General features: G+C 63.0%; 47 protein-coding genes and 2 pseudogenes (2 of these 49 only partly in view). 28 read left to right on the forward strand and 21 right to left on the reverse strand.

Features of this window, described 5'->3' with window-relative positions; all coding sequences use genetic code 11:
- The 4 genes from E5X88_RS01160 to E5X88_RS01175 all read left to right on the forward strand — a co-directional run.
- Positions 1 to 1,156 carry the 3' portion of a beta-ketoacyl-ACP synthase gene (locus tag E5X88_RS01160; protein WP_292157347.1) on the forward strand. Its footprint begins 32 nt before the window's first position, so the window shows 1,156 of its 1,188 coding nt (coding positions 33-1,188); its start codon lies off the left edge, out of view; its stop codon occupies positions 1,154 to 1,156.
- Positions 1,157 to 1,221: 65 nt separating this feature from the next.
- A complete protein-coding gene (locus E5X88_RS01165; protein WP_292157348.1) occupies positions 1,222 to 2,493 on the forward strand; it encodes a beta-ketoacyl-ACP synthase in 1,272 nt (423 codons plus the stop codon).
- 36 nt (positions 2,494 to 2,529) lie between these two features.
- On the forward strand, positions 2,530 to 3,558 hold the full coding sequence (locus tag E5X88_RS01170; RefSeq protein ID WP_292157349.1) for a zinc-binding dehydrogenase: 1,029 nt from the start codon (positions 2,530 to 2,532) through the stop codon (positions 3,556 to 3,558).
- Between the two features lie 4 nt (positions 3,559 to 3,562).
- Positions 3,563 to 4,558: a lipid A biosynthesis lauroyl acyltransferase gene (locus E5X88_RS01175; RefSeq protein ID WP_292157351.1), complete on the forward strand. Its 996-nt coding sequence runs from the start codon at positions 3,563 to 3,565 to the stop codon at positions 4,556 to 4,558.
- 231 nt (positions 4,559 to 4,789) lie between these two features.
- On the opposite strand, the gene E5X88_RS01180 is transcribed toward E5X88_RS01175, so the two are convergent.
- From E5X88_RS01180 to E5X88_RS01190, 3 genes are all read right to left on the reverse strand, one after another.
- On the reverse strand, positions 4,790 to 5,569 hold the full coding sequence (locus tag E5X88_RS01180; RefSeq protein WP_292157354.1) for an ATP-binding cassette domain-containing protein: 780 nt from the start codon (positions 5,567 to 5,569) through the stop codon (positions 4,790 to 4,792).
- Complete coding sequence (locus E5X88_RS01185; protein WP_292157356.1) at positions 5,562 to 7,817, reverse strand: ABC transporter permease; 2,256 nt, start codon at positions 7,815 to 7,817, stop codon at positions 5,562 to 5,564. Before E5X88_RS01185 ends, E5X88_RS01180 begins: the two co-directional genes overlap by 8 nt.
- A gap of 84 nt (positions 7,818 to 7,901) precedes the next feature.
- Positions 7,902 to 8,984 carry a substrate-binding domain-containing protein gene (locus E5X88_RS01190; protein ID WP_128182840.1) on the reverse strand — a complete coding sequence of 361 codons (1,083 nt, stop codon included), beginning with the start codon at positions 8,982 to 8,984 and terminating at the stop codon, positions 7,902 to 7,904.
- Between the two features lie 291 nt (positions 8,985 to 9,275).
- On the opposite strand from E5X88_RS01190, the gene E5X88_RS01195 reads away from it, so the two are divergent.
- Both E5X88_RS01195 and E5X88_RS01200 read left to right on the forward strand, forming a co-directional pair.
- A complete protein-coding gene (locus E5X88_RS01195) occupies positions 9,276 to 10,679 on the forward strand; it encodes a selenium-binding protein SBP56-related protein (protein ID WP_292157361.1) in 1,404 nt (467 codons plus the stop codon).
- Between the two features lie 153 nt (positions 10,680 to 10,832).
- Positions 10,833 to 11,345: a hypothetical protein gene (locus E5X88_RS01200; RefSeq protein WP_366664787.1), complete on the forward strand. Its 513-nt coding sequence runs from the start codon at positions 10,833 to 10,835 to the stop codon at positions 11,343 to 11,345.
- Here E5X88_RS01200 and E5X88_RS01205 read toward each other — a convergent pair.
- Positions 11,342 to 11,770 (reverse strand): L,D-transpeptidase, encoded by a 429-nt coding sequence (locus tag E5X88_RS01205; protein ID WP_292157366.1) that lies wholly within the window; start codon positions 11,768 to 11,770, stop codon positions 11,342 to 11,344. The two genes, E5X88_RS01200 and E5X88_RS01205, sit on opposite strands and share 4 nt — an antisense overlap.
- Positions 11,771 to 11,978: 208 nt before the next feature.
- Here E5X88_RS01205 and E5X88_RS01210 point away from each other — a divergent pair, with 208 nt between their 5' ends.
- The 5 genes and pseudogenes from E5X88_RS01210 (at position 11,979) to E5X88_RS01230 (ending at position 18,600) form a co-directional block, all read left to right on the forward strand.
- On the forward strand, positions 11,979 to 13,268 hold the full coding sequence (locus E5X88_RS01210; protein WP_292157368.1) for an acetylornithine deacetylase/succinyl-diaminopimelate desuccinylase family protein: 1,290 nt from the start codon (positions 11,979 to 11,981) through the stop codon (positions 13,266 to 13,268).
- Between the two features lie 165 nt (positions 13,269 to 13,433).
- Positions 13,434 to 14,915 carry an ABC transporter substrate-binding protein gene (locus E5X88_RS01215; protein ID WP_292157370.1) on the forward strand — a complete coding sequence of 494 codons (1,482 nt, stop codon included), beginning with the start codon at positions 13,434 to 13,436 and terminating at the stop codon, positions 14,913 to 14,915.
- A 253-nt stretch (positions 14,916 to 15,168) separates the two neighbouring features.
- The gene (locus E5X88_RS01220) at positions 15,169 to 16,116 is read left to right on the forward strand and encodes an ABC transporter permease (RefSeq protein WP_292157372.1); all 948 of its coding nucleotides are present in this window, start codon (positions 15,169 to 15,171) and stop codon (positions 16,114 to 16,116) included.
- The gene (locus E5X88_RS01225) at positions 16,113 to 16,982 is read left to right on the forward strand and encodes an ABC transporter permease (protein WP_292157375.1); all 870 of its coding nucleotides are present in this window, start codon (positions 16,113 to 16,115) and stop codon (positions 16,980 to 16,982) included. Before E5X88_RS01220 ends, E5X88_RS01225 begins: the two co-directional genes overlap by 4 nt.
- Positions 16,979 to 18,600 (forward strand): annotated as a pseudogene (locus E5X88_RS01230) (dipeptide ABC transporter ATP-binding protein). Before E5X88_RS01225 ends, E5X88_RS01230 begins: the two are co-directional and overlap by 4 nt.
- Positions 18,601 to 18,613: 13 nt before the next feature.
- Here E5X88_RS01230 and E5X88_RS01235 read toward each other — a convergent pair.
- The gene (locus E5X88_RS01235) at positions 18,614 to 19,045 is read right to left on the reverse strand and encodes a TerB family tellurite resistance protein (protein WP_292157377.1); all 432 of its coding nucleotides are present in this window, start codon (positions 19,043 to 19,045) and stop codon (positions 18,614 to 18,616) included.
- Between the two features lie 267 nt (positions 19,046 to 19,312).
- On the opposite strand from E5X88_RS01235, the gene E5X88_RS01240 reads away from it, so the two are divergent.
- From E5X88_RS01240 to E5X88_RS01250, 3 genes are all read left to right on the forward strand, one after another.
- Positions 19,313 to 19,483 (forward strand): hypothetical protein, encoded by a 171-nt coding sequence (locus tag E5X88_RS01240; RefSeq protein WP_126042714.1) that lies wholly within the window; start codon positions 19,313 to 19,315, stop codon positions 19,481 to 19,483.
- A 99-nt stretch (positions 19,484 to 19,582) separates the two neighbouring features.
- Positions 19,583 to 20,416, forward strand: coding sequence for an AraC family transcriptional regulator (locus E5X88_RS01245; protein WP_292157381.1), 834 nt, complete (start codon positions 19,583 to 19,585; stop codon positions 20,414 to 20,416).
- Positions 20,417 to 20,590: 174 nt separating this feature from the next.
- Positions 20,591 to 21,013 (forward strand): VOC family protein, encoded by a 423-nt coding sequence (locus E5X88_RS01250; RefSeq protein ID WP_292157382.1) that lies wholly within the window; start codon positions 20,591 to 20,593, stop codon positions 21,011 to 21,013.
- Here the strand turns inward: E5X88_RS01250 and E5X88_RS01255 are convergent.
- Together E5X88_RS01255 and E5X88_RS01260 are read right to left on the reverse strand one after the other, a co-directional pair.
- Complete coding sequence (locus E5X88_RS01255) at positions 21,010 to 22,482, reverse strand: cobyric acid synthase (protein WP_292157384.1); 1,473 nt, start codon at positions 22,480 to 22,482, stop codon at positions 21,010 to 21,012. The two genes, E5X88_RS01250 and E5X88_RS01255, sit on opposite strands and share 4 nt — an antisense overlap.
- Positions 22,482 to 23,096 (reverse strand): dimethylsulfonioproprionate lyase family protein, encoded by a 615-nt coding sequence (locus E5X88_RS01260; protein WP_292157386.1) that lies wholly within the window; start codon positions 23,094 to 23,096, stop codon positions 22,482 to 22,484. Before E5X88_RS01260 ends, E5X88_RS01255 begins: the two co-directional genes overlap by 1 nt.
- A 150-nt stretch (positions 23,097 to 23,246) precedes the next feature.
- Between E5X88_RS01260 and E5X88_RS01265 the strand changes: the two genes are divergently transcribed.
- The 3 genes and pseudogenes from E5X88_RS01265 to mmsB all read left to right on the forward strand — a co-directional run bounded on the left by E5X88_RS01265 (position 23,247) and on the right by mmsB (position 25,748).
- Positions 23,247 to 24,413, forward strand: coding sequence for an isobutyryl-CoA dehydrogenase (locus E5X88_RS01265; RefSeq protein WP_292157388.1), 1,167 nt, complete (start codon positions 23,247 to 23,249; stop codon positions 24,411 to 24,413).
- Between the two features lie 36 nt (positions 24,414 to 24,449).
- A pseudogene (locus tag E5X88_RS01270) lies at positions 24,450 to 24,819 on the forward strand (four helix bundle protein).
- Positions 24,820 to 24,863: 44 nt separating this feature from the next.
- Positions 24,864 to 25,748 (forward strand): 3-hydroxyisobutyrate dehydrogenase, encoded by an 885-nt coding sequence (mmsB, locus tag E5X88_RS01275; RefSeq protein ID WP_292157389.1) that lies wholly within the window; start codon positions 24,864 to 24,866, stop codon positions 25,746 to 25,748.
- Between the two features lie 336 nt (positions 25,749 to 26,084).
- Here mmsB and E5X88_RS01280 read toward each other — a convergent pair whose 3' ends face one another.
- The 5 genes from E5X88_RS01280 to E5X88_RS01300 all read right to left on the reverse strand — a co-directional run bounded on the left by E5X88_RS01280 (position 26,085) and on the right by E5X88_RS01300 (position 34,330).
- Positions 26,085 to 27,464 carry an aspartate aminotransferase family protein gene (locus tag E5X88_RS01280; RefSeq protein WP_292157391.1) on the reverse strand — a complete coding sequence of 460 codons (1,380 nt, stop codon included), beginning with the start codon at positions 27,462 to 27,464 and terminating at the stop codon, positions 26,085 to 26,087.
- A gap of 208 nt (positions 27,465 to 27,672) precedes the next feature.
- Positions 27,673 to 29,742, reverse strand: a complete 2,070-nt coding sequence (locus E5X88_RS01285; protein ID WP_292157393.1) for a prolyl oligopeptidase family protein — start codon at positions 29,740 to 29,742, stop codon at positions 27,673 to 27,675.
- Between the two features lie 83 nt (positions 29,743 to 29,825).
- Positions 29,826 to 30,986, reverse strand: a complete 1,161-nt coding sequence (locus E5X88_RS01290; RefSeq protein ID WP_292157395.1) for an MFS transporter — start codon at positions 30,984 to 30,986, stop codon at positions 29,826 to 29,828.
- A gap of 99 nt (positions 30,987 to 31,085) precedes the next feature.
- Entirely contained in the window at positions 31,086 to 32,261 is a 1,176-nt protein-coding gene (locus tag E5X88_RS01295) for an MFS transporter (protein ID WP_292157397.1), read from the reverse strand.
- A 161-nt stretch (positions 32,262 to 32,422) separates the two neighbouring features.
- The gene (locus E5X88_RS01300; protein WP_292157399.1) at positions 32,423 to 34,330 is read right to left on the reverse strand and encodes a phospholipase D-like domain-containing protein; all 1,908 of its coding nucleotides are present in this window, start codon (positions 34,328 to 34,330) and stop codon (positions 32,423 to 32,425) included.
- A 325-nt stretch (positions 34,331 to 34,655) separates the two neighbouring features.
- Here E5X88_RS01300 and E5X88_RS01305 point away from each other — a divergent pair, with 325 nt between their 5' ends.
- The 4 genes from E5X88_RS01305 to E5X88_RS01320 all read left to right on the forward strand — a co-directional run bounded on the left by E5X88_RS01305 (position 34,656) and on the right by E5X88_RS01320 (position 41,936).
- A complete protein-coding gene (locus tag E5X88_RS01305) occupies positions 34,656 to 36,233 on the forward strand; it encodes a trimethylamine methyltransferase family protein (protein WP_292157401.1) in 1,578 nt (525 codons plus the stop codon).
- Between the two features lie 89 nt (positions 36,234 to 36,322).
- Positions 36,323 to 38,896 (forward strand): FAD-dependent oxidoreductase, encoded by a 2,574-nt coding sequence (locus E5X88_RS01310; protein WP_292157403.1) that lies wholly within the window; start codon positions 36,323 to 36,325, stop codon positions 38,894 to 38,896.
- A 112-nt stretch (positions 38,897 to 39,008) separates the two neighbouring features.
- Positions 39,009 to 40,511 (forward strand): glycosyltransferase family 39 protein, encoded by a 1,503-nt coding sequence (locus E5X88_RS01315; protein WP_292157405.1) that lies wholly within the window; start codon positions 39,009 to 39,011, stop codon positions 40,509 to 40,511.
- A gap of 105 nt (positions 40,512 to 40,616) precedes the next feature.
- Complete coding sequence (locus E5X88_RS01320; protein WP_292157650.1) at positions 40,617 to 41,936, forward strand: Xaa-Pro peptidase family protein; 1,320 nt, start codon at positions 40,617 to 40,619, stop codon at positions 41,934 to 41,936.
- 6 nt (positions 41,937 to 41,942) lie between these two features.
- On the opposite strand, the gene E5X88_RS01325 is transcribed toward E5X88_RS01320, so the two are convergent.
- Together E5X88_RS01325 and E5X88_RS01330 are read right to left on the reverse strand one after the other, a co-directional pair.
- Positions 41,943 to 42,743 (reverse strand): PhnD/SsuA/transferrin family substrate-binding protein, encoded by an 801-nt coding sequence (locus E5X88_RS01325; RefSeq protein WP_292157407.1) that lies wholly within the window; start codon positions 42,741 to 42,743, stop codon positions 41,943 to 41,945.
- A gap of 88 nt (positions 42,744 to 42,831) precedes the next feature.
- The gene (locus E5X88_RS01330; RefSeq protein WP_292157409.1) at positions 42,832 to 43,842 is read right to left on the reverse strand and encodes a fatty acid desaturase; all 1,011 of its coding nucleotides are present in this window, start codon (positions 43,840 to 43,842) and stop codon (positions 42,832 to 42,834) included.
- A gap of 227 nt (positions 43,843 to 44,069) precedes the next feature.
- Here E5X88_RS01330 and E5X88_RS01335 point away from each other — a divergent pair, with 227 nt between their 5' ends.
- Both E5X88_RS01335 and bmt read left to right on the forward strand, forming a co-directional pair.
- A complete protein-coding gene (locus E5X88_RS01335; RefSeq protein ID WP_292157411.1) occupies positions 44,070 to 44,912 on the forward strand; it encodes a helix-turn-helix transcriptional regulator in 843 nt (280 codons plus the stop codon).
- Between the two features lie 90 nt (positions 44,913 to 45,002).
- Positions 45,003 to 46,019: a betaine--homocysteine S-methyltransferase gene (gene bmt / locus E5X88_RS01340; RefSeq protein ID WP_292157413.1), complete on the forward strand. Its 1,017-nt coding sequence runs from the start codon at positions 45,003 to 45,005 to the stop codon at positions 46,017 to 46,019.
- A gap of 172 nt (positions 46,020 to 46,191) precedes the next feature.
- Here the strand turns inward: bmt and E5X88_RS01345 are convergent, their stop codons facing one another.
- From E5X88_RS01345 to E5X88_RS01365, 5 genes are all read right to left on the reverse strand, one after another.
- Complete coding sequence (locus E5X88_RS01345) at positions 46,192 to 48,297, reverse strand: VWA domain-containing protein (RefSeq protein WP_292157415.1); 2,106 nt, start codon at positions 48,295 to 48,297, stop codon at positions 46,192 to 46,194.
- Between the two features lie 2 nt (positions 48,298 to 48,299).
- Positions 48,300 to 48,860, reverse strand: coding sequence for an RNA polymerase sigma factor (locus E5X88_RS01350; protein WP_292157416.1), 561 nt, complete (start codon positions 48,858 to 48,860; stop codon positions 48,300 to 48,302).
- Positions 48,861 to 48,946: 86 nt separating this feature from the next.
- Positions 48,947 to 49,678 carry a dienelactone hydrolase family protein gene (locus tag E5X88_RS01355; RefSeq protein WP_292157418.1) on the reverse strand — a complete coding sequence of 244 codons (732 nt, stop codon included), beginning with the start codon at positions 49,676 to 49,678 and terminating at the stop codon, positions 48,947 to 48,949.
- Between the two features lie 102 nt (positions 49,679 to 49,780).
- Entirely contained in the window at positions 49,781 to 50,452 is a 672-nt protein-coding gene (locus tag E5X88_RS01360) for a hypothetical protein (protein WP_292157420.1), read from the reverse strand.
- Between the two features lie 107 nt (positions 50,453 to 50,559).
- The gene (locus E5X88_RS01365; RefSeq protein ID WP_292157422.1) at positions 50,560 to 52,134 is read right to left on the reverse strand and encodes a trimethylamine methyltransferase family protein; all 1,575 of its coding nucleotides are present in this window, start codon (positions 52,132 to 52,134) and stop codon (positions 50,560 to 50,562) included.
- Positions 52,135 to 52,426: 292 nt separating this feature from the next.
- On the opposite strand from E5X88_RS01365, the gene E5X88_RS01370 reads away from it, so the two are divergent.
- Positions 52,427 to 53,125, forward strand: a complete 699-nt coding sequence (locus E5X88_RS01370) for a B12-binding domain-containing protein (protein ID WP_292157424.1) — start codon at positions 52,427 to 52,429, stop codon at positions 53,123 to 53,125.
- A gap of 78 nt (positions 53,126 to 53,203) precedes the next feature.
- Here E5X88_RS01370 and E5X88_RS01375 read toward each other — a convergent pair whose 3' ends face one another.
- On the reverse strand, positions 53,204 to 53,344 hold the full coding sequence (locus E5X88_RS01375) for an EncA/B family entericidin (RefSeq protein WP_292157426.1): 141 nt from the start codon (positions 53,342 to 53,344) through the stop codon (positions 53,204 to 53,206).
- Between the two features lie 55 nt (positions 53,345 to 53,399).
- On the opposite strand from E5X88_RS01375, the gene E5X88_RS01380 reads away from it, so the two are divergent.
- Positions 53,400 to 54,029 carry a DUF1638 domain-containing protein gene (locus tag E5X88_RS01380; RefSeq protein ID WP_292157428.1) on the forward strand — a complete coding sequence of 210 codons (630 nt, stop codon included), beginning with the start codon at positions 53,400 to 53,402 and terminating at the stop codon, positions 54,027 to 54,029.
- Positions 54,030 to 54,032: 3 nt separating this feature from the next.
- Here E5X88_RS01380 and E5X88_RS01385 read toward each other — a convergent pair whose 3' ends face one another.
- Positions 54,033 to 54,956, reverse strand: a complete 924-nt coding sequence (locus E5X88_RS01385; protein WP_292157430.1) for an NAD(P)-dependent oxidoreductase — start codon at positions 54,954 to 54,956, stop codon at positions 54,033 to 54,035.
- A 123-nt stretch (positions 54,957 to 55,079) separates the two neighbouring features.
- On the opposite strand from E5X88_RS01385, the gene E5X88_RS01390 reads away from it, so the two are divergent.
- The 3 genes from E5X88_RS01390 to E5X88_RS01400 form a co-directional block, all read left to right on the forward strand.
- The gene (locus E5X88_RS01390; RefSeq protein ID WP_292157432.1) at positions 55,080 to 55,652 is read left to right on the forward strand and encodes a DUF4893 domain-containing protein; all 573 of its coding nucleotides are present in this window, start codon (positions 55,080 to 55,082) and stop codon (positions 55,650 to 55,652) included.
- Between the two features lie 99 nt (positions 55,653 to 55,751).
- Positions 55,752 to 56,534, forward strand: a complete 783-nt coding sequence (locus E5X88_RS01395; protein ID WP_292157434.1) for a formyl transferase — start codon at positions 55,752 to 55,754, stop codon at positions 56,532 to 56,534.
- Positions 56,535 to 56,775: 241 nt separating this feature from the next.
- A protein-coding gene (locus tag E5X88_RS01400; RefSeq protein WP_292157436.1) for a virulence factor crosses the window boundary here: on the forward strand, positions 56,776 to 57,019 show its 5' portion. 59 nt of this gene lie beyond the right edge of the window; 244 of the gene's 303 nt are visible here — the first part of the coding sequence; the start codon lies at positions 56,776 to 56,778; its stop codon lies off the right edge, out of view.

The raw sequence follows: 57,019 nt of genomic DNA on the forward strand, positions 1-57,019 counted from the left end.
CGGCCTTGTCTCTTCGCTGGGAGAAGGTCCGGATGCGCATTGGCGCAAACTCGTCCAGCCGGGCCTCGAACCCGTGCTCGAAGCCACGCGCTTCCGGCCTTACACCGTTCACCCGCTGCCGGAGATCGACTGGAACCTGCAGATCGCCAAGCGCGGCGACCAGCGGCAGATGGAAACCTGGCAGAGGCTGGGCACCTATGCCGCCGGCATGGCGCTGGACGACGCCGGCATCAAGGGCAACGACGAACTCTGCACGACCATGGACATGGTGGTGGCTGCCGGCGGCGGCGAGCGCGACGAGACAGTCGACGCCGACATTCTCGCAGCCTCCGAAAGCCGCAACGACCGCGACGTGCTGCTCAACGAGAAACTGACCACCGAATTGCGGCCGACGCTGTTTCTGGCGCAGCTTTCCAACCTGCTCGCCGGCAACATCTCGATCGTCCACAAGGTAACGGGATCGTCGCGCACCTTCATGGGCGAGGAAGGTGCGGGCGTCGCCGCCGTCGAGACAGCCGCCGCGCGCATCCGTTCCGGTCAGTCGACGCACATACTGGTTGGCGGCGCCTTCCAGACCGAACATTCCGACATGCTGCTTGGCTATGAGCTGGCCGGCTACCTGCATCGCGGTCCCTGGAAGCCGGTCTGGCAGAGACAGGGCGCCGAGGGCGGCGGCGTGGTGACCGGATCCGGCGGCGCGTTTCTCGTCCTGGAACAGCGCGAACACGCGATCAGCCGCGGACGAAAGATCTATGCCGAACTCGGCCCGGTCTTATCCGGACGCGCCAGACGGCGGCAGGGCGAGCTCGATGCCGGAATTGCCGCGCTGCTCAGGCAGGCAGCATTGCCGAGCGGCGAGTTGCTGGCGATTTCAGGCGCTTCGGGTGCCCATGCCGCAACTGCCGCCGAGAAATCGGCGCTCGACGCCAATCCGGCGATTGCCGCACGCGGCTTTTCGACGCTGACCGGCCACATGAAGGAGGCACAGTTTCCCTTCGCCGTGGCGCTGGCGGCACTGGCTGTCGAGCACGAGGCCGCCTGCCCTGTGTTTGACGCCGCCAACGAGAGGCCGTTCAACGGCATTCCGAAAACCGTCCTTGCAACGGCGATCGGCTATCACCAATTCGAGGGCATGGCGTTGGTCAACGCCGCCTAAAACGTCGGGGCGAAGCGGTTTCGGATGAATCCGCTGCTCCAACAAAGAACGGTCAGGATAAAAATATGGCCAATCTGAACGATCACATGGGCAGGCCGATAGTCGCCGTCACCGGCATCGGCGTGGTGACGTCGCTGGGCGTCGGCAAGGCCGACAATTGGGCAGCGCTCACCGCCGGCAAGTCCGGCATTCATCCGATCACCCGCTTTCCGGTCGACCATCTGAGCACCCGCATCTCCGGCATGGTCGATTTCCTGGCGTCGAGCTCGAAGGGCGCCAGTCCCCTCACCTACGAACTGGCCGAGAGCGCCGCACAGGAAGCGATCGCGGAATCGGGCCTTGATTCAGGCGACTTCGGCGGACCGCTTTTCCTCGCCTCGCCGCCGGTCGAACTCGACTGGAGCGAGCGCTTTTCGCTCTACAATTCCGACAGCCAAGACATCGGCGCCGAACGGCTGCTTCGGGTGGCGCGGAGTTTGAAGGAGCTCGATATTTTCGAGACCACCCAGTTCGGTTCGATCGCAGACCGGCTCGCCGACCGCTTGGGCACGCGCGGCCTGCCGATCACCCTGTCGACGGCTTGCGCCTCGGGCGCCACCGCAATCCAGCTCGGCGTCGAGGCGATCCGCCGCGGCGAATGCGACCGGGCGCTGTCGATCGGCGCCGACGGCTCGGCAACCGCGGAGGCGCTGATCCGGTTCTCGTTGCTTTCCGCGCTCACGACGCACAACGACATCCCCGAAAAGGCATCCAAGCCGTTCTCCAGGGATCGCGACGGCTTCGTGCTGGCCGAGGGCTCGGGCGCGCTTGTGCTGGAATCGCTAGAGGCCGCACTGGCCCGGGGCGCGACTATTCTCGGCATCCTGCGCGGCTGCGGCGAGAAGGCTGACGACTTCCATCGCACCCGCTCGAAGCCCGACGCTTCGCCGGCGACCGCCGCGGTTCGCGCCGCTCTGGCCGATGCCGGCTTGAGCGAGGATGAGATCGATTATGTCAACGCCCATGGCACCTCGACGCCGGAAAACGACAAGATGGAACATCTGTCGCTGTCGACCGTGTTCGGCGAGCGGACCGGCTCGATGCCGATCTCGTCGAACAAGTCGATGATCGGCCACACGCTATCGGCGGCCGGCGCGGTCGAGGCCGCGTTTTCGCTGATGACCATGCGCGAAAGTGTCATCCCGCCGACCATCAATTACGACAATCCCGATCCGGCGATCGTGCTCGACGTGGTGCCGAACAAGAAGCGCAACGCCGAGGTCCGCACTGTTTTGTCCAACTCCTTCGGCTTCGGCGGCCAGAACACCTGCCTTGTCATGGCGCGGGAACCGGTCTAAGCGAGCGCTTTCCGCTCAACAGAACCGACTGGCTCCATGCGCGCATTGCAACTTATCGAGGATCGCCGTCTTGAGACGGTGGACCTGCCGCCCCCACCGCCGCCTTCGCTCGGCGAAGTGACGCTGCGCATCAAGGCAGTGGCGCTGAACCACATCGACGTCTGGGGCTGGCGCGGCATGGCCTTCGCCAAGCGCAAGCTGCCGCTGGTCGTCGGCGCCGAAGCCTCCGGCGAGGTCGAGGCGGTCGGCCCCGGCGTTTCCACCCTCGTACCCGGGCAGCTTGTGTCGATCTATGGGGCGCGCACCTGCGGACTTTGCCGTGCCTGCCGCGAAGGCCGCGACAATCTCTGCGAGCATGTTTCGGGCGTTCACGGCTTCCATCTCGACGGCTTTGCGCAAGAGAAGATAAACCTGCCGGCGCGCCTGCTGGTCCCCGCCCCACCCGGCGTGACAGACATCGGCGCGGCCGTCGCGCCCGTCACCTTCGGCACGGTCGAGCACATGCTGTTCGACAATGCCAGGCTGCAGCCCGGCGAAACGATCCTCATCCACGCCGGCGGCTCGGGCATCGGCTCCGCCGCGATCCAGCTCGCCAGGAGAATGGGTTGCACCGTGATCACCACGGTCGGCTCGAACGACAAGATCGACAAGGCGAAGGCGCTTGGCGCCGACCATGTCATCAACTATCGCGAGGACCGGTTCGAAGGCATCGTGCGCAAGCTGACGAAGAAGAAGGGCGTCGACGTCGTCTTCGAGCATGTCGGCGCCGATACTTTTGCCGCCTCGATGCTGTGCCTGAAACGCGGTGGCCGCCTGGTGACCTGCGGCTCGACCTCGGGCGTGTCGACGCAGATCAATTTGATGCAACTGTTCCAGCAGCAGCTGAAGCTGCTCGGCTCCTTCGGCTGCCGCATGCAAAACATGGCCGACGCCATGCAGAAGATGGCGGCGGGGCTGGTTTCTCCGGTTATCGACACCGAAGTCGACTTCGACGGCATCGACGCCGCGCTGAAGCGCATGGAAGGCCGCGACGTGTTCGGCAAGATCATCCTGCGCGTCGGCTAGACCCTTGCTCGGCAACGCCTTCAGGAAGCTCCGCAGGGATTTGGCGTTCCGCCATGGCAGGCGGTTCCGCCAGCTCAACTACTGGCTGCTTGCGCGCGCCGCGATGACGATGATCTGGGTGCTGCGTCTGCTGCCAGTCGACAGGGCGCTCAATTTCGCCGATCGCGTCGCCCGCCGCATTGGTCCGTGGGTGGGGCGCCACAACGTCGCCGTCGCCAATCTGCGCAAGGCCTATCCCCAGAAGAGCGACAGGGAGATCCAGGCCATCGCCTCCGACATGTGGGGCAACATGGCTCGCCTCGCCGCGGAATACATCTTTCTCGACGCCCTGTTCGACTACGATCCCGCCGCGACAAAACCGGGCCGCGTCGAGGTCAGGGGGGTCGAGCACTTCGTGCACATCGCCGGGGAACAGAAGCCGCATATCATCTTCACCGGGCATCTCGGCAATTTCGAGCTGCTTCCGGTTGCGGCAGCCACTTTCGGCATGAACATCACGGCGCTGTTTCGCCCGCCCAACAACCCTTACCTTGCCGACTACATCCTCTCGACGCGCCGCTCGACCATGGGGGCGCTTCTGCCCTCCTCAACCGGCGCTTCATTCGCGCTGGCGGCCGTCCTGGAGAAAGGCGGCAATATCGGCGTGCTGGTCGACCAGAAGTTCTCGGGCGGGCTCGAAACGACCTTCTTCGGCCGCCCATGCGAGAGCAACCGGGTCCTGGGCACTCTGGCGCGGCACTATGACTGCGATGTCTATCCGGCGCGCTGCATGCGACTGCCGGGCAACCGCTTCCGGCTCGAGATCGAGGACAAGCTGACCTTGCCGCGCACCGCCGACGGCAGTGTCAACGTCCATGGCACCACCCAGCTTCTCAACGACGTGGTCGAGCGCTGGGTGCGCGAGGATCCCGGCCAGTGGATGTGGTTCCACAAAAGGTGGGAAATGACTGGCCGGCGCCGAAGGCGTCGCCACGCGAGACCGCGCGGCGAAGCCGCCTGAGCAGAAACTGGGTAAGTTTGTTCTTGCTTTGTGCCGGCAATTATGCTATTTATTTAGGCATGGTGCTGATTTGCGCCAACGACCCGCCCGCGGAGGCGGGTTTTTTGTTTTGCCCATCGACCGCTCGATAGCCGCCTGACGCCTCGCCTCAAGTTTCGGTCTTTTCGGCGCCGTAAGTTTCATGAAAGGGCTGTTTGACAGCCACGCCTGGAGAAAAGTGATCCTGATCGGTCAAGGCCTCGCCTCATCGGCCGTAAGTGCGTGCTCTCGCGTGCCGGAGACGATGATCTCCAGGACCTCATGCTCGTCGGTGTTCCGGATGTAGCGATCGCCGACGTTCTCGCCGCGCTTCAGCACCATCACGCGGTCGCCCACAGCGAAGATGTCAACGAGGCGGTGGGAGATGATGATCTGGGCAACGCCCTGCTTTTTCAGTTCCAGCATGGTCTCGAGCAGCCGCTCGGTCGCCATCACCGAGAGATTGGCGGTCGGCTCGTCGAGGATCACCACGCGCGGCTGGAAGGAGATAGCGCGGGCAATCGCTACAGATTGCTGGCGGCCGCCCGACAGGCTCTCGACCTTTTGATAGACGGAGTTCACGTCGACCTTGAGCCGCTTCAGCACGCTGTCGGCTTCCGCGTACATTTTCCGCCGATTGACGAAAAGGCCCTTGCGCGGCCAACGGCCAAGAAAGATGTTCTGACCGACATCCATATTCCCGCAAAGAGCGAAATCCTGGTAGATCATCTCGATGCCGGCGTCGCGGCTTTCGTGCGGGCTCTTGAAGTGCACCGGCTGCCCGGCGACGAGGACCTCGCCGGCGTCGCGCTGGTAGGCGCCGGTCAGGATCTTCATCAGCGTCGACTTGCCGGCCGAGTTGTCGCCGACGAGGCCGAGGATCTCGCCGGGATAGAGCACGAGGTCGACGTTGCGGAGCGCCTGCACCGCACCGAAGGCTTTTTCGATGCCCCGCATTTCTACGATCGGTGCCGGCTTGGTCGCGTCACGCATGGGTGGTTTCCGCCGTTCTTGTGCGCCGCGCGAGGCGCGCCCGCAGACGGCCGAAGATGTTGGCCTGGCGCACCCAGATGTCGATCAGCACCGCCACGATCAGGATACCGCCGATGAAGACGTTGATCCAGTGCTGCGGCATGGTGAAGCCCTGGACGTTGAGCTGCAGCAGCGCCCGGATCAGGGTGATCACCGCCGCCCCGGCGAGCGCCCCGATCACGGTGCCGTAGCCGCCGAAGATCGAACCGCCGCCGATGATCACCGAGGCGATGGCGTCGAGCTCGCGGAACTGGCCGGCCACCGGGTTGAAGCTGCGGAAGTAGGCGACGTTGATGATCCCGGCCATTGTCGCGCAGAGCGCCGCCAGCATCAGCGCGAGGAACCGCACCCGGTTGGTGTTGATCCCGGCATAAGCGGCAGCGCGAATGTTGCCGCCGGTCGCATAGACCTTCTGCCCGAACGGCATGTAGGCGAGCACGACGCCGGCAATGAGGGCGACGAACAGCATCCAGATGGTCTGGACGCTCACCACCTCGGCGATCGAGCGCAGGAGCCCGTCCGGCAGCGAGATGCGGTAGTGCAGCAGGATGTCGTTCACCTTGCGGCCAAGCAGGTTGTAGCCCTGGGGCCAGCCGGTGAGCTGCTGCCCGGCGACGAACCAGGCGGCGAGGCCGCGGGCGATGTAGAACATGCCGAGCGTGGCGATGAAGGCCGGCAGCTTGAAGCCGACGGTGACGATCGCGTTGACGAGGCCGGCGCACATGCCCGCGAGCAGGCCCATCGCCACGGCGGTCACGGGGTCGGCGCCGAGGACCTTGAGGAAATAGGCTGCGGTGCTGCCGGCGAGGGCGAGCACCGCCCCGACGGAGAGGTCGATATCGCCGGCGGCGATGACGTAGGTGAGCCCGATGGTGATCAGCGCAAGCTCGGTGTAGTTGAGCAAGATCGCGAAGCTGTTGGACAGGTTCCACCAGTAGTCCGGCCGGAGCGCGAGGCCGGTCAGCCACAGGAACACGGTCAGGATGATGGCGAGCGCGTCGCGCCGGGCGAGGAACTTGCCGAACCCGGAGGCCGACAGCGCCATGTCGGTCGCCATCGCGCCCTTGGTCTGCACCCCCTCGATCGCGATGCCACCGATCTCATAGGCCGGTGGCGGCGGCCGGCCGCGGAGCCAGGCCCAGAGGCGCCCTGCCACCTGGCGGCGGATGAGATAGGGCTCGATAAGCACCGCGACGACGAGCAGCAGCCCAAGGAACACCGGCACCGCGCCGACCGGCAGCGAAAAGACGGCGTTGACCGTGATCTCCTCGTCGCCGATCTTGATGACGCGCGTGATCGGCCAGCCCTCGCGCAGCACCTTGTCGAGCAGCACCACCAGCAGGGCGCCAAGGCAGGATCCGGCGACCCGGCCGCGGCCGCCGAGGATCGAGGCGCCGCCGATGATCACGGCGGCAATGACGATCAGCTCACCGCTGACGCCGTAGAGGGGTGTCACGCCCTTGTCCTGGGCAGCCGACATCAAGCCGGCAAGCGCCGCGCAGAGCGAGGAGATCAGGTAGGCTCGGATGCGCACCCAGTTGGTCGGGATGCCGGCATACGACGCCGCCTGCTCGTTACCGCCGGTGGCGAAGGTCTCGTAGCCCCAGCGCGTCTTGGCGAGCACATAGGCACCGATCACGGCGACAACGACGAAGATCACGATCTGGTTGTTGAACCCGAGGAGATTAGTCTCGCCGAGGTGAAAAAAAAGCGGATAGCCGGTCGCCTTGGCGGGATAGTAGATCGACTGGCCGTGGGTCAGCGCCAGCACGAAGCCGCGGCCGATGAAGAGGATGGTAAGCGTGGCGATGAACGCCGGCACCTTCAGGATGGTGACGAGCACGCCGTTGATCAGCCCGATAAACACGCCGAGAAGCACGCAGAGGATCACCGAGGGGACGACGTCGAGATCGAGGAAGCTCGGCGCGAACAGCCTAGCGAAGACGACGGCGACTAGGCCGTAAGTGGAACCGACCGAAAGATCGAGATCCTTGTTGACGATGACGAAGGTCACTCCGACCGCAATGATGGCAACCCGCGAGGTGTCGCGGAGCAGCGAGTGAAACGCTCCTGTTGACCCGAAGAACGCGGGATTTACGAGAGCGCCGCCGAGATAGAGCAGCAAAAGCAAGGCAACGAGCCCCACTTCCCAGCCGCCGACAATCTGGGACGGCGCACGGCCGAGCGATGTGGTCGCGGTAAGCGCCATGGTCTCTTCTGGTCGATTTCCCTGCTGCCGCATTGCGGGAGGGCCTGCGCCCTCCCGCAGTGATTTCAGACGTTCCGAGCGGACTCAGTTCTCGAAGCGCTTGCCGACGTCCTCGACGGTCTCCTTCGTCACGAGTTGGGCGCGTGTGTCGAGGTTGGCCGCCGCGATGCCGCGATCGATCTCCAGATAAAGCTGCATGACCGGCCAGAAACCCTGCAAGAAGGGCTGCTGGCCGAGCGCGCCGGTCAGATCGCCGCTCTTCATCGCATCCTGCTGGGCCGGGCCGAGGTCGAAACCGTAGGCGCAGATCTTGCCGGTCATTCCAGTCTGAGCGACGGCCTTGGCAAGCGCCGGCGTGAACACGTTGTTGCCGGCGAACGCGCCAACGACGTCGCCGCGCGATTCGAACAGCGTCACGATGCCGTTCACCGGATCATTCGGATTCGTATCTATACCGGTGTTCTCCGGGCCCGCGTCGACCTTGAAGGCATCAAGCTTGCCGGCATCCTTCAAGCCCTTGACGATGGCGTTGAAAGCCGAAGTGACGCGATTGTTCACCTCGATGTTGCCCATTGCGGTCGACGACGGCAGCACGATCGAACCCTTCTCGATACCCTTGTCCGCGAGGCATTTGACGAGCGCCTCGCCGGCGATTGCGGCAGCGGAGGCGTCCTGGCCGGTGTGGCCGATGCCGCTGCGGTTGAGGATCGTGCCGTCAAAGGAATTGGTCGTGGCGACCGGTATGCCCTTCGCCTCGGCGGCCTTGACGATGTCGTTATAGGCGCCCACCTGGGGCGTTGTCATGATCAGCCCGTCGATCGTCGGATCCTGCACGATCTGGTTCAGGATTTCGATCTCGCGGGCAGGGTCGTCGGTCGGCGATTCCGAGCCGAGCAGCAGGACCTTGGCGCCGATCAGGTTGCCGGCGACGGTCGCGCCGACGTAGACCGGATCGAAGAAGCCATTGCCGGCAGTGTGTGTCACGATAGCGAAAGTCAGGTGACCATCGGCCGAATGGAAATCCTTGGTACCGGGGGCCTCCTTCGCGGCTTCTTCGAAGCTGTAGCCGCCGACCGCCTTATCGACGCCGCCCGATTGTGCGTAGGCGTTCGATACGCCGAGCGATAACGCCGCGGCACACGCCGCGAGCGAGAAAATACGTTTCATGATTTTCCTCCCTTGCAACCAACGGTCGGAAGCCGTTCGGGCGCATTTATTCAGGGATTCCGAATGCTTCCTCCCACCCCGTATATTCTGCCCAAAGCCCGCCCACGTAAATAGTGCTCCCACTTTCACCGACGAATTGGTTCAGAGCGGAAAGCATCCGGTGCCGCTTCACGCGGTGTCAGACAGACGAGGAGACTTGGAGTACTATGATCCCTACCTGGGCCGCATTTCAAAAAGGAGCGACACAGACAGCATAAAAAAGTTTCACAAACGCGTAGGGAGGATACCGCGATGAATCTGCGACCAGACCCCACATTCTATCCGTCACCGAAGCTGGCTATGGAAGGGCCGCCGGAAACTCTGGCCTACACGTTGATGCTTAGCCCGGACTTCTCGCAACCCGACGGCCTGGCTGTGGTGAATGTCGATCCCAATTCGCCGGATTTCGGCAAGATCGTCCACACTGTGATCATGCCAAACAAGGGCGATGAGTTTCATCACTTCGGCTGGAATGCGTGTTCTTCGGCGCTATCACCGCTGACTGGCCACGCCTTTTTGGAGCGTCGTTATCTGATCATTCCGGGCATGCGTTCGTCGCGCATCTACATAATTGATGTGAAGGGCGGGCCGACGGCCGCCAAGATTCACAAGATCATCGAACCCGCCGAAGTCTTTGCCAAGACCGGCTATTCCCGCCCGCATACGATCCACTGCGGACCCGATGGCATCTATGTCTCGACCCTCGGCGGCGGCGGCAAGGACGGTACCGAAGGTCCTCCGGGCATTTTCATCATGGATTGCCAGACCTTCGATGTCATTGGCCGCTATGAGATAGATCGTGGCGCCCAGGACAAGCATTACGATTTCTGGTGGAACCTGCCGCGCGACTACATGGTCAGTTCCGAATGGGCCCTACCGCCGCAGTTCGAAAACGGCATCGTCCCGGAGGATCTACTGTCCAACAAGTACGGCCACCGCATGCATTTCTGGGATCTGCGTGCGCGTAAGAACATTCAGACGATCGATCTGGGCGCCAATCACCAAATGGCGCTCGAAATCCGCCCGGCGCATGATCCAGTCCAGCAGTACGGCTTCTGCGGCGTTGTGGTCGATACCACCAATCTCGAAGGCTCGATCTGGACTTGGTGGCGCGACGCAGATGGCAAGTTCCAGGCCAAGAAGACGGCGACCATACCGCCTCAACCGGCCAATGCCGACGATCTGCCGGATCTTCTGAAGGGTTTCTCGGCGGTGCCACCGCTGGTCACCGACATCGACCTCAGCCTCGACGACAAATATCTCTATGCGGCTTGTTGGGGTACGGGTGAAATGCATCAATACGATGTCAGCGACCCGATGAAGCCGGTTCTGGCGGGCAAGGTCGAACTCGGTGGGATCGTCAACAAGACCAAGCACCCCTGTGGCAAGGTCTTCGGCTATGGGCCACAGATGGTCGAGATTAGCCGCGACGGCAAGCGTGTCTATTGGACCAATTCGCTCTATTCGACCTGGGACGATCAGTTCTATCCCGGTGAGCGCGGCGGGGCGATGGTGAAGGCCGATGTTGGCGCCAACGGCGGCCTGACGCTCGACACCAACTTCTTCGTCGAGTTCCCCAAAGGCTATCGAACGCACCAGATCCGGCTTGAAGGCGGCGACTGTTCGACCGACAGTTTCTGCTACCCATCGGCCTAGGTGTCGCCCGACCTCCTTTCGACCACAGCCGGCCTCTGGCTTGCTGTGGTCGCCAGCGGGATTTACCATGGCGTAAACCCGGGTATGGGCTGGCCGCTTGCCGTTTCGGCCGCCCTGATGGAACGGCGAGCCTATGCGCTACCGGTCGCACTCATGGCGCTGGCGTTCGGGCATCTTGTTGCCATGACTGTGGTCCTCTTGCCCTTCGCGCTGATGACCGCGCTGGTTGATTGGCAAACCGAGATCCGCGTTGGCGCAGGTCTAATTGTCGTCGCGCTCGGAGTCTGGCTGCTCTTCAACCGGCGGCATCCTAGATTTCTGGCGCGCGTGCCGCCGTCGCGACTGGCGCTCTGGTCCTTTCTGGTCGCCGTCGCGCATGGCGCCGGCCTGATGCTGGTGCCGATCTACCTCGGCCTGTGCGGCGTCGTTGAAACGGATGCCGGGCACCGTGCCGCGACCGCCCTCATTGCACGAACTGCAGCGCTCTCGATCGGCGTGGCAGCAGTCCACACCGGCGCGATGATCACTGCGGGCGGCGCTTTGGCCTTCGTCGTCTATCGGTGGCTAGGATTAAGGTTTCTTTCGAAAAGCTGGTTTGATCTAGATGTGATCTGGGCGCTAAGCCTGGTTCTGGTCGGGGCGATCGGCGTGTTTTCCGCGCTCTAGTTGGTCACGACGATCCGCGTGTTGCGGAAGCCGGCTCGCCGCACCATCGAATAGAAGGCGGCGGCATTGGAGGGGTGCAGCCGCACGCAGCCATGCGAGGCCGGACGCCCGAGAGACTTCACCGCGCCCGTGCCGTGGATGGCGTAGCCGCCGCGGAAGAACACCGAATGAGGCATCGGCGACATGTCGTATTTGCGCGAATACCACATCCGCGCCGTCCGTTGCGGCCGGAAGCTGCCGCGCGGCGTGATATAGCCTTTGCGCGCCGTGGATACGGGCCACCGGTAAACCGCACCACCATATCTTACAGTCATCGTCTGCGATGACACGTCGATTCTTGCAACCAGCCGAGCTGCCCAGCCCTCGACTGAAGAACCAAACAGCATCGCTACCAGTACCGCTGCCGTGAGAACGGTTTTTTTCATGCGATCACCCCCCTGATTTGCCCTTGCCTGCTTGCCCTTCACGCTATTCTTCATCTTTTAATCTCAAGTGAACGAGGTAACCACATACTCCTTGACGAATTCGCCAATCCAAAGCAGCAAATTTGAACGATTTCCCGCGATAGTTGCCGCAGCGATACATCCGCCATCAGGCTTGCCAAACCGCACCGTTGGCTGCTCAATTCGCCGAATGAACGAAAACAACGAACGTCTCCTGAAAGCGGTCGATGACCGGGTCGACGATCTGGTCGCGCTGACCGCGGACCTGATCCGCTTTCCGACCATCAACCCGCCCGGCGAAGCCTATCGGCCGTGCGCAGAATATGTCGGAGCCCGGCTGAAACAGCGCGGTTTCGAAGTCGAATTCATCCGCGCCGAAGGCACGCCCGGCGACACCGACCGCTACCCGCGCGTCAATGTCGTCGCCCGCTTCGATGGCCGCTCGCCCGGCGCCTGCGTCCATTTCAACTCGCATATCGACGTTGTCGAAGCCGGCGACGGCTGGAGCCTCGACCCCTTCGCCGGCATTGTGAGGGATGGCAAGGTCTATGGCCGCGGCGCCTGCGACATGAAGGGGGGCCTGGCCTGCTCGATCATCGCCGCCGAGGCCTTCATGGAGGTCTTCCCCGACTTTCCGGGCGCCATCGAAATATCGGGCACGGTCGACGAGGAGTCCGGCGGTTTTGGCGGCGTCGCCCATCTGGCCAAGCTCGGCTATTTCTCCAAGCCGAAAGTCGACCACGTCATCATCCCCGAGCCGTTGAACAAGGACCGCATCTGCCTTGGCCATCGCGGTGTCTGGTGGGCGGAGATCGAAACCAAGGGCGAGATCGCGCACGGCTCGATGCCGTTCCTCGGCGATAACGCGGTGCGCCATATGGGCGCCGTGCTGCAGGCCTTCGAGGACGAATTGTTCCCGGCGCTCGACCGCAAGATAACGCGCATGCCGGTCGTGCCCGAGGGGGCAAAGCGCTCGACCATGAACATCAACTCGATCCATGGCGGCCAGACGGAGGATTTCCGGCCCGGCCTGCCCTCGCCCAACGTGCCCGATTCCTGCCGGCTGACCATCGACCGCCGCTTCCTGCTCGAGGAGGACCTCGGCACGGTCAAAAGCGAAGTGACCGATATCCTCGACCGGCTGAAGCGCGAGCGCAGAAAATTCGACTACGAGATCCGCGACCTGATGGAGGTGCTGCCCCTGATGACCGAGCGCGACGCGCCGGTGGTCAAGGCGGTGGCGCAAGGGATCATGGAGATATTCGACCGCGAGCCCGACTACGTGATTTCACCCGGCACCTACGACCAGAAGCACATTGCCCGCATCGGCCACATCTACGACTGCATCGCTTATGGCCCGGGCATTCTCGACCTCGCCCACAGGCCCGACGAATGGGTCGGGATATCCGACATGGTGGACGCGGCCAAGGTGATGGCGATCGGACTCAACGTGCTGCTCAGGAGTGCCAACGCACGGTAATCCGGCAGCGACGGAGCAAGCTTCGGTCGCTTGAGTCGGCGGCTCACGGAAAAACATTCCTGCCGACGCTGCCGGAAAGCACGAAACGCAATTTACTCCTCGGCGAAATCACGCTTCTATCCACCTGGTTTTGAGCACGTTTTTGAGCATATCGGGAGTTGCACGATGAAATTGTGGAAAACCATTCTCACCGCTGCGGCTTTGGCGCTGGCTGCCGGAACATCGGCGTTTGCCGCGCGAACCGACCTGGTCATCGGCGTCACGCTCGAACCCCCGCATCTCGATCCGACCGCCGGTGCCGCGGCAGCGATCGACGAAGTGCTTTACGCCAACGTGTTCGAGGGGCTGACGCGCATCGGTCCGAACGGCGAGGTGCTGCCGGATCTGGCCGAAAGCTGGACCATTTCCGACGACGGCAAGGTCTACACCTTCAAGCTGCATACCGGCGTGAAGTTTCACGACGGCACCAACTTCAACGCCGACGACGTGAAATTCTCGCTCGACCGCGCCCGTGCCGACAACTCGGTCAATGCGCAAAAGGGCCTGTTCGCCGCCATCGATACGGTCGAGGTCGTCGATCCGGCGACGGTCAAGATCACGCTGAAGAACCCGCAAGGGTCCTTCCTCTACAATATGGGCTGGGGTGATGCGGTCATCGTCGCGCCTGAGACAGCCGACACCAACAAGGAAAAGCCTGTTGGCACCGGCCCGTTCAAGTTCCAGAACTGGGCCAAGGGCTCATCGATCACGCTGATCAAGTCGGACACTTACTGGGGTGCCCCGGTGTCCCTTGACAAGGCGGAGTTCCGCATCGTTCCCGATGCCGCTGCCGCTGTGCCGGCGCTGCTTTCCGGCGACGTCCAGGCCTTTCCCTTCTTCCCAGATCTCGACAGCGTCGCGCAGGTCCAGGGCGATCCCCGCTTCAAGGTGGTGATCGGCTCGACCGAGGGCGAGACCATCCTCTCCATCAACAACAAGAAGCCGCCCTTCGACAAACTGCAGGTCAGGCAGGCGATCTCCTTCGCGCTCGACCGCAAGGCGATTATCGACGGCGCCTCGGCCGGTCTCGGCGTGCCGATCGGTTCGCATATGTCGCCCGCCAGCAAGGCCTATATCGACCTCACCGGCCTCTATCCGCACAATGTGGAGAAGGCCAGGGAACTTCTGAAGGAAGCCGGCTTCGAGAACGGCTTCAAGGCGACGCTGAAACTGCCGCCGCCCCCCTATGCGCGGCTTGGCGGCGAGATCATCGCCTCGCAGCTTCGCGACGTCGGCATCGATCTGGAAATCGTGCCCGTGGAATGGGCGCAGTGGCTGGACCAGGTGTTCACCAAGAAGGACTACGACCTGACCATCGTGTCCCACACCGAGCCCAACGACATCGATATCTATTCGCGCAAGGATTATTACTTCAACTACGACAATCCGACCTTCGACAAGATCATCGCCGACCTGAACCTCACCTCCGATGAGGCCAAGCGCATGACGCTGCTCGGCGAGGCGCAGAAGATACTGGCCGACGATGCCGTGGTCGGTTTCCTCTACGAACTGCCGAAAGCCGGCGTCTGGGACGCCAAGCTCGAGGGGCTGTGGGAAAACGCGCCGATCCAGGCCAACGACCTGACCAAGGTGAAGTGGACGGAGTGAGGGACTGCTGGCCAAAGAGGCGAAGTTTGCGTTCCTTCCCACCCCCCTCTGCCCTGCCGGGCATCTCCCCCGCAAGGGGGGAGATTGGCAGTTTCCACGCCGGCGCTGTCCTTGCATCGCTGGTGGTTAGCGAAAGCGGCGATGAAGGCTCAATCTCCCCCCTTGCGGGGGAGATGTCCGGCAGGACAGAGGGGGGTGGGCGGAAACGATATCGTCGCCGAGTATCCGCGACAGGCAATGCGGTCCTTCCATCATGACCGCCTATCTCCTCAAACGCCTTGCCATCGCTCTCGTCACCCTGGTTCTGGCCTCCATGGTGGTCTTCGCCGTGCTGGAGATCATTCCCGGCGACCCGGCGCGTCTGATGCTGGGCCTCAACGCCAGCGCCGAGCAGGTCGAGTTGCTGCGCAACCAGATGGGCCTCGACGCCCCCCTTGCCACGCGCTATCTGCACTGGGCCGGCGGCTTGCTGAGCCTCGATTTCGGCCGTTCCTACACCTATTCGGTGCCGGTCATCGACCTGGTCCGCGAGCGTGTCGTCGTCTCGCTGCCGCTGGCGCTGATCGCGCTGGCGCTGTCCACCGTCATTGCCATTCCGGTCGGGCTGTTTTCCGCCAGCCGGCGCGGGCGGGCCGGCGACACGATCGCGATGGGCGCCGCACAGCTTGGCGTCGCCGTGCCGAACTTCTGGTTCGCGCTGATGCTGATCTACCTGTTTGCCGTCTGGCTGCGGCTGGTGCCGGCCGGCGGTTTCCCGGGTTGGAGCGCGGGTGTGTGGCCGGCACTGAAGTCGCTGGTCCTGCCGGCGATCGCCCTCGCCCTGCCGCAAGCGGCGATCCTCGCCCGCGTCACCCGCTCGGCGCTGATCGAGGTGCTGCACGAGGACTACATCCGCACCGCCCGCGCCAAGGGCCTGCCCTATCGCGCGGTGCTGTGGCGGCACGCGCTGCGCAACGCCATGATCCCGGTTCTCACCATTCTCGGCCTGCAATTCGCCTTCCTGCTCGCCGGCACCATCATCGTCGAGAACGTCTTCTACCTGCCCGGCCTCGGCCGGCTGGTGTTCCAGGCGATCACCCAGCGCGACCTGATCGTGGTCGAAAGCGTCGTCATGCTGCTGGTCGCCGCCGTCATCGCCGTCAATCTGCTTGTCGATCTTTCCTATGCGGTCGTCGACCCGCGCCTGAGAAGCCGCCAATGACGCTGCACATCGACATGTCAGAGGAAAACCTCGCCGGCATCCTGGCCAAGGCGTTCCGAAACCGCTCGTTCCTCGCCGGTTTCGCCATCACCGCGCTGGTGGCAGCGGTTGCCATCGTCTCATTTTTCTGGACGCCTTTTGACGTCACCAGGCTGATCATCGCCAACAAGACCCAGGGGCCCTCGCTGGCGCACTGGTTCGGCACCGATCATTTCGGCCGCGACATTCTTTCGATGATCATGGTCGGCGCGCGCAACTCGATCGCCGTGGCGCTGGTGGCGGTCGGCATCGGCATGGGCATCGGCGTGCCGCTCGGTACCTTTGCCGCGGCACGCGGCGGCTTCGTCGACGAAGCGCTGATGCGGCTCAACGATCTCGTCTTCGCCTTCCCTGCCCTGCTCTCGGCGATCATGATCACCGCCATCTTCGGGCCGGGCGCGGTCAACGCCATCATCGCCATCGGCATCTTCAACATCCCGGTCTTCGCCCGCGTCGCCCGGGCCGGCGCGCTGGCGATCTGGCCGCGCGAGTTCATCCTCGCCGCGCGCGCCGCCGGCAAGGGCAGAACGCTGATCACGCTGGAACATGTGCTGCCCAACATCGTCACCTTGCTGCTGGTGCAAGGCACCATCCAGTTCGCGCTGGGCATCCTGGCGGAAGCCGGGCTTTCCTATGTCGGGCTCGGCACACAGCCACCGATGCCAAGCTGGGGCCGGATGCTGTTCGATGCGCAGACGCGCATGGTGGCGGCGCCGTGGATGGCGCTGTTTCCTGGCATGGCGATCGCCGTCACCGTGCTTGGCCTGAACCTGCTCGGCGACGGCATTGCCGACATTCTCGATCCCAAATCGCGGCGGCAGCGATGAGCCTGCTCGAAATCGAAACCTGTCGCTGTCGATCGGCGACACACCAATCCTCCGGGATGTCGAACTCTCCGTCGCGCCCGGCGAGGTGATGGGGCTGGTCGGGGAATCCGGCTCCGGCAAGTCGATCACGGCGCTCACCGTGATGCAGCTTCTGCCCTGGGCCGCGCGCGCCACCGGGCGCGTCACCTTCGACGGCATCGACATCCTTGCGGCGAGCGAAGACCAGATGTGTGCGCTGCGCGGCGACGACATCGGCATGGTGTTCCAGGAGCCGATGACGGCGCTGAATCCGGTCAAGACCATCGGCGAGCAGGTCGCGGAAGGCATCCGCTGGCATACGAAGGCAAGCCGCTCCAACGCTGAGGACCGTGCGCGAAAAATGCTCGACCGGGTTGGGCTGCCGTCGGCGCAGTTCCCGCTGTCGCGCTATCCGCACGAGCTTTCCGGCGGCCAGCGCCAGCGTGTCGTCATCGCCATTGCCTGTGCGCTGAAACCCAAACTGCTGATCGCCGACGAGCCGACGACCGCGCTGGACGTGGTGTTGCAGGCGCAGATCCTCGACCTGTTGCGCGGCCTCGTCGCGGAAAACCGCATGGGCCTGCTCTTGATCTCGCACGACCTCGCGGTGGTGACGGAGATGGCGGACCGCATCACCATCCTGCGCCATGGCGAAGTGATGGAAGCCGGCGACACGGCGCGCACTTTGTCCGAACAGCTTCATCCCTATACCCGACAGCTGGCGCAGGCTTCGATGCATGTGCCGGCGCGAGCCAGCACGAAAGAGATCGGCCAAGGCAAGCCCCTGCTTCAGGTAGACAGCGTGACGCGGGACTATCCGGGACGGCGCACGTCGCTGTTGAAGCGCGCAGCCCCGATCCGCGCCGTCGACGACGTCTCGTTCTCGATCGATCCCGGCCAGTCGGTGGCGTTGGTCGGGCGTTCCGGCTGCGGCAAGTCCACGCTTGCCCGCATGGTCCTGGCACTGGACGGACCGTCATCGGGAACGATCCGGTTTCGCGGCGAGGTCATCACCGGCAAGAGCGAGGCGGAGCTCAGGCCGGCGCGACGCGACATGCAGGTGGTGTTCCAGGACCCTTACGGTTCCTTCGACCCGCGCCAGAAGGTCGAAAAACTGGTGGCCGAGCCACTGCACGTCCTGGAGAAGGAGCCAACGAGTGCGGAGCGGCGCGAGATGGTGGCAAAGGCCCTGCACGAAGTCGGCCTCAGCCCGCGCGACATGGACAAATATCCGCACGAGTTTTCTGGCGGCCAGCGCCAGCGCCTGTCGATCGCCCGCGCCATCATCACCCGCCCGAGGCTGGTCGTCGCCGACGAGCCGGTCTCGGCGCTCGATGTCTCGATCCGTGCCCAGATTCTCGACCTGTTCGCCGAGCTCAACCAGAAGCTCGGCATCGCCTATCTGTTCATCACCCACGATCTGACCGTCGCCCGTGCCATCACCGACCAGGTGATGGTCATGCACGACGGCAGGATCGTCGAGCGCGGCGGGACGAGCGAGGTTCTCGACCATCCGCAGTCTGAAGCCGCCAAGGCCCTGGTCGCCGCGGCGCCCGATTTGCACAGGGCGATCGCGCGCCGGTTACAGGAACAGGGTTGAACCGTTCAGAGGCCTACTCTTGAGGCTTCACCACATCGGCAGGTCTGATGTCGAGCAGGTCGAGCGTGCGGCGCAAGAGCTGCATTTCGTTCCCGGCAAGTTGCGAATCGGCCTTGGCGATCTCGGCCATGTGGCGGGCAAGCAGTTTGCGCCGCTCGACGTCGAGGTCGCGGAACTGCGCGATGGCTTGCGAGCTGTTGGTCTCGTAGCCGAAGTCGTTGAGATATTCGATGACGCTGTCGATGCTGGCTTCCGGAATGCCGAAGGCTTCCCGGCAGATGCGCCTGAAGGCAACCATTTCGCTCTCAGTCACCGAACCGTCGGCCAGGATCATGCGGAACAGCATGAGCAGCTCCGCCGACAGCACGGGATCGTCCGCAACCTTGCGCACGCCGGGGTCGCCATCGAAGATCGAACGTATCTGGTCCAGCAAAGCGAATGCCATCAGCGTCCCTTTCCGATTCGTTGCAAATAGGTAGCGCGGAATCGGTCTTGCGCAAACGGGTGATCGAACGCGCCGCCCCTCCTCGCCGGACGTCTACCGGCCATCCGCAATGGCGCAAAACTGATCAAGCCGCTGCTGGTGATCGTCTGTCTGGCGCTGGCCATCAGGCTGCTGGCCGATCCCGTAAACCCGCTGCGCACGCTCATTGGTGTGTGATGGTGCGCCTGATAGTATGCGGTTGTACGAATCATGTAGGAGGAGCCACACATGAATCTCAGTGCGCCTACACAGCTTATTTTCATTATATCCGTTGTTATCGCCGTCATCGGCCTTCTCGCCGCTCTCGGCGTTCTTGCGTTTATTCCACTTGCCGCGGTGTGGATCGTCCTCATCGCTTACATCGTGCTTGCCGTCGGCTGCTTGATGCGCGGCGCTTAAGCACTCAAATCTCAGGCAACTCGGAGCGCCCGGCCACAAGCCGGGCGCTTTTGATTCCGAGGGATGATCTGTTAGGCTCCTTGGGCACAAGGATGGCCCATGCCGGTCGAGATGCAGCATCATGACCAACCGGACCGTTCGGTCGCCGATCGGTTCGAGATGGTGCGGCGCGCGCCAGGCTCTCAGCTTCAAGGCGCAGTCACCGACCTGTGCGGCTATCGCGAAACGGCATCCGGCCGTTTCCGCAACGTCGAGTTTGCATCGCTGACCGTGCCGCTGGTCATCAGCTTTGCCGAACCCTTCGCCATCGGGCTCGGCAAGGATCCCGGCGACAACGACCGCTTCGCCAGTTTCGCCGCCGGCCTCTATGCCGGTCCGGTGGTGATCGAGTCCTTCGGCGGCGCCTGCTGCGTCCAGGTCAATTTCACCCCGCTCGGCGCCTGCCGCTTCTTCGGCCTTCCGATGAGCGAACTGACCGACCGCATGGTCGGCCTGGACGATGTGCTCGGACTTGAAGGCACTGCGCTGCGCGAAAGACTTGGCAATGCGCGCGACTGGAGCGCACGCTTTGCCATCGCCGAGACGTTCGTCGCCGCACGGCTGGCCGAGGCCCGGGAAACGCAGGCCGAAATCGCCTGGGCCTATGACCGGATCATCGTGTCGGGTGGCCGCATTCGCGTCTCTTCGCTTGCCGACAGGCTGGGCTGGAGCCGCAAGCATCTCTTGGGAAAATTCTCCGACGCGATCGGCGTCGGTCCCAAGACACTGTCGCGCATCGTCCGCTTCAACCGGGCGCTCGGCCTTTCAAGGCAGGACAATTGCAGTTGGGCCGATATCGCCGCCGACTGCGGCTATGCCGACCAGGCGCATCTGGTGCGCGAATTCCGCGACCTTGCCGGCGAAACGCCGACGATGCTTGCCGCCCGGGCATAGGCGCTGGGGCACCCCGTGCGTGCCCAATGGGGCGCGCGGCATGCTTTAGTGTTGCAGCGTCCTTTGCGCGTCCATTCGGATGCGCGGCGCTGCAAAGGTAACATTTCTTCAAGACGCCGGGCCGGCCTTCGCCCCAGACTGGGTTATCGACCGACCCAAACGAAGGAGATCGTCATGCCGAAAACCACTGATGCGCCGCGGCTTTATCCGGCACTACGCTACGGGAATGCCGCCAAGATGATCGACTGGTTGGGCGAGGCCTTCGGCTTCAGCGTCCGCGCCCGCTATGGCGAAGGCGACGTCGTGCACCATGCCGAGCTCGCGTTCGGCTCTTCGATAATCATGCTCGGCACCGCACGCGAGGACGCTTTCGGCAAGATGGTCGGCGCACCGGGTTCCGGCGGCGGCAACTCGATCTATGTCGCCGTCGACGACGCCGATGCCGCCTACACCAGAGCCAAGAAGGCCGGCGCCGAAATATTGGAAGAGCTCACTGACCGCGACTATGGCAGCCGCGAGTTCATCTGCCGCGATCCGGAAGGCAATGTTTGGTCCCTCGGCACCTACTGGCCGAAAGCCAACGAACCCGCCAGCTAGCGCGCGAGGCCAAAGATCGCGTCGCAGTCGAGGTGGGTTTCCAGCTCGGCTGCGATCTCGTCCAGCGCCCGTTCGACCTCGGCGCGGTAGTCGATGCCGCCGCCTTTGACGCCGAGGTTTTCGAGGAACTTCGCCCGAAAAGCGTCGGCGGAAAACAGCCCGTGCAGATAGGTGCCTAATACCTTGCCGTCGGCGGAGGTCGCGCCGTCATCGACGCCGCTGATGACGGCGGACGGCCGCAGCGTGTCCGGACCGGTGGTGCGGCCGAGATGGATCTCGTAGCCCTCGAGCGGCAGGTCGAATTGCACCGAGTGCGCGCTGACGTTGCGCACCGTCTTTTCCGGTTCCATCACCGTTTCGACGTCGAGCAGGCCAAGCCCTTTGGTCTCGGTCACGCTGCCTTCGATGCCGTCGGGGTCGCGCACGACATGGCCGAGCATCTGGAAGCCGCCGCAAATGCCGACCACGTGGCCGCCGCGCTTGCGGTGGGCGGCAAGGTCGCGATCCCAGCCATTCTCGCGAAACCTCAAGAGATCGCCGATCGTCGATTTGGACCCGGGAATGACCACCAGCCCGGCATCTTCGGGGAGGTTCTGGCCGGGCGGCACGAACACCACCTCGACTTCGCGTTCGGCCTTGAGCGGGTCGAGATCGTCGAAATTGGCGATGCGCGAAAGCATCGGCACGGCGACCTTCAACGCCCGCTTTTCGCCGGACGCCAGACGTTCGAGCACCACCGAATCTTCCGAGGGCAACCGCGCCGCCGCCTTCAGCCACGGCACGACGCCGAAACAGCGCCAGCCGGTGAATGTCTCGATCGCCTTGATGCCGTCTTCGAACAAGGAGACATCGCCACGGAACTTGTTGATGAGATAGCCGGCGATCATGCGCCGGTCCTCTTCCGGCAGGATCAGATGGGTGCCGGCGACCGAGGCGATGACGCCGCCGCGATCGATGTCGCCGACGAGGATCACCGGCACGTTGGCTCGCGTGGCAAAGCCCATATTGGCAATGTCGCGGCTCCTGAGATTGATCTCGGCCGGCGAACCGGCGCCCTCGACGATGACGAGGTCGGCGCCTTCCCCGACTTTTGCCCAGGAGTCCAGCACGGCATCCATCAGCCGGCCCTTCAGCGCCTGGTAGTCGCGCGCCCGTGCCTCGCCGAACACCTTACCCTGCACCACCACTTGCGCGCCCACATCGGTCTGCGGCTTGAGCAGCACCGGGTTCATGTGGACGGAGGGCGCAACGCCACAGGCGATCGCCTGCAGCCATTGGGCGCGACCGATCTCGCCGCCGCCGCTGTCGCCTGGAATATCGGCGACGGCAGCGTTGTTCGACATGTTCTGCGGCTTGAACGGCCGCACTTTCAGCCCACGATTCCTGGCCGCGCGGCACAGGCCCGCAACCAGCACCGTCTTGCCGACATCGGAGCCCGTGCCCTGCAGCATGATCGCCTTGGCCGCCATCAAGTCCTGCCCTGTGAAACGGTGCCGGTGATCGTGGATTTCGCCGCCAGCGGCCCGCCACGCCAGATGTAGAGCGCCAGCAGCGGCTCCTTGCCGGTGCGCATGGCGTGGCTGACATCAGAAGCATGGTGGATCACCTCGCCCGCCTCGCGTGTGCGAAAGCCGCCCTCGCCCATGCGCCATTCGGTGCCGCCGGTCAGCGGAAGATAGATCTCCTCGGCGACATGATGATGATCGGGATAGAGGATATCAGGCCCCAGGATCAGCAGGCCGCCCGCGACCTCGTCATTGACGAAATGGCCGCGTGTGCCGAAGACCTCCAGCCAGCCGTAATTGTCCATGAACGTCTTGCCGAAATCCGCTTCGCTGTAGGTCTGCCCCCAGCGCAGATCGCCCCGGCGTTCCGCAAGCAACCGCGCCAGCGGCCTGGCGCCTGCCGGAACAAGTTCGACGATACGGTCGAGCTGGCGCAGGCAGGCGAGCGGATGCGGCTCGAGCGGACGCGCCGGCATGGCCCAGCCGATCCGGGCAACGGCATCGCGCACCAGTCTGTTGTCCACTGCTTCGAGAGTGCTATGGAAACATTCGAGCAGTTCATCGAAATTTGTCGTCACGCCTTGCTCCAGACACGCATTCGCGCACAGCCGCTCCCAGATGGTTGGATGGAGATGGTCGGCTTGCGCGGCGGCATCATTGGTCTAGATTGGACGGCGCGCAAAGCCAAAAACGACAGGCCAGCAGGCCGAGACATCAGGGAGCACGCTATGGACGCCGCTGTCGATGCGAGCACCAGCCAGTTCGAACTCAACGAGGACCAGCGCGCCATCCAGGAGATGGCCGAGGCCTTCGCCGCCGACCGCGTCGCGCCGAACGCGCTCGACTGGGATCGCAACAAGCATTTTCCGGCGGACGTCATCCGCGAGACGGGGCCGCTCGGCCTTGGCGGCATCTATGTCAGGGACGATGTCGGCGGCTCGGCGCTCGGCCGGCTCGACGCCGTGCTGATCTTCGAGGCGCTTTCGCGCGCTGATCCGGCCTTCTCCTCCTTCATCTCGATCCACAACATGGTGGCGTCGATGATCGACCGCTTCGGCAGCGACGAGCAGCGCCAGCGCTTCCTGCCGAAGCTGACCTCGATGGAATGGCTGGCGAGCTACTGCCTGACCGAGCCGGGTTCGGGATCGGATGCAGCGGCGCTGAAGACGCGCGCGGTCAAGAGCGGCAGTGACTATGTGCTGAACGGCGCCAAGCAGTTCATCTCGGGCGCCGGCGACAGCGACATCTACATTGTCATGGCGCGCACCGGCGCCGACGGGCCGAAGGGCATTTCCACCTTCGTCGTGCCGAAGGACGCGCCAGGCCTGTCCTTCGGCGCCAACGAGCACAAGATGGGCTGGCACATGCAGTCGACCCGCCAGGTCGTCTTCGAGGACTGCAAGGTGCCGGCGCAAAATCTCTTATCGGTCGAAGGCGCCGGCTTCGGCATCGCCATGGCCGGGCTCGACGGCGGCCGGCTCAACATCGCCGCCTGTTCGCTGGGCGGCGCGCAGTCGGCACTCGACAAGGCGCTGTCCTACACCGCCGAGCGCAAGGCCTTCGGTTCCAGGATCAACCAGTTCCAGGCGCTGCAGTTCAAGCTCGCCGACATGGAGACCGAGTTGCAGGCGGCACGCATCTTTCTCTACGCCGCCGCCTCGAAGCTCGACCGCAAGGCCCCGGATGCCTCGAAGTGGTCGGCCATGGCCAAGCGCTTCGTCACCGATATCGGCTTCAATGTCGCCAACGACGCGCTGCAACTGCATGGCGGCTACGGCTATCTGCACGATTACGGCATCGAGAAGCTGGTGCGGGATCTGCGCGTCCACCAGATTCTCGAAGGCACCAACGAGATCATGCGCGTCATCATCGCACGCGCCCTGATCGGCCGATAAACATGTAGGCAGTAGGCAGTAGGCAGTAGGTGAAAGATGATCGGCAAGATCAATTCGTACAAGGATCTTATCGTGTGGCAGCAGGCGATGGATTTGGCCGTCACCACCTACTCATTGACCAAGGCATGGCCAAAAGAGGAATTGTATGGGTTGACCAGCCAAATCCGCCGCTCAGCGACCTCTATCCCTGCAAAACATCGCGGAAGGCTATGGCCGCGACAACAGAGGCTCTTATCAGCAATTTCTCAGGATAGCCCAAGGCTCGCTGAAGGAGTTCGAGACACACCTCCAGATCGCTGAACGCATTGGCCTTGCCACGCATGATCAAGCCTATCACATGCTGTTGGCAACCGAGGGCATCGGAAAAATGCTTCGCCAACTTATTATCAAGCTTGCGCCCAAATAGACTGCCTACTGCCTATTGCCTCACCCAAATCACGGAGCGCCATTATGACCACCATCGCCTTCATCGGCCTCGGCAATATGGGCAATCCGATGGCCGCCAACCTCGTCAAGGCGGGACATGCCGTGCACGGCTTCGACCTGATGCCGGAAAACCTCGTCGTCGCCAAGGAACATGGCGTCGTCGTCATGGCCAATGCCGTTGCCGCGGTGAAGGATGCCGATGTGGTCATCACCATGCTGCCGGCCGGCAAGCATGTCCTGTCGGTCCACGAGGACATCGCGCCCAAGGCAAAAAAAGGCGCGCTGTTGATCGATTCCTCGACCATCGACGTCGAATCGGCCCGAAAGGCCCACGCCATCGCCGCCAGGCATGGGCTGCTGTCGATCGACGCGCCGGTTTCCGGCGGCACCGGCGGCGCCACTGCCGGCACGCTGACCTTCATGGCCGGTGGCTCGAAGGAAGCCTTCGCCAAGGCCGAACCAATCCTCAAGCCGATGGCCGGCCGCATCGTCCATTGCGGCGATGACGGCGCCGGACAGGCGGCAAAGATCTGCAACAACATGATTCTCGGCATTTCGATGATCGGCGTCGCCGAAGCCTTCGTCCTGGCGGAAAAGCTCGGCCTGTCGCATCAGGCGCTGTTCGACGTCGCCTCGACCTCCTCCGGCCAATGCTGGTCGCTGACCACCTACTGCCCTGTGCCCGGCCCGGTGCCGACATCGCCGGCCAACAATGGCTACAGGCCGGGTTTTGCCGCAGCCCTGATGCTGAAGGACCTGAAACTGTCGCAGGAAGCCGCGCAAGGCGCAGGCGCGGTGACACCGCTCGGCGCCGAGGCCGCCCAGCTTTATGCGCTTTTCAACGCCCAGGGGAATGCCGGCGCCGATTTTTCCGGCATCATAAATTTCCTGCGCGGTACCCCGGCGTAAGCCTCGAACTCGACAGGGCTTTTCGATTTCCCGGCAAAGAGAAACATCGCAAATTTAGATTTGCTTAAACTCTCGATAACCCCCCGGTAACGATGTGCCTGTAAAACGGAATGCGAGGCGGCTATCGCATCCCGCCCGGCGCTCCGGATCAGGTCTCGCGTACCGGAGCCCGTAAGTTTCGCAAGTATTCTGGTAGCGAAGCGCCATGCGTATCTGGCAAAGCCGCGTTCCCGAGGGAGCGCGGCTTTTGCGTTCCTCGCCTGGCGGGATATTCGGCAGAATGCGGCATTCAAACACCGGGCGTCCGGCTGCAGGACGCCCGATGATCGTTCTATCCTACAGCTTGCGCAGATCCGCATGCGCCAGATCGAGCGCCTTGGCTATACGGTCGCAGGCCATGTCGATCGTCTCGCGCGTCCAGATCAGCGGCGGCGACAGGATCATCGTGTCGCCGGTGGCGCGCAGCATCATGCCCTGGGCGACTGCGTGGTCGCGAACAAGCACGGCCGCGCTCCCGGCCGGCAGGAAGCGCTCCTTGGTCGCCTTATCCCTGACGATCTCGATTGCCCCCATCAGCCCGATCGAGCGCACCTCGCCGACCAGATCGTGACCACCGATGCGCTCCTGCAGCGCCTTGGCGAAATAGGGTCCGGTGTCGTTCTTGACCCGCTCGACCAGGCCTTCCCGCTCGATGATCTCGAGGTTCTTCAGCGCCACCGCGCAGGCCACCGGGTGACCGGCATAGGTGTAGCCGTGATAGAACTCGCCACCCTTCTCGACCAGAGTCGCGGCGATGCGGTCGCCGACCAGCAGCGCCGATAGCGGCTGATAGCCTGACGTCAGCGCCTTGGCGGTGGTGATGGTGTCGGGCTCGATGCCGAAGGTTTGCGCTGCGAACCACGCGCCGGTGCGGCCAAAGCCGGTGATGACCTCGTCCAGCATCAGGAGGACATCGTATTTGCGGCAGATGCGCTGCACTTCCGGCCAATAACTCATCGGCGGGATCTTCACCCCGCCCGCCCCCATCACCGGCTCGCCAATGAAGGCGGCGACCTTGTCGGCGCCGGCTTCGAGGATGGCGTCCTCGACGGCTTTTGCCGCGCGCAGGCCGAAATCATGGTCGCTTTCACCGGGCAGAGCCAGTTCATAGGCATAAGGCATCATCACATGGACGATGTTGGGCACCGCGCCGTTGAGCTGGTTATGCATCTGTTCCATGCCGCCCAGCGACGCCCCGGCGATGGTCGAGCCGTGATAAGCCGTCTTGCGCGAGATGATGCGGTTCTTCTCGGGCTTGCCTTCCAGCGCCCAATAGTGACGGACAAGGCGCAGCGCCGTATCGTTGGCCTCCGAACCGGACGAGCCGTAGAATACCTGGTTGACGTGCTTCGGCGCCAGTTCCGCCAGCTTTTTGGCCAGCAGCACCGGCGTCGGTGTCGAGCATTTGAAGAAGGAATTGTAGTAAGGCAGTTCCTTCATCTGGGCGTAAGCCGCGTCGGCCAGCTCATCGCGGCCATAGCCGACATTGACGCACCATAGCCCGGCCATGCCGTCGAGGATTTCCGTCCCTTCGGAATCGTAGACGAACGGCCCGTTGGCGTGGGTGATGATGCGCGAACCTGCCTCGCGCATCTCCCTGTGGTCGGTGAACGGATGAAGGTGATGCGCAGCATCGATCTGCTGAAGCTGCTTCAGCGAATAATTCTGATAAGTCATGTCTGATCTTTCCTCTTGAACCAATCCGGCAATTGCAGCCGGGGCGGATTCCTCAGAGGAAGGCGGGCGGCGAATAGCCGATGCGGGCGCAAAGCCGCAAAAGCTCGGCGCGAAGCGTGCGCGGCGACGGCGTCACCGCGACCCCAAATGCGCAACATCTCCTCATCCGAGCCATGAGCTGTACCTTAGGCCGTCCGACGCGATCAGTTCAAGCCGTTCCGTTCAGCGTCCGTTGCAGGAAGACATACTTCATCGCCGCCTGTGCCGCTTGCGGCCGGCGATCGCCGCGCCCGCCATGGCCGCCCTCGGTCTCCTCGAAGAACAGTGTCTTGGCATGACCGGCGGCCTGCAGGCGCCCGGCCATCTTGCGCGCATGGCCGGGATGGACGCGGTCGTCGGCGGTCGAGGTGGTCAGCAGGACCGGCGGATAGGCGGCATCGGCCTCGACATGCTGATAGGGTGAGTAGGCTGCCAGCCAGGTCGCTTCTTCCGGCTTCGCCGGATCGCCATACTCGGCCATCCAGGACGCGCCGGGCGGCAGCTCGGTGTAACGCAGCATGTCGAGCAGCGGCACGTCGATGATGACCGCACCGAACAACTCCGGATGCTGGGTCAGCGAAACGCCGGTCAGCAGGCCGCCATTCGAGCCGCCCTGGATGCCGAGCGTCGCTGGCGTAGCGATGCCGCGTTTCACCAGGTCTTGCGCCACCGCGGCGAAATCGTCGAAGGCATTCTGGCGATTGGCCTTGAGCGCGGCCTGATGCCAGTTCGGGCCGAACTCGCCGCCGCCGCGGATATTGGCCTGAACATAGGCATTGCCCTTTTCCAGCCACAGCCTGCCGCGCACGCCGGCATAGCCGGGCAGCAACGGCACTTCGAAGCCGCCATAGCCGTAAAGCAGCGTCGGCACCGGCCCGTTCTGATCGCGCCGCCTGACGACGAAGTAAGGGATCTTGGTGCCGTCTTTCGAGCGCGCCTCGAACTGTTCCGAGACAAGGGACGACGCATCGAAACGCGCCGGCTGCGATTTCACCGTTGTCAGCATCGCGGCATTGTCGTCCGACCAGATGATCGAGCTCGGCGTCAGGAAATCGGTGAAGGAGAAGGACACGCTGGAGCCGAAACGCTCGGCGTGACTGATGCCGACACTGCCGTTTTCGGGCAGCGCCACCGGCTGCAGCGACCAGCCGCTGTCACCGCGTTGGCAGGCGACGACCTTGCCGCGCACATTGTCCATCAGACTGATGAACAGCCGGTCTTGAGTGCGGGCAATGCCGGCGATCGAGACACGGTCCGCCGGCTCCAGCACGGTTTCGACGGGCCCCAACGCATTGGTTTTGATCCAGCGCTCGAAGTCCAGAGAATAGAGACCGTCAGGCTTGCACAGCGTGCCGTCCGGCGCCGTCCAAGGGCTGCGCACGGCGAAGACGAACTGGTCCTTGAACAGCTCCGTGTCGGTGACGTCGTCCGGCAGCGGGATGCGCCTGTTCTCGCCGGACGGCAGACGCAGAAAATTGTGCGAGGTGAAGAAGTCGAGCGTCCTGGTCAGGAACAGATGCCGCCTGTCGCCGTCGAATTCGACGGAACCGCCGGCAGCGAGATCGCGCTTCTGCGCCTCGAAGATCTGCGTCGCATCCTCCAGCCTGGTGCCGCGCTGCCACAACTTGACCACGCGCGGATAACCTGACTGGGTTTTTTCGTCGTCTTCGAAGGCAGCCGAGACGATGACCGTGTCCTTGTCCAGCCAGCTGAAGCCCGACTTCGAGGCAGGAGCGCGAAAGCCGCCCTCGACAAAGGATTTGGTTTCGATGTCGAATTCGCGCATCTCGCTGGCGTCGCCGCCATCCGGCGACAGGCTGAGCAGGCAGCGTGTAAAGTCGGGGTAGAGCCGGCTGGCGCCGCTGAACACCCATTTGACGCCCTCTTTGGCCGACAGACTGTCGAAGTCGATGATCGTCTCCCAATCCGGCTTCTCGGTTTTGTAGGAATCAACCGTCGTGCGCCGCCAGAGGCCGAGCACGTTGGTCTTGTCCTGCCAGAAATTGTAAACGTGGCCGTTGAGTGCAGACCCGACCGGAATGTTGTCTTCGGCCGTCATCAGGTCGAGTGCGGTTTGGAAGGAGGCCTGATAGGACGGATCGCCTTGCAATTCACCTGTTGTAATCGCGTTCTGACGGTGAACCCAGTCGAGTGCTTCCTTGCCTGTCCTGTCCTCCAGCCAAAGAAAGGGATCGTCAGCCGCCGAATTCGGCTGCGTCTTCGTGTTCGACTTGGTCATGCGGTCTCCAGTTGAATCAGGCGTCGGCCTCGCCAACATCGACATGGCGGCTCCGATATTCAAGACGCCAGCTGCTTTTCGATTCACACCATCCGCCGCCGCATGACGGTTGTGACCGCCAGCACCAGGCAAATGGCGCCAAGTGTGATCGGCAGGCCGTCCGCACCGAGAATATCCATGGCGCCGCCCGCCAGCGGCGGCACGGCGATGCCGCCAACGCCCCACATCAGCGAGAAGGCGGCGTTGCCGGCGACCAGTGCCGAGCCGGTGAACCGATCGCCGAGCTCGATGATCGACATCGTGTAGATGCCGTAGGAAACCGCGCCCCAGATAAAGACGCATGGCCAGATCAGCGGCGTCTCGATGAGAACCGGCAGCAGCACGCATCCGAGCACCGTTAGGGACACACAAATGAACCGCACCAGACGCGCCGTCAGCCGTTCCGCCAACAGGCCGAGCGGCACCTGCATGGCGATGTTGCCGGCGATCATCACGGACAGCAGCGCCGACATGCGGGCCTCCGCGAGGCCGTAATGCGTTCCGTAGACCGGAAGCAGTGCCAGCACGGCCTGTTCGAAACCGGCGGCCACGACGACCGCGGACAACAGCAGCCATGCCATCGGCATGAAGCCCATGACCGAAACCCGGTGCCCGGTCTCATGGAACTTCGGCAGCCGTCCCATCACCAAAGCCAGGGAGGCGCCACAAAAGACAAATGCGCCGATGCCGACGAGAAACGGAGGCCATCCTTCGGTGCCGACGGCAAGAAGACAAAGCGGACCGGCCGCGAAGCCGGCCGAAATGACAGTGGAATAGATCCCCATCACCCGACCGCGCCGCGCCGGCGGCGCCAGTGCGATCACCCAGGTCTCGCTCAGCACGTAGAGCGGATTGGTCACGACGCCGATCAGGAAACGCAGCGGAAACCACAGATAGACATTTTGCGTCCAGCCGATCAGCGCCAGCACGATCGCGGAAAGGGCTGCGCAGGTGAGCGCCGTGCGCCCTGCCCCGAACCGGCGCGCCAGCGCCGGGATGAGCGGCGAAGAGACGATAAAGCCGACCGGCGTCATTGCCGCCGAAAGGCCGATCATGGCCGGCGAGACGCCCTGGCGCTGCAGGATGAAGCTCAGCAGCGGATAGCTTAGCCCCTGCGCGATGGCGAACACCGAGACGGTGGCGATCACGCCGGTGATCGCCGCCCACTGCATTCTCTCGCCTCTGTTCGTTTCCGCCAGGTCCATGATCCGCACCATATGGGAACCTGCAGGATTAGCGTTTCGGCGGCGTGCCAGGAAGCACCGGTGACGAAAACCGCTTGCGCCAGCCGGACGATGACTTGTTCAAGAGCTCCGCCGCTTGAAGGACCGGTACAAGGCGAACACCACCAGCAACACGTCGAGGCCGGCGATTACGGCCGGCAGGCCGAGCGGGCCGATCGCCTGCATGAGCATGCCGGCGCCTGGCGGGCCGACGATGCCGCCCGCACCCCACATCAGCGCGAAAGCGGCGTTGCCGGCGACAAGCATCGTTCCCTTGAACCGGCTGCCGAGCTCGACCAGCGCCATCGTGTAGACGCCGTAGCCGACCGCGCCCATCACGACGAGCACCGGCCAGACCAGCAGCGTCGTGATCAGCACGGGCAGCAAAAACGCGCAAACGGCCGTCGCCAGCGCACAAAAGACGATCATGGCCCGGCCGCCGAAACGTTCCGCTAGCAGGCCAAGCGGAATCTGCAGCAGGATGTTGCCGAGCGAAAGCGCCGTCACCAGTGCCGCCAGCACCGTTTCCGGCAAACCGTAGCCGGAGCCGAAGACCGGGATCAGCGCATAGGTGCTTTGCTGGACCGCGGCCGAAACCAGCACCGCAAGCAGCAGCGCCGGCGCCAGCCTGGCGAAGCCGACAATACCGCCGGAAGGCTCGCCATCATCCTCGAAGCCGGCCAGCCTGGAGGACACGGCACGCAGGATTGCCGCGCAGAGGGCGAAACCGGCGATTCCGGCTATGAAGGGTGCCCACCCCGACGTGCCGACCGCTATCAGTATCAGCGGTCCCGCCGCATAGCCGGCGCCCATGAGCGTATTGAACACCCCCATAACCCTGCCGCGACGCGACGGCGGTGCGAGCGAGAGCGCCCATAGTTCGCCGAGGATATAGAGCGGGTTGATGACCACGCCGACGATGAAGCGGAGGACGAACCAGGCCACCCAGTCCTGCAGATAGCCGATTGCCAGGAAGCAGAGCGCGCCGGTCAGCGAGCAACCCACGGCGAGCGTCCGCGCGCCGACGAGCCGAACGGCGGCCGGCACGAACGAGGCCGAAAGGATCAAGCCGAACGGCATCATCGCGGCGGACAGGCCGATCGCCGCCGGAGACATGCCTTGCCGCTGCATCAGCAGCGTGAACAGCGGGTAGCTCAATCCTTGCGCCGCGCCGAACATGGCCAGCGCCGCGGTGACGCCGGCAAGCGCTGCCCATTGCGTTCCCGCTTCGTCGTCGCTCGAGCCGGTCGCGACCATGCTGCCATCCGTGTGTGAATTGCAGACCATTCGGTCGGCACGCCACCCAGCTACCGGTTCGATTTCGGGAAAGGAAGGGCCGGAGGAGGAAATCCATTTGCGCCAACCATCTGTTGCGGCGCGGCGCGATTCATGGCGCGTGTTTGGCGCCGTTCAAACCGCTACGGAAAATATCGCGCAATCGCCCCCTTCCTGTCGTCCGCGTAAGGCTTCAGCCACTTGTCGTCAGTGGAGAGCCCGTCCCTGTCGGACGGCCCCTTTCCAATCGTCCTGCGCCAAGCTCGGAACTTGTAATGGTCGAACACGTCGAGCATATGCACCGCATAAGCCGCGGCGAACGTCTTGTCGCCTTCCACGATCACCATGTTCTCGTCGTTTTCATAGGACGCCTTGTAGCCGAGGTTGTGGCTGCCGGTGACAACGGTCGCGTTGTCCGCCATCGGATCGATGATAACGATCTTGTCATGCACGATCGCATGGCCGACGGTCAGCACTTCCGCCTGAAAATCCCGGGCAATTGTGGCTCCCGTCAGGTTCGCCGCCCTGACGATGGAGATGTTCGGCGCCTCCCAGACCTTCTCCGGAAAGACGAATGGCGACTTGCCGTCCTTGTTCGATTTGCCGGTGACCGGATCCTTGGTCGGGGCAATGTAGTTGGGCATGGCGGTGTGATCGCTGATTGCGCCTTGCACTATGAGCTTTGGGTTCGCCGTCGCGGCCGCCACCGCCTGGTCGATGATCGAGTTGTCGCCAAGCCGCGAAGGATTGAACACGAGAAAGAGCACCGCCTCCTTCGCCGCCCTGATACGCCTGAAAACGTCATCGAGGTCGACAGGGCGCACAGAGATATCCTTCTTGTTGCGGTCGGGATCGTTCGGCGAAAACCACACTGTAAGGCCGTCCAACGGCACTGTGTCGCCGTTCAGCGGGTTTGGCCTGCGGTTTTCCCGGCGAAAGGGCACGCCTTGCGCCTGCGCGACACGACCGGCAGCACTTTCATCTGCCGGCGGCGGGAACACGTCGGCCTTCATACGTTCCCAATAGGCATCGAACACTTTGGCCATGGCAGGGTCGTCGCGGATGAAGGCATTGTTGGACTGTCCGCAAATGCCTGTCGACGTCCAGTTGGTGCTGCCGGTCATCACCGCCTGCGCATCGCCTTGCGCATCACGATAGACGGCAAATTTATTGTGGCCGATATGGCTGTTGTTGAACAGACGGTTCGTCAGCGTGACGCCCGCATCGCGCAACCGCTTTCTGAAAGGTGCGTTGCCGGCATCCCAAGCCTTCGTTTTGTCGTCCCTGCCCGAATTCGAGAGAATGACTTCGACGACATCCTTGGCTTCGATGATCGCGTCGCACAACTCGTCATCGCCAAGTTCATAGAGGGCAAGCCTGACAGTGCCGCCTTGGGTCTTGGCCCGTTTCAGCAGGCTGGTGAGCACGTCCGGCACATCGCCTTGCAGATAGGTCCGTATCTCGCCGCCGGGGCGCTGAAGCTCGGCCCTGATCTTGTCGCGCTGCCCGACCTTGATGCCCGCTTCTGCCAGCGCATGCGACATCCATTGTGTCGACAACACGCCATTGGTGAAGGCGACACGCGCCTTGCCGAACATCTGCCCCAAAAAGATCGGCGGGCTGACGGCACCGTTGCCGAGATAGCCAAGCGGCCGAGCCGCTCCAGTATAGGCGGGTTTGCCGTCGACCACTTGAGCCGGGCGTACCGGCACCGGATCGAGGCCCGGCTTCATGTCGCCGACCGGACGTACGCGGTAGGCGATCATCTCGCCATCCCGCCTGACCTCAAGGCTGTCGCGCCGGCGCCGCACGGTAAGATCGCGCCAGAATGTTTTTTGCACCGGCCACACACCGCTGTCCTGTGGAATCCATCTTGGATTGCGCTGTCCCTTGAACGGCACCCAGGTCGCCAGGCAACGCTCCTCGCCGGTACTGGGATAGATGCGGACAATCTCGAAGCCGAGACATCCTGGGATCATCCCGTCGAGATCCCATGACAGGAAAGTAACTTCGTTGTTTGTCGCCGCACGCACTTTGATGACGTCAGGCATCGCTATCCCCTCAAAAGACGCTAGCAGCCAAGTATGTCACAAGTAAAAGACAGAACTGTAACGCATTCCACATTACGGCATCTTGCTCGATCCTAGGCCATGATCCCGAAAAGTGAAAACCGGTTTTTGGAAAAGATCATTGTCGAGCAAGAAGATGGAGCCCCATCCCGAATCTATCGATGGACCAGGCTCTGGGCGCCCCTCACGGCATCGACCGCCCTTCAGCCATGTCGCTTCCCTCTTCCTAGTGGTCGCCGCCTCCGCAATGGCGGGGCGGCCGGCGGTCCATTATGTCGCTGCATTGTCGCACCGTACGAGGCCTATCATGACCGCCGCCCTTCATCCCGCCGAACCGGCATTGGCAACCGACCGCGCCCGCCGCGGCGGGCGCGCGGGAAAGCTCGCCGGCGGATCGGCGGCGTTCGAGCAGCCGCCTTTCCGTCAACTGAAAATTCCGCTGACGCCGACGAAGCTGGTCTCCGACGACGAGCTCGAATCGATCCACCTCGCCTCGTTGCGCGTGCTGCGGGAAATCGGCGTCGACGTGCTGCACGACGAGGCAAGGCGCATCATGAAGGCACATGGCGCGGATGTCCGCGAAGGCAGCGAGCGGGTGCGCTTCGACAGCGACATGATCCTCGAACTCATTTCGCACTGCCCGCCGGAATTCACCATCCATGCCCGCAATCCGGCGCACAATGTGCGCTTCGGCGGCGACAATCTGATCCTCTCGATGATGGCGTCGGCGCCCAACTGTTCCGACATCGACCGCGGCCGCCGACCCGGCAACCAGCTGGACTACCGCAACTTCCTCAAGCTCGCGCAGATGCACAACATCCTGAGTTGTACGGGCGGTTATCCGGTCGAGCCGATCGACATCCATCCGTCCGTCCGGCACCTCGAATGCATCCGCGATTTGAGCGTGCTCACTGACAAGGTGTTCCACATCTATTCGCTCGGCAAGGAGCGCAACGTTGACGGCATCGAGATCACCAGGATTGCGCGCGGCATCAGCGACGAACAGCTTCTCAAAGAGCCGTCGGTGTTCACCATCATCAACACCAATTCGCCGCTCAAGCTCGATGTGCCGATGATGGAAGGCATCATCCAGATGTCGAGCAAGGGCCAGGTCGTCATCGTGACGCCGTTCACGCTGTCTGGCGCCATGGCGCCGGTGACCATCGCCGGCGCGCTGGTGCAGCAGAATGCCGAAGCGCTGTCCGGCATCGCCTTCGCACAGATGGTGAGGAAAGGCGCTCCCGTCGGCTATGGCGGCTTCACCTCGAATGTAGACATGAAGTCCGGCGCGCCGGCCTTCGGCACGCCGGAATACATGAAGGCGCAGTTGGTCGGCGGCCAGCTCGCCCGCCGCTATCAAATCCCCTACCGCACCTCCAACACCTGCGCCGCCAACACTGTCGACGCACAGGCCGCCTATGAAAGCGTGTTCTCGCTGTGGGGCGCCATACAGGGCGGCGGCAATATGATGATGCATGCGGCCGGCTGGCTGGAAGGTGGCCTGCGCTGCTCCTACGAGAAGACCATTCTGGACATCGATCTGCTGCAGATGGTGGCCGAGTTCCTGACCCCGCTCGACCTTTCCGAAGAGGCTCTCGGCTTCGATGCCATCCAGTCCGTCGGTCCGGGCGGCCATTTCTTCGGCACCCAGCATACCCAGGACCGCTACAAGACCGCTTTCTACGCACCTGTTATCTCCGACTGGCGCAATTTCGAGACCTGGGTGGAAGCCGGGTCGCCGACGGCGCTCGAAAAGGCCAACCGGGTGTGGAAGGAACGGCTGGCGTCCTATGAAGAGCCTTACATGGACCCGGCGATCCGCGAGGAGCTCGACGCCTTCGTCGAAAAGCGCCGGTCCGAAGGCGGCGCGCCGACCGATTTTTGATCGACACGCAGCGACGGTTCGACTTCGGCGCGCGGTTCCCGCTGACCAAAGCACCTGATTCAATTTACGCAAAAAACGGAACTATCTTCATGAAATCTCACGCAAAAGCAGTTGTCATCGGCGGCGGTGTCGTCGGCTGCTCGGTGCTCTACCATCTCGCCAAGGCCGGCTGGACCGACATCATGCTGATCGAGCGCTCGGAGCTCACCTCTGGTTCGTCCTGGCATGCGGCGGGCGGCTTCCATACGCTCAACGGCGATCCCAACGTCGCCAAGCTGCAGGCCTACACGGTGCAGCTCTACAAGGAGATCGAGGAGCTTTCCGGCCAGTCCTGCTCGCTGCACCTGACCGGCGGCGTGATGATGGCCGATACGCCCGAGCGCATGGACTTCCTGCGCCTTGCCCACGCCAAGGGGCGCTATCTCGGCATGGACACCGAACTGATCACGCCGTCCGAGGCCAAGGCGATGTTCCCGCTGATGGACGAGACGAATTTCGTCGGCGCCATGTGGGATCCGGTCGAAGGCCACCTCGATCCTTCCGGCACCACTCACGCCTATGCCAAGGCGGCTAGGAAGCTCGGCGCCGAGATCGTACTGCGCAACCGCGTCGTCGAGCTGACGCAGGAGGTCGACGGCACCTGGAACGTCGTCACCGAGCAAGGCACGGTCAAGGCCGAGCATGTCGTCAACTGCGGCGGCCTGTGGGCGCGCGAGATCGGCCGCATGGTCGGTGTCGAGCTGCCGGTGCTGGCTATGGAACACATGTATCTTTTGACCGAGCCGATGCCGGAGGTCGAGGAATTCAACAGGTCGACCGGCCGCGAGATGATCGGCGTGCTGGACTTCAAGGGCGAGATCTACACCCGCCAGGAACGCAACGGCATTCTACTCGGCACCTACGAAAAGGCCTGCAAGCCGTGGTCGCCGGTCAATACGCCATGGGATTTCGGCCACGAATTGCTGCAGCCCGACATCGACCGCATCGCGCCGTCGCTGGAAATCGGCTTCAAGCATTTCCCCGGCATCGAGAAGGCCGGCATCAAGCAGATCATCAACGGTCCCTTCACCTTCGCGCTGGACGGCAACCCGCTGGTCGGCCCGGTGCAGGGCCTGACCAATTTCTGGTGCGCCTGCGCCGTCATGGCCGGCTTTTCGCAAGGTGGCGGCGTCGGGTTGGCGCTGTCGAACTGGATGGTCAATGGCGATCCCGGCTTCGACGTCTGGGGCATGGACGTGGCGCGCTTCGGCGAATGGGCAACCCTGCGCTACACCAACGCCAAGGTGCGCGAAAACTATTCGCGCCGCTTTTCCATCCGTTTCCCCAACGAGGAACTGCCGGCAGCCCGACCGGCGCAGACGACGCCGCTCTACGACACCATGCTGGCCAACAATGCCGTCATGGGCGACTCATGGGGTCTCGAAACCCCGCTCTGGTTCGCGCCGAAAGACTCAGAGCCGAAGGATATCGTTTCGTTCCACCGCTCAAACGACTTCGGGCCGATCGGCGAGGAAGTGCGCACAACGCGCGAGAAGGTCGGCGTCACCGAGATCGCCAATTTCGCCAAATACGAAGTGTCCGGGCCGGGATCGGAAGATTTCCTCAACCGGCTGATGACCAACCGCATGCCGAAGACCGGTCGCATCGTGCTGACCCCGATGCTGAACGAGTTCGGCAAATTGATCGGCGACTTCACCATCGCCAAGGCGGGTGAAGAGCGTTTCATGATCTGGAGCTCGTCCGCCGCTCAGAAATACCACATGCGCTGGTTCGAAAAACACCTGCCGAAGGACGGTAGCGTGCGCATTCACCGCTTCGACCAGACGCTTGTCGGCCTGTCGATCGCCGGACCGAAATCGCGGGACCTGCTGCAGAAACTGGTCGATGTCGACATCTCGACCAAGGCCTTCCGCTTCATGGATTTCCGCGAGATGGCGGTCGGCGGCGCACCCTGCATGGTCAATCGCATCACCTATACTGGTGATCTCGGCTACGAGATCTGGATAGCGCCTGCCTACCAGCGCCTGGTCTACAAGGCGATCAAGGAGGCCGGCGAAGAGTTCGGCCTCGTCGATTTCGGCATGCGCGCCTTGCTCTCGATGCGTCTGGAAAAGAATTTTCCGACCTGGTACCGCGAACTGCGCCCGATCTACGGGCCGTTCGAAGGGGCGATGGACCGCTTCGTCAAGCTGGAGAAGAACGATTTCATCGGACGCGAGGCGGCCGCCAGGGAACAGGCGGAAGGGCCGAAGCTGCGCCGCGTCTCCTTCATCGTCGACGCCGCGGATGCCGATGTGATGGGCGACGAGCCGATCTGGGCCAAGGTCGGCGGCAAGGACTACGGCACGGTGGAGAAGCCGCACGGCTATGGTGCGCCGCGCTTCGACACATCAGGCGAGGAAGTACGTGGCTCCAAGGCGGCGGAAGGCGCTTCGGCAGTGCGCGGCATCGTCGACGGCGACTGGCGCGTGGTCGGCTGGGTCACCTCCGGCGGCTATGCGCATTACGTGCAAAAGTCGATGGCGCAGGGCTATGTGCCGGCTGCCTTGGCCGAGAACGAGAGCGCCGGACTGTTCGAGATCGAAATCCTCGGGAGTCGGCGGCCGGCCCGCATCAATGTCGAGCCGCTTTTCGACCCGAGCGGCGAGAAGATGCGGACCTGATGCATGTCGCCCGAAAGGTGCCGCCGCTACCCGCATTGTGCGAGGCACGGTCTTCATGCTAGCGGAGCCGGCGGTAACCGGCACGGACGATGAGAACTCCTTGAAATATTCGATGAAATGGGCCGAATGGCTTGCCGAGGGCAGGATTGGCTCCTTCCCGGCGGCGATCGTCATGATCGCGCTTTACTGCTGCATACAGGTTGTCGTGCTGCCGCTTGCGAGCCTCTGGGCGGGAACCGGGGTCGGCGTCGATGACTCCGAACAGCTGCTGTACATGCGGTTTTTATGGGCGGGCTATGGCGGCGCGCAGCCGCCGCTTTACTCCTGGCTCGGCTGGCTGACGTCATCGGTTTTCGGAACCAATATCCTCGCGCTTAAAGTGCTGAAATATTCGCTGATTTTCGTGGCCTTGGCGTCGGTCTTCGTCGCGACGCGCAAACTTGGCTATTCCCAGCGCACAGCGGTTGCCGCTACTCTAGGTCTGTTGCTGTTTCCTCAGCTGACCTGGGAAATGCAGCACACCTTGTCGCATACCGTTGCCGCATTCTGCTTTTCGGCGCTGCTGCTGCTTGCGCTTATCGAGCTTCTGCAGCGCAAATCGCTGCTGGCCTACGCCCTGTTCGGTCTGGCGATCGGTGCGGCCGTCCTGGCGAAATACAACAATGTCATCCTGCTTACCGCCATGGTGTTGGCGACCTTGTCGATGCGCGAAACCCGTCAGGTCATCCTGCGCCCGCAAATCATGATCAGTATGGCCGTGGCGCTGCTGGTGTGCCTGCCGACACTGTATTGGACCGCCTCGCATCCGAGCGAATTGCTGGCGCGCAGCTACAAGTTCGGCATCAATGAAGGAGGCGGTGCTTTCCTCGTCGCGTTGAAAGGCATCGTCGACTTCGCCGGAGCCGTACGGAATTTTGCCATTCTGCCGGTCGCGGTTTTTGCAGTAGCGATGCTGGCGGGACGGATTCTTCCAACGACGCTTCGCCAACAGCTTTCAGATTCGGAAAAATTCCTGTGGCGCGTTCTCGGCTTTGGGCTCTGCATCACGACTATCCTGGTGATCGCCAGCGGCGCCACCATGTTCAGAGCGCGCTGGTTGTTACCCGTCCTGTTTCTTCTGCCTGTCGCGTTCGCTGCCCGCATGGATGCCCTTGGCGACAGAGGCAGGACCGCGCAATACCTTACCATCACCGTTGCAGCCGCACTGGCCGTGCTGGTATTGCCGGCGTCGTGGGCTTACCAGGTCTATGGCGGAAAGGGCATGGGACGCGTCGCCCGTCTGGACTACCAGGCGCTGTATCATGATCTGACCGCCGATGGCGCGATTAAGACGGTTACGTCGGACTGGCACTGGGTGGGCAACCTCAGGCTCGTCGATCCCGACCTTGTCGTGCTCGGAAAGGAAGTGCCCGGTTTCGCTGCATTGCTGCAGGAACCGGCTATTCTGATCTGGCTCGACAAGCCGGAACCGCAACCGGAAATCCTGGACCGCATCCATCAGGCGGGTTTCGTCCTGGATGGTGAACGCCGCAGCCTCAGGGTTCCCGAATTTTTCGGCTCGAGCGACGGACGGCTTGTGACCGTCGTCAAGTTGAAAAGGCAGGAGGCGAAATGACCATCCGACGATCGACTGGCCATCTGCGATGATCGGATCTGGCACAAGGATCGGAACGTGAGCGAGCAAGGCGTCGAGCGACGGTTCGGTCGCCACCGCAAGATCATGCCTTTCGACCCGGACGAAGCGGGCTCCATCGATGCGTTGCGCCTGAAGTCGCGGCAGAAGGCCGCTGAACTCAATCAGCATGTGCTTGGCTACGGCGCACTGGCGGAAGCCGAGTGGCAAGCCGCCGGCATCGCCGCGCCCGACCTGCCCGCCATGCGCCAATACCGGCTCGACCGCATCCGCGCCGAGCTGAAGCGCCGCGGCTATGCCGGAGCCCTGCTCTACGACCCTATCAACATCCGCTATGCGACCGACTCGACCAACATGCAGCTCTGGGTCGCGCACAATCCGACACGGCATTGCTTCGTTGCCACCGAAGGCCCGGTCGTGCTGTTCGACTATTTTTCCTGCGAGCACCTTTCCGATCATTCCGGCGTCGTCGACGAGGTGCGACCGGCGGTGTCGTGGATGTATCTCTACAGCGGCGAGCTGACCGAACTGACGGTCCGCCGCTGGGCGGCCGGCATCGCCGATCTGGTGAAGGAACATGGCGGCGGCACCAGCCGTATTGCCGTCGACCACATCAATCCCGAGGGCGTCGAGGAACTCGCCCGCCTAGGCATTTCGATCGGCAATGGCGAAGCGGTGATGGAGAACGCGCGGCTGATCAAATCGCCGGACGAGATCCTGGCCATGCGCCGCTCGATCGTCGCTTGCGAGGCGGCGATGCACGAGATGGAAGCCGCGCTCGTCCCGGGCATTTCCGAGAACGAATTGTGGGCCGAACTCCACCGCGGCAACATTGCGCGCGGCGGCGAATGGATCGAAACCCGGCTCCTGTCGTCAGGGCCGCGCACCAATCCGTGGTTTCAGGAATGCTCGTCGCGAACGATCGAAGCCGGCGATCTTGTCGCCTTCGACACCGACCTGATCGGCCCCTACGGCTTCTGCGCCGACCTGTCGCGCACCTGGCTCTGCGGCGACGCCAAGCCGTCCAACGCGCAACGCGACCTGTTTCGCATCGCCGCCGACCAGATCGCCGGCAACACCGGCCTGATGCAGCCCGGCATATCGTTCCGCGACCTCGTCGAACGCTCGGCGGTGCCTCCTGAAGACTGTTTTCCGACGCGCTATGGCGTGCTTTATCACGGCGTCGGCCTGGCCGACGAATACCCGACGCTGCCGCATGCAAGCGACTGGACCGAGGACACGCCCGATGGCGTGCTTGTGTCAGGCATGGTGCTTTGCGTCGAGAGCTATATCGGCCGGCTTGGCGGCCATGAGGGTGTCAAGATCGAAGAGCAGGTCCTGATCACCGAAACCGGCAACGAGCAGCTTTCGACCTATCCGCTCGACGAGCGGCTGCTCGGCGGCTGAGCCTTCTCAGCCGGCCGCCGCGACGGCCTCACGCATCGCAGCGACGATCTTTTCCGGCGTCGTTCTGGAGGTGATGAACGGCAGGCCCTTGCGCCGCCTTGTCCAGCCGACGACTGCCAGCTTCTGTGCCGCAGGCTCGAAGCGCTGCGCTTGCGCCCAGCTCCGGCAGTCGATGGCCGCGACATCGGCCTTGCCCTCGGCAATGGCGACGATCGAGGCGCGGTGGCCGCCGCTTTCGCCGCACATCGAGAGCATGTCCAGGCTTTCGCCCAGCGCCTCCAGGTCACGTGTCAGCCCAATGATGCCCGACATCGAATCGACGTTGTTGAAGGTGAAGCGCTTGCCACGCAGGATATCCAGCGGGATGAGAGAGCTGCCGTCATCAGGCGATCGAACCGCTGGCGCATCACCTACCCGCATCACGAGCGCGCTCGAATAGAGCTCGCCCTGCCCGCCCTCGAAGGCATCGTAATTCGGCTGGCCGATCACATGGACATGCGTCGACAGGCCGAGTTCCATCGGCCCCCAGCAGGTTTGCGCGAACAGCAGCGCCGGATGCAGCCAGAGCCCCTGAAAATCCAGTTCGTCCGGCGGCAATGTTGTCGGGTCGGGCGCGATCACCTTTCCAGCGGCATCGCGAACACCACCCGGCACCGGCGGCAGGTCGCCATTGAGGCGCACGATGGTCTCCGGTGCGTCGATATCTCTTTGCCGAAAGGCGTCGCGCAGCCGCGCCCATTGGGCATCGACTTCGTCATGCATTTCGGGCCAGTCATACATCGGCAAGGCCGCAACGAATTCGCTCATGCCGGTATTTGACCGTTATGCCTGGAGATTGACAAGATCATGAACGCGGGGCGCGCCTGGGCCGCGCCGCTTTGCTCCGTTGCAGAATTCATTCTTTCGGCGGCTCGGCGGGCACCGGCGCGCTGCCAAGCCCATTGAGGCTGCGCGCCCTGACGCGCGGCTTGAACGCGCGGCCCGGTTCCGGCGTGCGCCGCAGCACCGGGTGGACGACAGGCTCCTTTGCCTTGAAGGCAAATACCCTAAGCAGCGCAAAATAATTCGGAAAGGCGTAGCCATTGTTCATCCGCAGCCATTCGTCACGGCGCTCGGCAAACAGCTTCGGCAGCCGATACCAGGCCACGGTCGGGCTCTTGTGATGGACGAGGTGCAGGTTGTTGTTGAGAAACAGCAAGGACAGCGGCGAACGCTCGACGATCACCGTGCGGCCTTCCGGATGCTCCGACCACTGGTGCTCGGCGAAGGTACGGATCGAGATCAGTGACTGGCCGAGCCACACCGGCACCAGGACGTAGAGCCACAGCGGGATGCCGAAGCCGAACTGCACGACAGGCAACACCACGGCGAGGCCGATCGCGTGCAGCAACCATGCCTCGCGGATCACCCTGTCGCTGGCGAGCATCTGCTTGGCATCGTCGATGAAGAAGCCGATGCACGACAGCCACGGGCCAAGCACGAGGCGGCCGATCATGGTGTTGTTTATTTTCAGCAGGAACTTCATCGCCGGCGGCAATTCGTCATGGTGCCACAGCGCCTTGTAGTAGCTTTCGGGATCGTCAAGCGGATCGGTCAACCGTTCGTCGGCATGATGGCGCAGATGAATGGTCTTGAAACGGCGGAACGGCCAGACGACGCCGATCGGCAGGAAGACGAACGCTTCGTTGACCTGCGCATTGCGGGTCGGATGGCCATGCAGGATTTCATGGGCCAGCGAGGATTGCAGCGCGACCATCAAGGCCAGAACGACCAGCGCCAGCAGCGGGTAGGACGGCCAGAGGAGCAAGCCGGCGGCGAGCCAGGTGCCGTAACAGAAAAATGCGAGAAACACGGTCGGCCATTCGATGGCCGGTGTATTGCGTCGTCTGTTGCCCTTGCTCGTCATGCTTTGGATGCTGCCTGCCAGTCGCCGGAACCACTTTGATTCCTGACAGCATTGTGTCAGGAGCACTGAGTTGCTGCAACGAGACAAAGCGCACTAGATGTTGCGATTGCGCATTTTCAGCCGCATATGTTATATATTGTAAACAACATCGAGGATTCATTTACGCTTGGGATACCGCTTTGGCGGCTTCGGCGAATTTTTTTCCTCCCAGCGGCCGGAATGACGATATGGACAAACGCGATCTGTCGGCAGTCTTTCGGGAACGCCTGAAAATGCTCCTGACACGATCCGACTTGAACCAGTCAGCCTTCGCGGCTGCGGTAGGCATCGACCGTTCCGCGCTTTCGCAGCTTCTGTCCGGCGCCTCCACGCGCCTTCCCCGCGCCGAAACGCTGCTCAACATCGCTGCCGAATTCAAGGTGTCGCTCGACTGGCTGCTCGGCCTCAGCCAGGACGAAGGCGTCACCGGTGAAATCCGCGAAAGCCTGGAGATCGAGGAGGCGCCCGACGGTTTCGACCGCACCCTGCTGGCCAGATGGCATGCCGAGGCCGCGGGCACGAAAATCCGTTACGTGCCGGCCGGCATTCCTGACCTTCTGCGCACCGAGGCGCTTGTCGACTATGAAGCCGGCATCGCCAACAAGAGCCGCGAAGCGCAGGCCGGGGAGACGCAGTACCGCATCGACTACAACCGGCGGCCGGAAACCGACATGGAGGTCTGCATGCCACGCCACACGCTGGAGATCTTTGCGCGCGGGCTAGGCGTATGGGATCGTTTTCCGGAGGCCGACCGCCACCAGCAGCTTCTCCACATGGCGACGCTGCTCGACGACCTCTATCCCACCTTCCGCCTGTTTCTCTATGACGGGCGGATGCGCTATTCGATCCCCTACACCATCTTCGGGCCCTATCGCGCCGCCATCTATGTCGGCGACATGTATCTGGTGCTGAACGCGACCCAACCGGTCCGCACGCTGACCAGCCATTTCGACAATCTGATCCGCGCCGCCGACGTCAACGCGCATGAGGCCGCCAGTTTCACGCAAAGGCTTGCGGAAATGCGATTTTGACGGCTTGTTATACATGCTGACGTTGACGCCATATAAAGAGTTCTTTATATCCTTATCTCAGAATAGAATTCCCGGAAGGCGTATTTCACCATGACCAATCCGATCGACGCGCTGCTTGCCGAAAAGGGCGTCCTGCTCGCCGATGGCGCCACCGGCACTAACCTGTTCGCCATGGGGCTGGAGGCCGGCGAGGCGCCCGAGCTCCTGAACGAGACAGCACCCGATACCATCACCAGCCTGCACCAGAACTTCGTCGATGCCGGCGCCGACATCATCCTGACCAACTCCTTCGGCGGCACCCGCCACCGGCTGAAGCTGCACCATGCCCAGGATCGCGTGCATACGCTGAACAAGCGCGCCGCCGAGATTGCCCGTGCTGTCGCCGATAGAGCCGGCCGCAAGGTCATCGTGGCGGGCTCGGTCGGCCCGACCGGCGAGTTGCTGGTGCCGCTCGGCGCCATGACCTATGACGAGGCGGTTGAGGCCTTTGCCGAACAGATCGAGGGCCTGAAGGCCGGCGGCGCCGAAGTCGCCTGGATCGAGACCATGTCGGCGCCGGACGAAATCCGTGCCGCCGCCGAAGCCGCGATCCGCGTCGGCCTGCCCTATACCTATACCGGTTCCTTCGACACCGCCGGCCGCACCATGATGGGGCTGTTGCCGAAGGACATTCACGGCGTTGCCGATGGACTGTCGCAGGCTCCGCTCGGTGTCGGCGCCAATTGCGGTGTCGGCGCCTCCGACATCCTCGCCTCACTGCTCGACATGAGCGAGGCGAAGCCAGAGGCGACGGTGATCGTCAAGGGCAATTGCGGCATTCCGGAATTCCGCGGCGCCGAGATCCATTATTCCGGCACGCCCGAACTGATGGCCGATTATGTCAGGCTGGCCGTCGACGCCGGCGCAAAGATCGTCGGTGGCTGCTGCGGCACCTCGTTCGCCCACCTGGCCGCCATGCGCAAGGCGCTCGACGCGCATACCAGATCGGATCGCCCGACTATCGAGAAAATCGTCGAGCGCATCGGCCCGATGCGCAACAAGCAGGCGACAGTCAATACAGCCGAGACCAGCGAGGCCCGCCGCGAGCGCCGGCGCAGCCGCGCCTGACGCTTTTCGGCCACTGGGCATTTTCGCAGCCGGCGCGGCGTCACGATCGATGCCGGAACGAAAATTTTGAAAAAAGGCCGGCAAGGTTTCCCTTGCCGGCCTGCCTCACCCGCCCGTGGGTCGGTTTCCCCTATCGGAACGATCCGATCTGAAAGAAACCGGCCGTTCGCCACTACCGATTGCCACCAAGCGCCGAGGCAAGGCGCACAAGCGAGAGGAACTCGGACCGATACCCGAACGGGTCGGCTCCCCGGGCGGCAGTGGCAATCTCCATGATCTTGTCGTAGCCAAACTTCGCGGTCGCATCCTCGTCGCGCAGTTTCTGGCCGAAGGCCGCGACGGCGACGGAGAAACGCTGGTCGGTGCTGGCCTGATCGAAACTCGACACCTCGTTGGCGGATGTCACCGGCGTGGTGATCAGCTTCGAGGCATCCTCATTCGGCAGCTTGTAGCGGATTTTCACGAAGGCATATTCGTCGGCGTTGGCGACGCCGCCATTGTTCACCGACGCCTGGCCGTAGCGCAGCGGGTCGATCTGCTCGCCGCCGCTACCCTTCGGCGTGATCTCGTAGATCGCGGTGACCGAATGGCCGGAGCCGATCTCGCCGGCATCGACGCGGTCGTTGTTGAAATCCTCGCGGTTCAAGGCACGGGTCTCGTAGCCGACCAGCCGGTATTCCGAAACCTTGTTCGGGTTGAACTCGACCTGGATCTTCACGTCCTTGGCGATGGTGAACAGCGTCGAGGACGCATCCTCGACCAGCACCTTCTCCGCCTCGGCCAAAGTGTCGATATAGGCGGCGGTGCCGTTGCCGTTCTGGGCAATGGTCTGCATCATCTGGTCGTTCAGATTGCCGCGGCCGAAGCCGAACACCGACAGGAACACCCCGCTCTTGCGCTCCTTTTCGATCAACCGCTTCAGATCGTCATCGTCGGTCTGGCCGACATTGAAGTCGCCGTCCGTGGCGAGCATCACCCTGTTGATCCCGTCGTTGACGAAGGATTTCTGCGCCAGCCTGTAGGCTTCCTTGATCCCCGCCTCGCCGGCCGTGCTGCCGCCAGGCGTCAACGTGTCGATGGCATTGAGGATCTTGTCCTTCTCCGAAACCCTGGTGGGCTCGAGGACAGTGCCGGCGTCACCTGCATAAGTGACGATCGAGACCGTATCGTCCGGCTTCAGTCTGCTGACCAGTAGCCGGAAGGCGGATTGCAAGAGAGGCAGCTTGTCCTGCTCGTTCATCGAGCCCGACACGTCGATCAGGAACACCAGATTGGCCTTGGGCTGCTCGGCCGGCTTGACGTCAAAGCCCTTGATGGCGACATGCATCAGCCTGGTATGCTCGTTCCACGGCGTCGGCATGACGCTGACGGTCGAATTGAACGGCGTCGAGGCAGAGTCCGGTCCCTTCCAGTCATAGGGGAAGTAGTTGATCATCTCCTCGACGCGGACCGTGTCGGCCTGCGGCACAATACCTTCCTTCAGCGAACGCCGCACGAAGGAATAGGAGGCCGTGTCGACGTCGATCGAGAAGGTCGAGACCGGGTCTTCGAGTGCAGCACGCACCGGATTGGTCTTGAAACCCTCCACGCGGTCGCGGTTTTGCTCCTGCGGCAGCATCTGGTCGGCCGGCATAGCCGGCCGCTGCATCATCAATTTGGACTCGGCTGTTGTGCCGCGCCGGGCGCTTGCACCTCCGTCCTGTGCGAACTCACCGCTCGGCGCGGGCTGAGGCGCATTGCGGGTCAGCGCATCCTGGTTTGCCAGGCCGCCAACGGCGGCCGATTCGGACCTCGGCGGCGATGCCGGCGCGACAAGCGCCTCGGCCGCGACGCGGCTTTCGCTGTCGGCGTCGGCTTTCTTCTGCTTGTCGGCCTCGGCTACGGAAAGCGGCCTTCCCGTTGCCGGCCGTTCAGCCGCTGGTTTGTCGGCCAGCGTTTCGGTTATCTTCTCGTCTCCACCGGAATGAAATGACTGCTCCTGCAGCATATAGATGGCGGCGTATCCGGCGATCGGCAGGGCGATGAGCCCGGCAATGGCCGGCGTGGCGAAGAGTTTCTTTTGCATGATTTCGCTCCAGAGCTTTTGTGCTCGCTCTGTGAGACGAAGCCCGTTCGTCGATCCTTGGGCGGCAGGTGAAGTTTTTTCGCCCATATCGTAGGCACGCGTGGCGGCCTCGTAGGCACGCAGGGCAGCCTCGAAGGCACGCGCCTTCGCGTCGGTACCCGGCGCTGGTGCTGCGATGTCGCGCAGCCTGTTGAGTTCGTTGTCGTCGACCATGATCACACTTCCCCGGCTGAACGCATGAGCGTCTTCAACCGTTTCTTCGCTTCATGGATGTGCCAGGAAACCGTCGTCTCCGAGATCGCCATCGCCTCGGCAGCGGCAGCGTGGTTCAGCCCTTCGCCATAGACGAGCAGCACCGCGTCGCGCTGCTTGTCCGGCAGCATCCGCACCGCCGCCCAAAGCGCCTCGACCGGATCCTCAGGCTCGGCCAGGGCCTCTCCCGAGATCAGTGCGTAAGCGCCGTAGGCTTCGGTCTTGAACGTCTCGCGGACGGTCTTGCGCATCGTGTCGCGCGCCGCGTTCAGCGTCATGGTGTAGAGCCAGGTCGTGAAGGCGCCGCTGCCATGATAGTCGCGGATCGCCCGGCCGAGCCGGACGCAGACTTCCTGGGCGATGTCCTCGGCGTCGGCCTTTTTCCCGCACCAGCGATAGGCGGCGCGATAGACGAAATCATAGTGCCTTTCGAGCAACTTGCCGAAAGCCCTTCTGTCTCCGCCCTTCGCTCGCCCGATCAACTCGGCGTCGGAGGCTTCGCTTTCGTCCAGCATCATCGCCATTTGCCTGTTGGACGAAGGCTAATGGCGATTCCTTGGGTGATGGAAAGAAATTTTTGTGAGGCGGTCAGTGAGGGACCACCGGCGCCCTACCCCAGCGTCTCTGCGAACAGCGTTGTCAGCCGCTTCCAATGACGCTCGGCGCCGGTCGCATTGAAGACGCTGTGGTCTGGCACGCACCAGCCATGCGCCATGTCGGCATAATTCTCGATGACATGGTCGACCTCAGCCGCGCGCAGCGCTTCGGCCAGCCGTGCCGCCTGTTCAGGCGGGAAACTTCTGTCCACGCCCGCAGTACCGACATAGACCCGCGCCTTGATCGACGCAGCCTTCCTGTGCGGGCTGTCGGCGACATCGCTCGCCAGATTGCCGCCATGGAAGCTGGCGGCGGCAACGATGCGATCGGGATAGGTCGCGGCGGCATTCAGTGCCCGCGCTCCACCCATGCAATAGCCGATTGTGCCCACCGGTCCGGTCAGGCCTTCGGCATCGAGCGCATCGAGGAAAGCGCCGCTGTCGCGGATGGTCATGTCCTGTGTCGTGCTGCTGAGGAGACCTGTAATGACAGCTTTGTGCTTCTCGTCGCTGAACGCGGTCTTGGCCTCGAAAGGGCCGTAGGGCGCGTTGCGGTAGAAAAGGTCCGGGACCAACACCGTATAATTGTCGGCTGCAAGCCTTTCCGCCATTTGGTCGAGCGCCAGCCGCGGTCCAAAAGCGTCCATGTAGAGGATGATAGCGGCCTTGGCCGGGGCTGCCGAGCGGAACAGACCGGCTTTTGCCACGCCGTCACCGGTTTTGATTTGAATAGCTTGCTTCGCCATCACCGCTCCATTGACTGTCGTGCGATACATATCCGCGCAAGCCGTCGGGGCAAGTCGCAATGAAGTAGCCTCATTCAAGATTTCGTGCGGCATTTGGCGACGCTACAGGCGCGCAAACGCCGCCATGTGGAAGGCCTGAACCTCGGCCGGATAGCGATAGGCCGTGCCATAGGGACAGGCGTTGCGGTCGAGACAGCCGCCGGTGCGGCAAGGCGCGCCGTTTTGCCCGCGCACATGCGCCAGACAGGCTCCATGCGCGAAACCGTCCGCAGAATACGCGTCGACCGGACAGGATTTCAGGCAAGATTTGTCAACACATGCATCGCAAAGGTGAATCACGTCGCGAGCTTCCCCGAGCGCAATCTCGTCCTCGAACAGCAGCGCGCCGCGATAGGCGTGCCAGAGCCCGTATTGCGGATGCATGAGAATGCCGAGCGGCGACGGTTTTAGTCCCTCCGCCCGCATCGCCCATTGCTGGAACGGCAGATACGGTCTGTCGGAAGGCGAGACCGCGCGTGCCCCGAATTTCTCCGCCACCGCGCCGATCACTTCGCGCGACCATGTGTCGAGCGGATTGTCGATGGGCTGCGATTGGCTTTCCTTCCAGCGCAGGAAATGCGGCCAAGGCGCAGCACCTGCCTGCCCCACCAGCACGATGGATTTGGCGGGAGCGCCGGAGAGACCGAACGGCGTCTCCTCACCACCTGCGAAATTGAAGCCGCCGCGCAGGATGAGACCGTAGGGGGAAAGCGCTGCCGCCATATCTTCGATCATGCTGCGCGCAACAATCACCCTTTCCTGTCCGGTTCGGAGAAGGCGCTCCGCCAGACTTCCTTATGGATGATGTTGGCGACTTTAGCCCCGCCTGACTCGGGCTCCTTTCAAGTGAAGGCGTCGGCCATCGATGCCTTCTTCCTGGCGATGAAGTCCTTCAGCCCATCGTCGATACCCTGATCGAGATGCGGCGCCTCGTAGCTTTCCAGCCAGCGGCGGGCGAGTTCGTTGGCGCGCTGCGGCGCGGTCTTTTCGCCCTCGGCCAGCCATTGCTCGTAGGAATTGTTGTCGGCGATGTTGGAACGGTAGAAGGCGGTCTGGAAATTGGCCTGGGTGTGGTCACAGCCGAGATAGTGGCTGCCCGGGCCGACCTGGCGGATGGCATCCATCGCCTGGCCGTTTTCCGACAGGTCGACGCCTTCGGAGAATTTCTGCATCATGCCGAGCTGGTCGATGTCCATCATGAACTTTTCGTAGCAGGAGGCGAGCCCGCCTTCGAGCCAGCCAGCCGAGTGCAGCACGAAATTGGTGCCGGCAAGGATCGTCGAGTTCAGCGTGTTGGCGCTCTCATACGCCGCCTGCGCGTCCGGTATCTTCGAAGCACAGAGCGAGCCGCCGGTGCGGAACGGCAGGCCAAGCCGGCGGGCGAGCTGCGCCGCGCCATAAGAGACCAGCGACGGTTCAGGCGTGCCGAAGGTCGGCGCGCCCGACTGCATCGAGATCGACGAGGCGAAGGTGCCGAACAGCACCGGTGCGCCGGGACGGATCAGTTGCGTGAACGACGCGCCGGCCAGCACTTCGGCCAGAACCTGCGTCAGCGTGCCGGCGACCGTCACCGGGCTCATCGCGCCTGCAAGGATGAACGGCGTGACGATGCAGGCCTGGTTGTGGCGCGAATAGACTTTCAGCGCCCCCAGCATGGTCTCGTCGAACACCATCGGCGAATTGGCGTTGATCAGGCTGGTCAGCACCGTGTTGTTCTCGACGAAATCGTCGCCGAACACGATCTTGGCCATCGCCACCGTGTCTTCGGCGCGCTCCGGCGCGGTGACCGAGCCCATGAACGGCTTATCCGAGTATTTGATGTGGCTGTAGACCATGTCGAGATGGCGCTTGTTGACTGGCACGTCAACCGGCTCGCACACCGTGCCACCAGAATGGTGGATCGACGGCGCCATATAGGCGAGCTTCACGAAATTCTGGAAATCCTCGATCGTCGCATAGCGCCTGACGCCGTCGAGGTCGCGCACGAAGGGCGGTCCGTAGACCGGCGCAAAGACCGTGGCGTTGCCGCCGATCTGCACCGAGCGCTCGGCGTTGCGGGCGTGCTGTGTATAGAGGGACGGCGCTGTCTTCAGCAACGAGCGGCAGAGGCCCTTCGGGAAATGCACGCGCTCGCCCTTGACGTCGGCGCCTGCCTCTTTCCAAAGCTGTAGCGCCTCGGCGTCGTCGCGGAAGATGATGCCGATCTCCTCGAGCACCGTGTCGGTGTTCTTCTCGATCAGCGCCAGCCCTTCCTCGTCCAGCACCTCGTAGACATTGATCTTGCGCTTGATGTAGGTGAGCTGGGTGCCGGGACCGCCACCCGAGCGCGCTGCCCGCCGGGCAGCGGCGCCACCGCTGGCGGCACGTCCACGCCGCGCGTTTGACGCTTCCTGGTCGACCGGCGCGTTTTCACTCATGATCGTTCTTCCCTGACTTTTGTTCTGGCCTGAATTCTGTTCTGGCCAGAAATCCGTTTGCGCCCGCATATCGCGGCTTCTGGCCGGATCGTAGTCATGCACCCTATTCGAAACGGCCCGCCAGCGCCAACGCCTGTCGCAAAATCGACAAGAATTCCAATAGATTTGCGGTCGCTTTCCTTTTGCGGGAAGTCGCAAATCAGCTATGGATGCATGCCCGTAGCGGGTTAGATATCGACGTGATATTTGAGGCCCCGCAACTGTATCCGTGCGGCAAGGAGCTGGATTAAAAATGGCCGACGACGAGATCATCCTTTCCGAGCTGTCCGACGACGAACTCGTGCAGCAGATGCACGACGACCTTTATGACGGGCTGAAGGAAGAGATCGAGGAAGGCACCAACATCCTCCTCGAGCGCGGCTGGGCACCCTACAAGGTCCTGACGGAGGCGCTGGTCGAAGGCATGCGCATCGTCGGCGAGGATTTCCGCGACGGCATCCTGTTCGTGCCGGAAGTGCTGCTATCCGCCAACGCGATGAAGGCGGGCATGTTCATCCTGCGTCCGCTGCTCGTCGCCACTGGCGCGCCGAAGCAGGGCAAGATGGTGATCGGCACCGTCAAGGGCGACATCCACGACATCGGCAAGAACCTCGTCGGCATGATGATGGAAGGTGCCGGCTTCGACGTCATCGACCTCGGCATCAACAATGCGGTCGAGAAGTATCTCGATGCCATCGAGCAGCACAAGCCTGACATCGTCGGCATGTCGGCGCTGCTGACGACGACCATGCCCTACATGAAGGTCGTCATCGACACGATGAAGGAAAAGGGCATCCGCGACGACTATGTCGTGCTGGTCGGCGGCGCGCCGCTCAACGAAGAATTCGGCAAGGCCGTCGGCGCCGACGCCTATTGTCGCGACGCGGCGGTGGCGGTCGAGACCGCGAAGGACTTCATGAAGCGCAAGCACAACGTCCGCGCTTCGGCCTGAACCAAGCAAGGCGTTTATCAAAAAGCCGCGCCTTGCAGCGCGGCTTTTTTATTCCCAGATGCTGAGGAGATTGTGGGATCAGGGATTCTCGACCGTGTCCTCAACTGCGTTTGCGGTCGATTTGACGTCCTTGCCGACGCCACGGATCGTGTTGGCGCAGGCCGAAAGAGTCAGGGCGCAAGCAAGAATGGCGATGGGGCCAAGGCGCAACAGTTTCATGGACGGTGTCTCCCTCGTTCGATAGACTCGAAAATCAATAGCAACGAACCGTTTTATGAGCGCCGTGCGAAAACTACAACCCGATCAAGGCGACAGGCTGCTCGTCATCGCCTGCGGGATGATTGCGCGCGAAGTTCTGGCCGTCAAGGAGCAACTGGCGCTCGGCCATCTCGACCTGACCTGCCTGCCGGCGGAGTTCCATTTCTACCCGGATCGCATCGCGCCGGCCATGGACAAGGCGATCGAGAAGGCCAAGGCGGACGGCTACAGAAACATCTTCGTCGGCTACGCCGATTGCGGCACCGGCGGCCTGCTCGACCGCGTCTGCGAGAAGCACGGCGTCGAGCGCATGGCCGGGCCGCACTGCTTTGCTTTCTACCAGGGCATGGACGCCTATGCGAAAATCGCCGACGACGACATGATGTCGTTCTACATGACCGACTTCCTGTGCCGGCAGTTCGACGCCTTCTTCATGAAGCCGCTTGGCCTCGACAAGCACCCGGAGCTGATCAAGGACTATTTCGGCAATTACGAGAAGCTGGTCTACATCGCCCAGACCGACGATCCGGAACTCGACAAGGTCGCCGAGAAAGCCGCCAAAATGCTTGGCCTCGTCTATGAGCGCCGCTCGACCGGTTATGGCGATCTGACGACGGAACTGGCGCAAGCCGCGACCATCCGCTGACGATCAGGGAGGCGCCTCTTCGGCCGCGATCGCCGTGAGCACATCGGCAAAGCTCGTCCTGCAGACGAAGCCAAGCCTGTCCCTCGCCCGCGAGGCGTCGTAGACGCGGTCAATCGAGGAAAACATCGTCCAGCCCTTCCGCGCATAGAGCGCCGGAAACTCCGGAAAATAGCGCGCAACGACGGACGGCGCGTCGGCGATCAATGCCGCGCAATCATCGGGCCGGAACGGCGTTGGCGCCGAGACGATGAATATGTCGAAGCCCAGTTGTGGCGCCTTGTCCAGCGCCGCGATATGGGCCTCGGCGGCATCTTCCACGGTCAGCCGGCGAAACAGCAGCTCATTGGCCTTGGTGTTGGCATCCGACTGCTCGATGGCGTGCGCCGTGTCGTCTGCCTCGGGAAAGAACCGGGCGGTGCGCAGCACGACCACAGGCAGGCGGTGCTCGATGTGGTACAGACGGCAAAGATGTTCGGCCGAAAGCTTGGTGACGCCGTAGATGTTGCGCGGCTCGGGCGACATCTCTTCCGTCAGCCAGGCGGCCTTGCGCGCGCCCCCGGTGAAGCCGGCACGTATGGCTTTCGAGATCATCAGCGAGGTCGTCGACGTAAAGACGAAGCGCTTGATACCTGATGCCACCGCCGCGTCGAGCAGATTGAGCGTGCCGCGCACATTCGCCTCGATGAAATCCTCGTTGCGGTTGTGTTCGATATCAGGCTTGTGCAGCGCGCCGCTGTGGACGATCGCCTCGATGCGGTTTTCCCTGACCATCCGCATGACCAGATCACGATCGGCGACCGAGCCGATCATCTGCGTTTCCGCCGACGGGACGGGATCGAGGCCGACGACGTCATGGCCAAAAGCCCGCAGCCGCGGCGCGAGCGCGCTGCCCAACCAGCCTGATGATCCCGTAAGCAATATCCGCATCGGTGAAGCCAGGATTTTTAACCTGGCCACTGTTAAGCATGGATGACAGGTCGCCGCGAGCAGGTAAGTTATGAGCCAAACGGGAAAACAGGCTGTTCCAGCCATCGACCGGGAAACGCACCGATGATCGCTCGCCTCATGATTGCCGCAGGCATTGCCTGCTTCGCCCTGCCCGCGCTCGCCGACGGCGAGGTGCAGAAGCTCATTACGCCCGCCGACAAGGCACGGCTCGACAAGTATGACGAGACGCGCAAGACAGCCCTTGATGAAGCCAAGGCTGGCGACGCTGCCGAGGTCAAGCAGCTCGACGCCTTGCTGGCAAAGCCGCTGGTCTCCTTTTCCGACACGGACCTGACCGGGAGCTGGCAGTGCCGTACCATCAAGGTTGGCGGACTGAGCCCGCTCGTCATCTATAGCTGGTTCAAGTGCAAGGTGAGCGACGATGGTTCGGGCTGGATGCTGGAAAAGATCACCGGCTCGCAACGCACCAAGGGCCGTTTCTTTGATGACGGCGAAAAGCGCTCGATCTATCTCGGCTCCTTCTCCGTCAACAACGATCCGGCAAAACCCTATGGCAGCGGCCCACAGGGCGACCAGGTCGGCTACGCCTTTCGCAACAGTGCCGACGAATGGCGCATCGAATTCCCCGCGCCCTACTACGAATCGAAACTCGACATCCTCGAGCTCAAGCGCTGAGCCCGCAGCCCTGACACCCAAACCGATCACCAAGGATTAACCCGGGCGGTCTAGCATCCGGCGCGCTGAGAGCAGGTCTTTTCGGGGCGGGCACAAACGATGGAACCGTTGAACTCAAATCCGCGGCCGATAGTCGTCGTCACTGAAGGCGGGCCGCATATCTGGGCCATCGTGAACGCCATCACTGACCGGCTGGGACCTGTCAGCGTCATCCTCGAAACCCCTGAATCCAAAAAGCAATTGCTGATCGGGCGTGCGCGCCGCCAAGGCTGGTTACAGGCCGCCGGGCAGCTTGGCACGATGGTGCTGACGCGGCTTGGCAAGCGGTTTTTCGCCGGGCACGCGGCGCGCATGATCGCTGAACAGAAGCTGCAGACGGAACCGAAGCCCGGACAAGCGATCATCCACGTTCCCTCGGCCAATGCGCCGGAGTGTTTGCAGGCGATCGAGGAAATCCAGCCCGGCGTCGTGCTGCTCGCCGGCTGCCGCCTGCTGTCGAGGCAGACGCTGGCGAAAATCCCTTGCCCGGTCCTCAATTACCATGCCGGCATCGCTCCTAAATATCGCGGCATGAACGGCGGCTACTGGGCGCTGGCCTCGGGCGATGCGCAGAATTTTGGCACCACGGTGCATCTGGTCGACGCCGGCGTCGACACTGGCGGCGTGCTGCTGCAGGCACGCGGCAAGCCCGAGGCAGGCGACACGATTTCAAGCTACGCGCTGCGGCAGGCGGCGTTCTCGCGCGACATCTGCGTCGAGGCGGTCAGGGAAGCACTGGCCGGCAAGCTTGTCACATCAGATCCCGGCCTGCCTTCGAAACAATGGTACCATCCGACGATCTGGTTCTATCTCTGGACCGGCATGACAAAGCGGGTTTGGTAGCCACGCCATTCCCAAGATTTTCGGCTTTCCCTCTGCGACCTCCCATTGCGTCGCTTTTGAATGCGCGCGCGTCGTCCCATAACAAGCAGCCCAACAGCGCTTCCGGCAATGCTCGAACCACTGCATCGGCCCCGAAGACCGGAATCGATCTCCGGAAGGCACCATGCAGTTGAGTGAAAGTGGTAGAGCGTCCCTTGTGCGTCCAAACTGGACGTACGGCGCCCTACAGGAGTGAGAATTCATGGCCGATCTGATCGTCGTCTACTGGCGCGACATCCCCGCCCAGGTCATCGTCAAGAAGGGCCGGCAGAACGCCAAGCGCGAACTGCCGCTGCGCTTCACCGAGGCGATCGACATGTGCGCGATGCGCACCGGCGCCGGTGGCACCGACGACTATCTGGCCGAATGGCGCAAGGCCGACCCCGTACCGGTCAGCGACGACCTTGAAAGCGAGGCCGAAAAAGCCCTTCAGGACCTCGACGCGA

This window comes from Mesorhizobium sp. (assembly GCF_004962245.1).
Classification (GTDB): domain Bacteria; phylum Pseudomonadota; class Alphaproteobacteria; order Rhizobiales; family Rhizobiaceae; genus Mesorhizobium.

Excerpts from the sequence above, each read along its gene's own strand:
- E5X88_RS01320 (WP_292157650.1), top strand. The coding sequence starts at position 40,617 with ATGCCTTTCGACCCGGACGAAGCGGGCTCCATCGATGCGTTGCGCCTG.
- E5X88_RS01190 (WP_128182840.1), bottom strand. The coding sequence starts at position 8,984 with ATGAAACGTATTTTCTCGCTCGCGGCGTGTGCCGCGGCGTTATCGCTC.
- E5X88_RS01240 (WP_126042714.1), top strand. The coding sequence starts at position 19,313 with ATGAATCTCAGTGCGCCTACACAGCTTATTTTCATTATATCCGTTGTT.
- E5X88_RS01200 (WP_366664787.1), top strand. The coding sequence starts at position 10,833 with ATGGCGCTGGCGTTCGGGCATCTTGTTGCCATGACTGTGGTCCTCTTG.
- E5X88_RS01380 (WP_292157428.1), top strand. The coding sequence starts at position 53,400 with ATGAGCGCCGTGCGAAAACTACAACCCGATCAAGGCGACAGGCTGCTC.
- E5X88_RS01395 (WP_292157434.1), top strand. The coding sequence starts at position 55,752 with ATGGAACCGTTGAACTCAAATCCGCGGCCGATAGTCGTCGTCACTGAA.
- E5X88_RS01185 (WP_292157356.1), bottom strand. The coding sequence starts at position 7,817 with ATGGCGCTTACCGCGACCACATCGCTCGGCCGTGCGCCGTCCCAGATT.
- E5X88_RS01210 (WP_292157368.1), top strand. The coding sequence starts at position 11,979 with ATGAACGAAAACAACGAACGTCTCCTGAAAGCGGTCGATGACCGGGTC.
- E5X88_RS01370 (WP_292157424.1), top strand. The coding sequence starts at position 52,427 with ATGGCCGACGACGAGATCATCCTTTCCGAGCTGTCCGACGACGAACTC.
- mmsB (WP_292157389.1), top strand. The coding sequence starts at position 24,864 with ATGACCACCATCGCCTTCATCGGCCTCGGCAATATGGGCAATCCGATG.
- E5X88_RS01245 (WP_292157381.1), top strand. The coding sequence starts at position 19,583 with ATGCCGGTCGAGATGCAGCATCATGACCAACCGGACCGTTCGGTCGCC.
- E5X88_RS01295 (WP_292157397.1), bottom strand. The coding sequence starts at position 32,261 with ATGGTCGCGACCGGCTCGAGCGACGACGAAGCGGGAACGCAATGGGCA.
- E5X88_RS01390 (WP_292157432.1), top strand. The coding sequence starts at position 55,080 with ATGATCGCTCGCCTCATGATTGCCGCAGGCATTGCCTGCTTCGCCCTG.
- E5X88_RS01345 (WP_292157415.1), bottom strand. The coding sequence starts at position 48,297 with ATGGTCGACGACAACGAACTCAACAGGCTGCGCGACATCGCAGCACCA.
- bmt (WP_292157413.1), top strand. The coding sequence starts at position 45,003 with ATGACCAATCCGATCGACGCGCTGCTTGCCGAAAAGGGCGTCCTGCTC.
- E5X88_RS01165 (WP_292157348.1), top strand. The coding sequence starts at position 1,222 with ATGGCCAATCTGAACGATCACATGGGCAGGCCGATAGTCGCCGTCACC.
- E5X88_RS01365 (WP_292157422.1), bottom strand. The coding sequence starts at position 52,134 with ATGAGTGAAAACGCGCCGGTCGACCAGGAAGCGTCAAACGCGCGGCGT.
- E5X88_RS01305 (WP_292157401.1), top strand. The coding sequence starts at position 34,656 with ATGACCGCCGCCCTTCATCCCGCCGAACCGGCATTGGCAACCGACCGC.
- E5X88_RS01385 (WP_292157430.1), bottom strand. The coding sequence starts at position 54,956 with ATGCGGATATTGCTTACGGGATCATCAGGCTGGTTGGGCAGCGCGCTC.
- E5X88_RS01360 (WP_292157420.1), bottom strand. The coding sequence starts at position 50,452 with ATGATCGAAGATATGGCGGCAGCGCTTTCCCCCTACGGTCTCATCCTG.
- E5X88_RS01180 (WP_292157354.1), bottom strand. The coding sequence starts at position 5,569 with ATGCGTGACGCGACCAAGCCGGCACCGATCGTAGAAATGCGGGGCATC.
- E5X88_RS01250 (WP_292157382.1), top strand. The coding sequence starts at position 20,591 with ATGCCGAAAACCACTGATGCGCCGCGGCTTTATCCGGCACTACGCTAC.
- E5X88_RS01325 (WP_292157407.1), bottom strand. The coding sequence starts at position 42,743 with ATGAGCGAATTCGTTGCGGCCTTGCCGATGTATGACTGGCCCGAAATG.
- E5X88_RS01290 (WP_292157395.1), bottom strand. The coding sequence starts at position 30,986 with ATGGACCTGGCGGAAACGAACAGAGGCGAGAGAATGCAGTGGGCGGCG.
- E5X88_RS01205 (WP_292157366.1), bottom strand. The coding sequence starts at position 11,770 with ATGAAAAAAACCGTTCTCACGGCAGCGGTACTGGTAGCGATGCTGTTT.
- E5X88_RS01235 (WP_292157377.1), bottom strand. The coding sequence starts at position 19,045 with ATGGCATTCGCTTTGCTGGACCAGATACGTTCGATCTTCGATGGCGAC.
- E5X88_RS01170 (WP_292157349.1), top strand. The coding sequence starts at position 2,530 with ATGCGCGCATTGCAACTTATCGAGGATCGCCGTCTTGAGACGGTGGAC.
- E5X88_RS01215 (WP_292157370.1), top strand. The coding sequence starts at position 13,434 with ATGAAATTGTGGAAAACCATTCTCACCGCTGCGGCTTTGGCGCTGGCT.
- E5X88_RS01350 (WP_292157416.1), bottom strand. The coding sequence starts at position 48,860 with ATGGCGATGATGCTGGACGAAAGCGAAGCCTCCGACGCCGAGTTGATC.
- E5X88_RS01225 (WP_292157375.1), top strand. The coding sequence starts at position 16,113 with ATGACGCTGCACATCGACATGTCAGAGGAAAACCTCGCCGGCATCCTG.
- E5X88_RS01195 (WP_292157361.1), top strand. The coding sequence starts at position 9,276 with ATGAATCTGCGACCAGACCCCACATTCTATCCGTCACCGAAGCTGGCT.
- E5X88_RS01315 (WP_292157405.1), top strand. The coding sequence starts at position 39,009 with ATGAAATGGGCCGAATGGCTTGCCGAGGGCAGGATTGGCTCCTTCCCG.
- E5X88_RS01255 (WP_292157384.1), bottom strand. The coding sequence starts at position 22,482 with ATGGCGGCCAAGGCGATCATGCTGCAGGGCACGGGCTCCGATGTCGGC.
- E5X88_RS01310 (WP_292157403.1), top strand. The coding sequence starts at position 36,323 with ATGAAATCTCACGCAAAAGCAGTTGTCATCGGCGGCGGTGTCGTCGGC.
- E5X88_RS01355 (WP_292157418.1), bottom strand. The coding sequence starts at position 49,678 with ATGGCGAAGCAAGCTATTCAAATCAAAACCGGTGACGGCGTGGCAAAA.
- E5X88_RS01375 (WP_292157426.1), bottom strand. The coding sequence starts at position 53,344 with ATGAAACTGTTGCGCCTTGGCCCCATCGCCATTCTTGCTTGCGCCCTG.
- E5X88_RS01280 (WP_292157391.1), bottom strand. The coding sequence starts at position 27,464 with ATGACTTATCAGAATTATTCGCTGAAGCAGCTTCAGCAGATCGATGCT.
- E5X88_RS01265 (WP_292157388.1), top strand. The coding sequence starts at position 23,247 with ATGGACGCCGCTGTCGATGCGAGCACCAGCCAGTTCGAACTCAACGAG.
- E5X88_RS01220 (WP_292157372.1), top strand. The coding sequence starts at position 15,169 with ATGACCGCCTATCTCCTCAAACGCCTTGCCATCGCTCTCGTCACCCTG.
- E5X88_RS01285 (WP_292157393.1), bottom strand. The coding sequence starts at position 29,742 with ATGACCAAGTCGAACACGAAGACGCAGCCGAATTCGGCGGCTGACGAT.
- E5X88_RS01300 (WP_292157399.1), bottom strand. The coding sequence starts at position 34,330 with ATGCCTGACGTCATCAAAGTGCGTGCGGCGACAAACAACGAAGTTACT.
- E5X88_RS01330 (WP_292157409.1), bottom strand. The coding sequence starts at position 43,842 with ATGACGAGCAAGGGCAACAGACGACGCAATACACCGGCCATCGAATGG.
- E5X88_RS01335 (WP_292157411.1), top strand. The coding sequence starts at position 44,070 with ATGGACAAACGCGATCTGTCGGCAGTCTTTCGGGAACGCCTGAAAATG.